General features: G+C 67.7%; 47 protein-coding genes and 4 pseudogenes (1 of these 51 only partly in view). 24 read left to right on the top strand and 27 right to left on the bottom strand.

All coding sequences use genetic code 11. From position 1 onward, the window contains the following. Positions 1-1,043 carry the 5' portion of a maleylacetate reductase gene (locus ACW4E8_RS36155; RefSeq protein WP_456808883.1) on the bottom strand. The gene continues 28 nt to the left of window position 1, outside the view, so only the first 1,043 of its 1,071 coding nucleotides appear in the window; the start codon lies at positions 1,041-1,043; its stop codon lies off the left edge, out of view. 13 nt (positions 1,044-1,056) lie between these two features. Next, a complete protein-coding gene (locus ACW4E8_RS36150; protein WP_456808882.1) occupies positions 1,057-2,037 on the bottom strand; it encodes a tripartite tricarboxylate transporter substrate binding protein in 981 nt (326 codons plus the stop codon). A gap of 195 nt (positions 2,038-2,232) precedes the next feature. Here ACW4E8_RS36150 and ACW4E8_RS36145 point away from each other — a divergent pair, with 195 nt between their 5' ends. The 4 genes from ACW4E8_RS36145 (at position 2,233) to ACW4E8_RS36130 (ending at position 6,362) form a co-directional block, all read left to right on the top strand. Beyond that, a complete protein-coding gene (locus ACW4E8_RS36145) occupies positions 2,233-3,171 on the top strand; it encodes a LysR family transcriptional regulator (RefSeq protein ID WP_456808881.1) in 939 nt (312 codons plus the stop codon). Positions 3,172-3,512: 341 nt separating this feature from the next. Beyond that, positions 3,513-4,445 carry an IclR family transcriptional regulator gene (locus ACW4E8_RS36140; protein WP_456808880.1) on the top strand — a complete coding sequence of 311 codons (933 nt, stop codon included), beginning with the start codon at positions 3,513-3,515 and terminating at the stop codon, positions 4,443-4,445. Between the two features lie 33 nt (positions 4,446-4,478). Continuing rightward, a complete protein-coding gene (locus ACW4E8_RS36135; RefSeq protein ID WP_013953578.1) occupies positions 4,479-5,291 on the top strand; it encodes an SDR family oxidoreductase in 813 nt (270 codons plus the stop codon). A 96-nt stretch (positions 5,292-5,387) separates the two neighbouring features. Further along, positions 5,388-6,362 (top strand): Bug family tripartite tricarboxylate transporter substrate binding protein, encoded by a 975-nt coding sequence (locus ACW4E8_RS36130; RefSeq protein WP_456808879.1) that lies wholly within the window; start codon positions 5,388-5,390, stop codon positions 6,360-6,362. A gap of 26 nt (positions 6,363-6,388) precedes the next feature. Here ACW4E8_RS36130 and ACW4E8_RS36125 read toward each other — a convergent pair whose 3' ends face one another. From ACW4E8_RS36125 to ACW4E8_RS36115, 3 genes are all read right to left on the bottom strand, one after another. Beyond that, positions 6,389-7,780, bottom strand: a complete 1,392-nt coding sequence (locus ACW4E8_RS36125) for an MFS transporter (RefSeq protein WP_456808878.1) — start codon at positions 7,778-7,780, stop codon at positions 6,389-6,391. 142 nt (positions 7,781-7,922) lie between these two features. Continuing rightward, a complete protein-coding gene (locus ACW4E8_RS36120) occupies positions 7,923-11,354 on the bottom strand; it encodes an ATP-binding protein (RefSeq protein ID WP_456808877.1) in 3,432 nt (1,143 codons plus the stop codon). A 17-nt stretch (positions 11,355-11,371) separates the two neighbouring features. Then, positions 11,372-12,019: a response regulator gene (locus ACW4E8_RS36115; protein ID WP_456808876.1), complete on the bottom strand. Its 648-nt coding sequence runs from the start codon at positions 12,017-12,019 to the stop codon at positions 11,372-11,374. 469 nt (positions 12,020-12,488) lie between these two features. Between ACW4E8_RS36115 and ACW4E8_RS36110 the strand changes: the two genes are divergently transcribed. Both ACW4E8_RS36110 and ACW4E8_RS36105 read left to right on the top strand, forming a co-directional pair. Next, entirely contained in the window at positions 12,489-12,653 is a 165-nt protein-coding gene (locus ACW4E8_RS36110) for an FmdB family zinc ribbon protein (protein ID WP_010812787.1), read from the top strand. Positions 12,654-12,834: 181 nt separating this feature from the next. Further along, positions 12,835-13,089, top strand: coding sequence for a hypothetical protein (locus ACW4E8_RS36105; RefSeq protein WP_456808875.1), 255 nt, complete (start codon positions 12,835-12,837; stop codon positions 13,087-13,089). 44 nt (positions 13,090-13,133) lie between these two features. On the opposite strand, the gene ACW4E8_RS36100 is transcribed toward ACW4E8_RS36105, so the two are convergent. After that, complete coding sequence (locus ACW4E8_RS36100; protein ID WP_456808874.1) at positions 13,134-13,577, bottom strand: BLUF domain-containing protein; 444 nt, start codon at positions 13,575-13,577, stop codon at positions 13,134-13,136. A gap of 48 nt (positions 13,578-13,625) precedes the next feature. Continuing rightward, positions 13,626-14,375, bottom strand: coding sequence for a GTP cyclohydrolase I (folE, locus tag ACW4E8_RS36095; RefSeq protein WP_456808873.1), 750 nt, complete (start codon positions 14,373-14,375; stop codon positions 13,626-13,628). Between the two features lie 292 nt (positions 14,376-14,667). On the opposite strand from folE, the gene ACW4E8_RS36090 reads away from it, so the two are divergent. Continuing rightward, positions 14,668-14,859, top strand: coding sequence for a hypothetical protein (locus ACW4E8_RS36090; protein WP_010812791.1), 192 nt, complete (start codon positions 14,668-14,670; stop codon positions 14,857-14,859). Between the two features lie 9 nt (positions 14,860-14,868). Here ACW4E8_RS36090 and ACW4E8_RS36085 read toward each other — a convergent pair whose 3' ends face one another. The 3 genes from ACW4E8_RS36085 to ACW4E8_RS36075 are packed head-to-tail and all read right to left on the bottom strand — an operon-like array spanning position 14,869 to position 19,220. Continuing rightward, a complete protein-coding gene (locus ACW4E8_RS36085) occupies positions 14,869-16,122 on the bottom strand; it encodes an arsenic transporter (RefSeq protein WP_456808872.1) in 1,254 nt (417 codons plus the stop codon). A gap of 29 nt (positions 16,123-16,151) precedes the next feature. Continuing rightward, positions 16,152-18,263 (bottom strand): penicillin-binding protein 1A, encoded by a 2,112-nt coding sequence (locus tag ACW4E8_RS36080; protein ID WP_456808871.1) that lies wholly within the window; start codon positions 18,261-18,263, stop codon positions 16,152-16,154. Between the two features lie 30 nt (positions 18,264-18,293). Then, positions 18,294-19,220, bottom strand: coding sequence for an alpha/beta hydrolase (locus ACW4E8_RS36075; protein ID WP_456808870.1), 927 nt, complete (start codon positions 19,218-19,220; stop codon positions 18,294-18,296). Between the two features lie 190 nt (positions 19,221-19,410). Between ACW4E8_RS36075 and ACW4E8_RS36070 the strand changes: the two genes are divergently transcribed. Beyond that, positions 19,411-19,653, top strand: a complete 243-nt coding sequence (locus tag ACW4E8_RS36070) for a hypothetical protein (protein WP_456808869.1) — start codon at positions 19,411-19,413, stop codon at positions 19,651-19,653. Positions 19,654-19,697: 44 nt separating this feature from the next. Further along, positions 19,698-19,796 (top strand): annotated as a pseudogene (locus ACW4E8_RS36065) (sigma 54-interacting transcriptional regulator); the annotation flags it as partial. Between the two features lie 45 nt (positions 19,797-19,841). On the opposite strand, the gene ACW4E8_RS36060 reads toward ACW4E8_RS36065, so the two are convergent. The 7 genes from ACW4E8_RS36060 to ACW4E8_RS36030 form a co-directional block, all read right to left on the bottom strand. Further along, positions 19,842-20,243, bottom strand: coding sequence for a DUF779 domain-containing protein (locus tag ACW4E8_RS36060; RefSeq protein WP_456808868.1), 402 nt, complete (start codon positions 20,241-20,243; stop codon positions 19,842-19,844). 2 nt (positions 20,244-20,245) lie between these two features. Next, the gene (adh, locus tag ACW4E8_RS36055; RefSeq protein WP_456808867.1) at positions 20,246-21,766 is read right to left on the bottom strand and encodes an aldehyde dehydrogenase; all 1,521 of its coding nucleotides are present in this window, start codon (positions 21,764-21,766) and stop codon (positions 20,246-20,248) included. A 222-nt stretch (positions 21,767-21,988) separates the two neighbouring features. Further along, the gene (locus tag ACW4E8_RS36050; RefSeq protein WP_456808866.1) at positions 21,989-23,272 is read right to left on the bottom strand and encodes a c-type cytochrome; all 1,284 of its coding nucleotides are present in this window, start codon (positions 23,270-23,272) and stop codon (positions 21,989-21,991) included. Continuing rightward, a complete protein-coding gene (locus ACW4E8_RS36045; RefSeq protein WP_456808865.1) occupies positions 23,272-23,832 on the bottom strand; it encodes a (2Fe-2S)-binding protein in 561 nt (186 codons plus the stop codon). Before ACW4E8_RS36045 ends, ACW4E8_RS36050 begins: the two co-directional genes overlap by 1 nt. Next, positions 23,829-26,663, bottom strand: a complete 2,835-nt coding sequence (locus ACW4E8_RS36040) for a xanthine dehydrogenase family protein molybdopterin-binding subunit (RefSeq protein WP_456808864.1) — start codon at positions 26,661-26,663, stop codon at positions 23,829-23,831. Before ACW4E8_RS36040 ends, ACW4E8_RS36045 begins: the two co-directional genes overlap by 4 nt. A 490-nt stretch (positions 26,664-27,153) precedes the next feature. Next, positions 27,154-27,492: an antibiotic biosynthesis monooxygenase family protein gene (locus tag ACW4E8_RS36035; protein ID WP_456808891.1), complete on the bottom strand. Its 339-nt coding sequence runs from the start codon at positions 27,490-27,492 to the stop codon at positions 27,154-27,156. Between the two features lie 25 nt (positions 27,493-27,517). Further along, positions 27,518-28,147: a LysE family translocator gene (locus tag ACW4E8_RS36030; protein ID WP_456808863.1), complete on the bottom strand. Its 630-nt coding sequence runs from the start codon at positions 28,145-28,147 to the stop codon at positions 27,518-27,520. Positions 28,148-28,231: 84 nt separating this feature from the next. Between ACW4E8_RS36030 and ACW4E8_RS36025 the strand changes: the two genes are divergently transcribed. Then, positions 28,232-29,557: an aminotransferase-like domain-containing protein gene (locus tag ACW4E8_RS36025; RefSeq protein WP_456808862.1), complete on the top strand. Its 1,326-nt coding sequence runs from the start codon at positions 28,232-28,234 to the stop codon at positions 29,555-29,557. Positions 29,558-29,579: 22 nt separating this feature from the next. Here the strand turns inward: ACW4E8_RS36025 and purU are convergent, their stop codons facing one another. The 7 genes from purU to ACW4E8_RS35990 form a co-directional block, all read right to left on the bottom strand. Beyond that, positions 29,580-30,476 carry a formyltetrahydrofolate deformylase gene (purU, locus tag ACW4E8_RS36020; RefSeq protein WP_456808861.1) on the bottom strand — a complete coding sequence of 299 codons (897 nt, stop codon included), beginning with the start codon at positions 30,474-30,476 and terminating at the stop codon, positions 29,580-29,582. Between the two features lie 30 nt (positions 30,477-30,506). Beyond that, positions 30,507-33,002 carry a GcvT family protein gene (locus ACW4E8_RS36015; protein WP_456808860.1) on the bottom strand — a complete coding sequence of 832 codons (2,496 nt, stop codon included), beginning with the start codon at positions 33,000-33,002 and terminating at the stop codon, positions 30,507-30,509. Positions 33,003-33,099: 97 nt separating this feature from the next. Next, positions 33,100-33,951: an EamA family transporter gene (locus ACW4E8_RS36010; protein WP_035820878.1), complete on the bottom strand. Its 852-nt coding sequence runs from the start codon at positions 33,949-33,951 to the stop codon at positions 33,100-33,102. Positions 33,952-34,049: 98 nt separating this feature from the next. Beyond that, positions 34,050-35,183 carry a 2-aminoethylphosphonate--pyruvate transaminase gene (locus tag ACW4E8_RS36005; RefSeq protein WP_456808859.1) on the bottom strand — a complete coding sequence of 378 codons (1,134 nt, stop codon included), beginning with the start codon at positions 35,181-35,183 and terminating at the stop codon, positions 34,050-34,052. A 39-nt stretch (positions 35,184-35,222) separates the two neighbouring features. Further along, entirely contained in the window at positions 35,223-37,037 is a 1,815-nt protein-coding gene (locus tag ACW4E8_RS36000; RefSeq protein WP_456808858.1) for a putative 2-aminoethylphosphonate ABC transporter permease subunit, read from the bottom strand. Then, complete coding sequence (locus ACW4E8_RS35995) at positions 37,028-38,140, bottom strand: putative 2-aminoethylphosphonate ABC transporter ATP-binding protein (protein ID WP_456808857.1); 1,113 nt, start codon at positions 38,138-38,140, stop codon at positions 37,028-37,030. Before ACW4E8_RS35995 ends, ACW4E8_RS36000 begins: the two co-directional genes overlap by 10 nt. Before the next feature lie 88 nt (positions 38,141-38,228). Continuing rightward, positions 38,229-39,263 carry a putative 2-aminoethylphosphonate ABC transporter substrate-binding protein gene (locus ACW4E8_RS35990; protein ID WP_456808856.1) on the bottom strand — a complete coding sequence of 345 codons (1,035 nt, stop codon included), beginning with the start codon at positions 39,261-39,263 and terminating at the stop codon, positions 38,229-38,231. A 264-nt stretch (positions 39,264-39,527) separates the two neighbouring features. On the opposite strand from ACW4E8_RS35990, the gene ACW4E8_RS35985 reads away from it, so the two are divergent. Beyond that, positions 39,528-40,238: a phosphonate utilization associated transcriptional regulator gene (locus ACW4E8_RS35985; protein ID WP_316156762.1), complete on the top strand. Its 711-nt coding sequence runs from the start codon at positions 39,528-39,530 to the stop codon at positions 40,236-40,238. 60 nt (positions 40,239-40,298) lie between these two features. Continuing rightward, on the top strand, positions 40,299-41,561 hold the full coding sequence (phnA, locus tag ACW4E8_RS35980) for a phosphonoacetate hydrolase (protein WP_456808855.1): 1,263 nt from the start codon (positions 40,299-40,301) through the stop codon (positions 41,559-41,561). A gap of 54 nt (positions 41,562-41,615) precedes the next feature. Here phnA and ACW4E8_RS35975 read toward each other — a convergent pair whose 3' ends face one another. Continuing rightward, positions 41,616-42,665, bottom strand: coding sequence for an RNA-guided endonuclease InsQ/TnpB family protein (locus ACW4E8_RS35975; RefSeq protein WP_456808890.1), 1,050 nt, complete (start codon positions 42,663-42,665; stop codon positions 41,616-41,618). Between the two features lie 89 nt (positions 42,666-42,754). Between ACW4E8_RS35975 and phnY the strand changes: the two genes are divergently transcribed. From phnY to ACW4E8_RS35920, 11 genes and pseudogenes are all read left to right on the top strand, one after another. After that, entirely contained in the window at positions 42,755-44,218 is a 1,464-nt protein-coding gene (phnY, locus tag ACW4E8_RS35970; protein ID WP_456808854.1) for a phosphonoacetaldehyde dehydrogenase, read from the top strand. Between the two features lie 116 nt (positions 44,219-44,334). Next, a complete protein-coding gene (locus ACW4E8_RS35965) occupies positions 44,335-45,090 on the top strand; it encodes a DeoR/GlpR family DNA-binding transcription regulator (protein WP_456808853.1) in 756 nt (251 codons plus the stop codon). A 291-nt stretch (positions 45,091-45,381) separates the two neighbouring features. After that, positions 45,382-46,725 (top strand): NADP-specific glutamate dehydrogenase, encoded by a 1,344-nt coding sequence (gdhA, locus tag ACW4E8_RS35960; RefSeq protein WP_456808852.1) that lies wholly within the window; start codon positions 45,382-45,384, stop codon positions 46,723-46,725. Between the two features lie 342 nt (positions 46,726-47,067). Beyond that, positions 47,068-47,754 (top strand): hydrolase, encoded by a 687-nt coding sequence (locus ACW4E8_RS35955; protein ID WP_316156766.1) that lies wholly within the window; start codon positions 47,068-47,070, stop codon positions 47,752-47,754. Between the two features lie 60 nt (positions 47,755-47,814). Then, entirely contained in the window at positions 47,815-48,636 is an 822-nt protein-coding gene (locus ACW4E8_RS35950) for an alpha/beta fold hydrolase (protein ID WP_456808851.1), read from the top strand. A gap of 5 nt (positions 48,637-48,641) precedes the next feature. Beyond that, positions 48,642-50,582, top strand: coding sequence for an amidohydrolase (locus ACW4E8_RS35945; RefSeq protein WP_456808850.1), 1,941 nt, complete (start codon positions 48,642-48,644; stop codon positions 50,580-50,582). 34 nt (positions 50,583-50,616) lie between these two features. Beyond that, complete coding sequence (locus ACW4E8_RS35940; RefSeq protein ID WP_456808849.1) at positions 50,617-51,066, top strand: DoxX family protein; 450 nt, start codon at positions 50,617-50,619, stop codon at positions 51,064-51,066. Next, positions 51,063-52,697, top strand: a complete 1,635-nt coding sequence (locus ACW4E8_RS35935) for an MFS transporter (protein ID WP_456808848.1) — start codon at positions 51,063-51,065, stop codon at positions 52,695-52,697. Before ACW4E8_RS35940 ends, ACW4E8_RS35935 begins: the two co-directional genes overlap by 4 nt. Positions 52,698-52,864: 167 nt before the next feature. After that, positions 52,865-54,324 (top strand): annotated as a pseudogene (locus ACW4E8_RS35930) (aldehyde dehydrogenase family protein). A 39-nt stretch (positions 54,325-54,363) separates the two neighbouring features. After that, entirely contained in the window at positions 54,364-54,651 is a 288-nt protein-coding gene (locus ACW4E8_RS35925; protein ID WP_013953538.1) for a XapX domain-containing protein, read from the top strand. A gap of 347 nt (positions 54,652-54,998) precedes the next feature. Next, positions 54,999-55,927 (top strand): annotated as a pseudogene (locus ACW4E8_RS35920) (LysR substrate-binding domain-containing protein). Between the two features lie 12 nt (positions 55,928-55,939). On the opposite strand, the gene ACW4E8_RS35915 reads toward ACW4E8_RS35920, so the two are convergent. Beyond that, positions 55,940-56,296: a hypothetical protein gene (locus ACW4E8_RS35915; protein ID WP_456808847.1), complete on the bottom strand. Its 357-nt coding sequence runs from the start codon at positions 56,294-56,296 to the stop codon at positions 55,940-55,942. A 17-nt stretch (positions 56,297-56,313) separates the two neighbouring features. Next, on the bottom strand, positions 56,314-56,649 hold the full coding sequence (locus ACW4E8_RS35910) for a hypothetical protein (RefSeq protein WP_456808892.1): 336 nt from the start codon (positions 56,647-56,649) through the stop codon (positions 56,314-56,316). Between ACW4E8_RS35910 and ACW4E8_RS35905 the strand changes: the two are divergent. Beyond that, positions 56,590-56,994: pseudogene (locus ACW4E8_RS35905) on the top strand (RNA-guided endonuclease InsQ/TnpB family protein); the annotation flags it as partial. The gene ACW4E8_RS35910 and the pseudogene ACW4E8_RS35905 overlap by 60 nt on opposite strands.

The following is a 56,994-nucleotide window of genomic DNA, read 5'->3' as shown; positions in this document are numbered from 1 at the left end:
TCGTCCAGCAGTTGCCGGATGCCGGGCGCGTCCAGCGGACGTGGGTTGGGATACTGTTCAAGCAGCGCCAGCGCGCAGGCCTGATCGAGGTCTTCCTCGCGCATGCCGATGTCGCGCAGCGCAACGGGCGCGCCCAGCGCTGCCGCGAGCTCGAACACCGCCTGCGCACCATTGACATCCTCACGCCCGAGCGCGGCCGCGACCGTGGCGATGGCTTGCGGCGCTGCCACGGCGTTATAGGCCAGCGCATGCGGCAGCACGATCGTGTGCACCTCGGCATGGGGCAGGTTGTAGCTGCCGCCGAGCGTGTGGCAAAGCTTATGGTGCAGGCCCACCCCGACGCTGCCCAGCACGGCGCCGCAGAGCCAGGCCCCGTAGAGCGCATCGCCGCGCGCCGCCAGCAGCGCTGAGCCACTGCCGCGTGCGATGACGGGCAGGGCGCGGCCCAGGGCGGCGATGCCGTCGCGGCACATCCACTCGCTGACGGGGCTGCGGTCCGCGGCGTACAGGCCCTCGGCGGCATGCGCGATGGCATTGATCCCGCTGGTTACGCTGACCGGCACCGGCAGGCGCAGGGACAGCTCGGGGTCGTAGATCACGGTGCGCGGCAGCACCCGCGCATTGCGGCCGGTGCGCTTGAGCCCGCCCTCAGTCATGCCATAGATCGGCGTCATCTCCGATCCGGCATAGGTGGTCGGCACGGCAACGATGGGGAGTTCCGATTCGAGGGCGATGGCCTTGCCAAGCCCGATGGTGGAGCCTCCGCCGATCGCCACCACCGCATCGGCGCCAAGCGCAGCCGCGGTCGACCGGGCCAGGCGCGCCTGCTCCACCGGCACATGCATGACAGCGCCGTCGAAGATGCCGGCGCAGCGCGCGCCAAGCACCGCCGCGGCACGCTCGGCCAGGGCGCGCTGCCCCGGTGTGCAAAGCACCAGCACCTTGCGGGCGCCAAGCATATCGACTTCATCTCCCAGCGCATCCAGCGCGCCGGAGCGGAAGACGATGCGTTGCGGGTGAGTCTGGTAGATGAAGGGCTGCATGATCGATGCGTGCTTACTCGGTTGCAATATGCCGGTCCTTGATCAGCCGGCCCCAGCGTACCGCCTCTTCCCGGATCAGCTTGTTGGCCTGTGCAGAATCGCCCGCAATCACCTCGAAGCCGCCGTCGGCAAGGACTTTCGCGATCGCGGGATCACGCAGCGTGGCATTGACGCTGGCCGCGAGCTTGCCGATCACGTCAGGCGGCGTCTTCGCGGGTGCGATCATCGCCACCCAGGAATACGCCTCGAATCCCTTGTAGCTCTCGGCCACTGCGGGTATGGCCGGCAGGCGCGCATCGCGTTGCCGCGCGGTGACGGCCAGCGCGCGCAGCTTGCCGGACTGCACGTAAGGCAACACCAGCGGCAGGCTGGCGATCATCGAATCGACGTGGCCGCCCAGCAGGTCATTGAGCGCAGGCCCGCCGCCCTTGTAAGGGGTATGGATGCCGCTGGTGCCGGCCGCTTCGTGGAACAGCTCGGCCACCAGCTGGTTGGAGCTTCCCGCGCCCACGGATGCGTAGGACACCGTGTTCGGCTTCTTCGCCGCGGCAACGTAGTCCTGCAGCGTCTTGTAAGGCGAAGCGGCGGGGACGACCAGCACCATCGGCGAGCGCACCATGTACGAGACGCCGGTCAGGTCCTTGTGCGAGGCATACGGCAGCTTGGGATAGATAAAGGGCTCAGTGGCAAAGGCATCGAACACCATGCCGACGGTGTAGCCGTCCGCCGGACTGCGCGCAATCTGCCCGGTGCCGATGGTGCCGCCTGCACCGGCGCGGTTGTCGATCATCACGGGTTGCGCCAGCCGCTTGCGCAGGGCGTCCTGGACCTGGCGCGCGACCTTGTCGACTGTGCCGCCCGCCGCATAGGGCACGATCAGCGTCACCGGTTTGGCTGGCCAGTTTTCGGCGCGGGCGCTGGCCGGAACTGCCATCGCCACGGCGATGGCGGCAAGCGCGCCAACGCCCGCCAGGCGTTGCAGGACACGGGGCATCGTCGTTCCCGCTGTGGTTGCTACGGTTGTCTCCATCGCGATCCGCTCCATGGTTGGTCTTGACAGGTCTGGCGCGCCACTTTTGCTTGTTGCGCGAAGCTAGACGGTTGCTTTTGTTTTTCCGAATGTTAGACTCGGGAACATATGCACGTGAAGCCGGCATGTCCGCGCAATGCCTTTGCATAGAACGCAAAAATGGAATCCGCCCGATTCGCTGAAAACCTGGCCATCTTTGTCGAAGTCGCGCAGTCCGGCAGCTTCTCCGCCGTGGCCCGCCAACGCGGCCTGGTCGCGTCATCGGTCGCCCGCCAGATCGATGCCCTGGAGCGCGAGCTCGGCGTGCCGCTGTTCACGCGGTCCACGCGGGCGCTGGTCCGCACCGACGCCGGTGACCTGCTGTTCGTGCGCGCCACGCGTATCCTGCACGAACTCGACGATACGCGAGACGCCGTCACCGCGCTCGAGCAGGGCGTCAGCGGCCTGGTGCGGGTGGCTTGCCTGCCGGCCTTCGGACGGCGCCACGTGGTGCCGTACCTGGGCGCCCTCTACGCGCAATACCCGCGCCTGTCCGTGGAACTGGTGCTGACCGAGCGCGTGGTGGATCCCGTGGTGGAACGCTTCGACGTGGTCATACGCGTCGGCCAGCAGGCCGACAGCTCGCTGATCGCCCGTTGTCTCTCCGACCAACGCTACATCATCTGCGCGACGCCCGCCTACCTGGCGCAGCACGGGCGCCCCCTCCATGCCGATGACCTCGGGCGGCACCGCCTGATCGACCGTGGCCACAGCACCAGCATGCGCGGCTGGCGGGAATTGCTGACGCCGGCGCATACCGCGCAGGCGACCTTTGCGCTCGAATGCGATGACTGCGATGCCCGGCGGCTCTCCGTGCTGCAGGGGCTGGGTATCGCGCTGATGCCCGACTGGTCGGTGGGCCCGGATATTGGTGCGGGCCGACTGGTGGAGCTGGCGCTCGACGCGCTGTTGCCGCAAGCACCGGGCGGAATCTACCTGCTGCGCGCAACACAGCACGCCAGCGCCAAGGTCAGGGCATTCTGCACGCACCTGACGGCGAGTATCGGCAGTCCACCCAGTTGGCAGATTGCCATGGCAGCAGAGGCGGCGCTCGCTTAGCGTGCTTGCCGGCCGGGCCGGTTCAGGCACCGTTGCCCGTTGGTTACTTCCCGCCACCCGTCCATCCCGTTATTTCATCGTGATTTCCACGTTGCGCGACGACCTCGATTCGAGCCGTACTCAGTGCTTTCAGGCGCGCTTTGCCCGAAGTAGGGGATAACCTGGGGGAGCGGGTTCATACGCCGTGCAGGGGTTCGCTTTGCCTTCAGGCGGAGACCGGCCGCGCTAACCTGCTGATGCACATCCATGAACGCCGTCTCTCGCGCACATGATTTCCCTACATAGCGGTCCCTGCGCGGCCCCGTTGCTGCTATCAATGTTCTCTTCCCGGCCGCCTGCCCATGAAACGCACCACCACCATTCCAACCCCGCCGCCCGATGCCGCGCATATCCTGGTGCCGGCCGACGCGCAGGCGGGCCATGCCTGCGCCGACGACCGCAACTTCGTCACCGCGCTGGCACGCGGCATGGAGCTGTTGCGCGCCTTCGGGCCGCAGGACGATTACCTGGGCAACGCCGAGCTGTCGCGGCGCACCGGCATCCCGCGCCCGACCGTGTCGCGGCTCACCTACACGCTGGCCACGCTCGGCTATCTCACCTACATCGAAGCCACTGAGAAATACCGGCTGGGGCAGGGCGCGATGGCGCTTGGCCATCGCTATATAGGCGGCGCCGGCATCCGCGAGATCGCGCAGCCGCTGATGCAGTCGCTGGCGTTTACCACCGATTGCACGGTGGCACTGGCCATGCCGGACCGGCACGCCATGGTCTACCTGGAAAGCTGCCAGCCGCGCGGGGCGCTGGTGATCCGGCTGGCGCCGGGCGCGCGCCTGCCGATGGCCACCTCGGCGATCGGCCGCGCCTGGCTGGCGGGGCTGGATGCCGATCACCGCGAGGCCGCGCTGGCCGAACTGGCGCGCCACTACGGCACGCGCTGGCCCGCCGTGCGCGCCGGCATCGACCGTGCGCTGCGCGACCACGCGCGGCGCGGCTTCTGCGTGGCGCACGCCGAATGGGACCGCACCGTCAGCGGCGCCGCGGCGCCGCTGCGTCTGGCGGGCAGCAGCGAGGTGCTGGCGCTGAATATCGGCGGCGCCGCGACACGGCTGTCGCCCGAGATCCTGGAAAGCAACCTGGGCCCGCGCGTGCGCGACCTTGCCGAGACCTTGCAGGCGCGGCTGTGGCAGCCGGGCGGCGCGCGTGCGACCGCCCGCTTTGCCTCAGCGCAGCCTGAGCCTGGCCCATGCACCCGGGCCGACGCGTCCAACGGCTGACGCAAACATCCGAATTCAACGAGGAGACAACCCATGGAAGTACGCAACAAGACCGTTGTGGTGACTGGCGCGGCCACCGGCATCGGGCGCGCGCTGGCGCTGGCCTTTGCGCAGGCCGGCGCGCGCGGCGTGGCCGTGGCCGACCTGAACGCGGCGGGCGCCGCCGCCGTTGCCGCCGAAGTCCAGGCCGCGGCGCCTGCGTGCCAGGTGTTCGCCCAGCCGGTCGACGTGGCCGATGCGGCCGCCGTGCAGGGCCTGGCCGACGAGGCCACGCGCCGCTTTGGCCAGGTCGATATCTTCTGCTCCAACGCCGGCATCATCCTGCGCAAGGGGCTGGAGGCGAGCGCCGACGACTGGCAGCGCATCTGGGAAATCAACGTGATGGCGCATATCCACGCGGCCAAGGCGGTGCTGCCGCAGATGCTGGAGCGCGGCGACGGCTACTTCATCAACACGGTGTCGGCCGCGGGCCTGCTGTCGCAGATCGGCTCGGCGCCGTATGCGGTGACCAAGCATGCCGCCATCGGCTTTGCCGAGTGGCTGTCGATCACCTACGGCGACCGCGGCATCAAGGTCAGCTGCATCTGCCCGCAGGGCGTGCAGACCAACATGCTGTTCGGCGAGAAGGGCGAGCGCAAGGGCTTCCTGCAGGAAGGCTCGGTCACCGCCGAGCACGTCGCCGCGGTGACGCTGGAAGGGGTGGCCGATGAGCGCTTCCTGATCTTGCCGCACCCGGAAGTGCTTGAGTACTATCGCCGCAAGGGCCAGGACTACGACCGCTGGCTGCGCGGCATGCGCCGCCTGCATGACAAGGTGATGCAAGAGTTCGGCGGCATCGCGGTCTGAAGACACAAGAAGTCCTGGCAGGTCCCGGCGGCGGCATTGGCCGCCGTCTTCACAATGCGGGCGGCCATGCAGCCGCCGGCAACAGGAGGAGAATCCATGCGTTTCGGTACCGTTGCCGCGGCAGTGCTCGCCGCGTCCGCCCTGGTGAGCGCGGCCCCCGCGCTGGCACAAGGCTATCCCGCCAAGCCGATCCGGATCGTGGTCGGCTTCCCCAGCGGCGGCGCGCCCGACACGCTGGCGCGCATCGTCTCGGAAAAGATCTCGCCCGCATGGGGCCAGCCGGTGGTGGTGGACAACAAGCCGGGCGCGGGCGGCAATATCGGCGCCGAAGCCGTGGCGCACGCGCCGGCCGACGGCTATACGCTGGCGCTGGGCACGGTCGGCACGCACTCGATCAACGGCGCGCTGTACAGCAAGATGCCGTACGACATGGTCAAGGACTTCGCCCCCGTGGTCCTGATCGCCTCGACGCCGAACGTGCTGGTGGTCAATCCCGGCGTGCCGGCAAAGAGCGTGGCCGAATTGATCGCGCTGGCAAAGTCCAGGCCGGGTGGCCTGACCTTCGGCACCCCCGGCGTCGGCACTTCGCCGCACGTGGCCGGCGAGATGTTCAATGCCATGGCCGGCGTCAAGATCACGCACGTGCCTTACAAGGGCCGCGCCATGGCCATCCCCGACCTGCTCGGCGGCCATATCACCATGATGTTCGACAACCTGCCGTCGGCCCTGCCCGTGGTGCGCGAGGGCAAGCTGCGCGCGCTGGGCATCACCAGCGCGAAGCGCTCGGCCTCGGCACCGGATATCCCGACGCTGGCCGAGCAGGGTTTGCCAGGCTTTGAAGCCGATTCATGGTTCGCCGTGTTCGCGCCGGCCAATACGCCGAAGGACGTGGTGGCCAGGCTCAACACCGAACTCAACCGCATCTTCACGCTGCCGGATGTGCAGGCGAAGCTGAAGACGCTGGGGCTGGATCCGATCCTGGGCACGCCGGAGAAACTGGCGGCGTACCAGCGCCAGGAGATTGCGAAATGGGCGCGGGTGGTGAAGGAGTCGGGGGCGAAGGCAGAGTAGGGGCCCCTGACCGTCAAGCGAAAGACCTAGGCGTCCGGTTCTACCGCCGCCCGCGCAGGCTCCGCGCCGCTGGCATCGCGCAAGCGGCTCAGGCTGATCAAGGTCCCGAGCGCCGCCACCACTGCCGCCAGATACAGCGCAATGCGCGCCGCGCCGGTCGGCGCCAGGCTGAACAGCAGCGCCACCACCGCTGTGCCGGTGGTCTGCCCCAGCAGCCGCGTGGTCGCCTGCGCGCCGCTGGCGCCGCCACTGCGCTCGGGCGGCGTGGCGCCGATCATGGCGCGGTTGTTGGGGGACTGGAAGAAGCCGAAGCCCGTGCCGCACATCGCCATGCGCCAGACGATGTCCAGGCTGCCGGCGTCCGGGCCCAGCGTGGCCAGCCCGACCAGTCCGCACGCCAGCATGGCCAGCCCGATGCCGGCCAGGATGCTGGCCGGATAGCGGTCCGACAGCCGGCCCGACACCGTTGCCATCACGGCCACCATCAGCGGCCAGGGCGTGATCAGCAGGCCGGTTTCCTGCAGGGAGCGGCCGAGCTGGTATTCGAGATAGAACGGCAGCGCGATAAAGGCCAGCATCTGCGTCATGAAAGAGCAGAACGAGGTGCCCACCGCCAGCGTGAAGGCGCGGCTGGCAAACAGGTCCACCGGCACCAGCGGCGCGGAACGGCCGTGCTGGCGCCGCACCAGCAGCCAACCCAGCACCACGGCCACGGCCATGCCCGCAGCGCCTGCGATGCGCCAGCCGGCATGGCCCAGGACATCGACGCTGAGGATGAACATGCCGAACACCAGCGCCGACAGCAGCGCGCTGGGGTAGTCGAACTCGCGCGGCTGCGGCGGCGTCGCCGGCAGCGAAGTGCGGCTCAGCACCAGCGCGACGATGGCCACCGGCACGTTGACCGCGAACAGCCATTGCCAGCTGGCGACCGCCAGGATCAGCGCGCCCAGCGACGGGCCCACGGCGATGGTCACGCCGACCACCAGCGCGTTCAGCCCGATGCCGCGGCCCAGGCGCGTGGGCGGGTAGATAAAGCGCACCAGCGCCGTATTGACGCTCATGATGCCGGCGCCGCCGATGCCCTGCAGCACGCGCGCGGCCACCAGCATCGGCAGGTTGACCGCCAGCGCGCACAGCAGCGAGCCCAGCAGGAAGGTGGCCAGCCCCGCCCGGTACACGCGCTTGTAGCCAAGGATGTCCCCCAGCGACGAGAGCGGCAGCAGGCACACGGTCACCGTCAGCTGGTAAGCGTTGACCACCCAGATCGTGCTGGACGGATCGGCCTGCAGCTCGCGCGAGATCGAGGGCAGGGCGATGTTGGCGATCGAGCCATCGAGCACGGCCATGATCAGGCCGAAGAAAACAGTGAGGATCGCCCAGGTCCGTTGTGGCTGGGGAAGGCCTTGTTCTGGCTGCATGGGGGGAGACATTGAAGACAATGCCGCGCCAGCATCGGTCAGGCATGGCCAGGACGGCCACGGCGCAGCGTTGCCATTATCGTCCCGCGTGGCGATGCTCGCAAATCCGCTAATTGTGGTAAAGCGCAGCGCGCCGGGCGCACTATCCCGCTGCGGCGGCCTGCACGTAGCCGCCCAGCCGTTCAAGCAGGGCTCCGGCCGCGGCTGCGGCGGCCGGGGTCCACCCCTGCGCTGCGTCACACAATGTTTCCAGTGCCAGGCATGCCTCGACGATGGGCTGGCGGCGCACGATCATGAAGGCGCCGGCCGCGGCATGGGCCCAGTGCCGCAATGCCGGCAGGTCCCGCTGCGCAATGATGTGCGCCAACGCTGGCAGGTCTTGCTGCAGCTGCCGGCGCAGCATGTCTTCATAGCGACGGCGATCAGCGGCTTCGGCCTGCGAAGCCGCAGCCGGATCGTCATTGGTGCCAGGAGGCGGGGCTGCGGCATGCCTGCGGCCGGGCAGGCCATGCAGGCACGCTTGCAGGTCCTGCAACGACGCCGGCTTGGCCACAAAGCCGGAAAAGCCGCGCAGGCGCCAGTCTGCCGACGGCTCGCTGCACGTGAATGCGCTGAAGGCCAGTACCGGCATGCCGGGATGCTGCGCGCGCACCGCGCGCAGCAGCGCGTGGCCGTCCATGACTGGCATATGGATATCGGTCAGCACCGCGTCGATGTGCGTGCTCTCCAGCGCCGCCAATGCCTGCTTGCCGTTGCCCGCGACAATCGGGTGGCAGCCAAGTGTCTGCAGTTGCTCGGCAACAAGGGTCTGGTTCAGCGCATTGTCTTCGGCGACAAGGATGGTCAGCGGCGCCGCGGCCGGTGCCGGGAGTGCCTGCGCCGTCGGCGCGTTGCCGTCAGCCGGCGCAAGCGCCGGCGTGGCGCCTTCGGCCGCCTGGGCCACGCAGTCGAGCAGCGCGCGGTGGCTGTAGGCCGTGACTTCGTGCATGCCGGGGGCGCACTGGCGTGGCCGATGCGGGCCCTCCGGCGTCACCCACACAACCGGCACCCTTGCCGCATCGCGCAGGCCGGCCAGTGCCGCCAGGGGGTACTCTTCCGTGGCGACGATGACGCGTGGCAGCTTGACCTGGAAGGATGCTAGCGCGGCCGCCTGCGATGCCAGCACATCGGCACGCCAGCCTGCCGTAGTGAGCCACGCGGCCAGGGCCTCGCCGGTGCGTATGTCCTGGCACAGCACGACCACGTCGCCGCACTGCGCCGCCGCGGCCGGGACCGGTGGCCGCGGCGTGCCAGCGGGCGGCAGCGGCATCGAGACCGTGAACGCGCTGCCCACGTCCGGCACGCTGTCCACGCTGATGCTGCCGCCCATCAGCTCGCACAGCCGGGCGCAGATCGACAAGCCCAGGCCAGTGCCGCCGTAGCGGCTGGCGGTCGCGGCATCGCCCTGCACGAAGGGCTGGAACACGCGCGCCGCCAGCGATCGCGGCATGCCGATGCCGGAATCGCTGACGCGGCAGACCAGCCGCAGCGTGCCGTGGTGGTCCTGGCGCAGCTCGCCGCTTACGGTGATGCGGCCGCTGGCGGTGAACTTGAAGGCGTTGCTCAGCAGGTTGTTGAACACCTGCACCAGGCGCATGCGGTCGCCTGTGACCTCCGCATCGAGCGACGGCGACAGCTGCAGGTGAAAGCGGATGGGACGGCCGGACACCATCGGCGCATGGGTCAGCGCCACGCTTTCCAGCGCCTCGACGGGGCGGAAGGGCGCGTTGACCAGCCTGAGCTTGCCGGCATCGATCTTGGAAAAGTCCAGCACATCGTTGACGATCCGGCGCAGCGCCTCGGCGGCGGTGTCCAGCGCCCTGAGCCGGGGCGCGTGTGCTGCCAGGCCGCTGCCGCGCGCGAGCAGTTCCAGGTTGCCCAGCAATGCGTTCAGCGGCGTACGGATCTCGTGGCTCATCGCGGCGAAGAAGGTCGAGCGTGCGCGCATCATCGCCTCGGTGGCCTGCTGGGCGGAACGCAGTTGCTCTTGCAGTGCCTGCTGCGCGGTGCAGTCCTGCACGGCGCAGAACAGCACGGCTTCATCGCGGTAGCGCGCCGGCGCGTAGGTGATTTGCAGGAAGTGCTGTCTGGCATCGCCGTGGCCGGGTGGCTCATCTGCCGGCACGCACGGCGGTGCCGCGACGGTAAAGCTGGAAATGGACGCTTGCCCGCTGCTGCCACCGCACGGGTGTCGGTTGAATGCCTCCGCTACCGCATCGGGCAGGTGGCCATGGGGCTGCCACTGCAGCAGCACGCCGGCCAGCGGGTTCGACGTCAGGACGGCGTAGTCGTGCTGGCGCACGATGCACAGGCCGACCGGCGTGGCATTGACCAGCACGTGGTTCATCAGCTCGCTTTCCAGCGCGCGCGAGGCTTCGGCGTGCGTGCGCCGCAGCAGGTGCCGGCTCCAGTAGCGCGCGGCCAGCCCAATCGCGCCGGTCAGCAGCAGCATGGCGCCGGCGATCACGGCCAGCTCCGCTGCCAGCGCCGCACCCAGCATGCGATACGGCATGTGGTAGACCAGCTGCCCGAAGCCTGCCGGCAGCGGCTGCACCAGCCGCATGCCCGATGGCGTGACATCCAGCGTGTTGTGCGACAGCAGGCGCGCGCCGGCTGCCACATCATGGACGCTGGCCGATGCCGCCGGCCAGTCGCGCGGCGATACATCGATGATCTCGCCGGCTGGATTGAGCAGCGCCAGCAGCGCCGGATCATCCGCGCGCTGCAAGTCGGCCAGGAAAGCGTGCAGGGGCACGCAGGCGGCCACCAGCATGGTGGGCGTGTCGCCGGCATAGGCGGCGCCGGCCAGCACCATGACCGGGGCGTCGTCCACCGGGTGGCGCAGCGGACCCACCCAGACCTGCTGGTCGCGCGCTGGCACGCTGCGGCCGCTGCGCTCCAGCAGCGCCTGGGTCAGCCGTGTGCGCAGCAGCGGGATCAGCGCGGGGTCGAGCGCAAGCGGTGCGCGCGCGCCGCCCTCGGGCTGGCTGATGACCACGGCGCTGTCTTCGTTCAGTGCGACCGCGTAGGCCCCGTGGTCGAGATCGAACGCCTGTTGCGTCGCCACCGCAGCCAGGGCAATCTGCCGCAGCCGCACGAACTGCGCCGGCAGCCCCGCCCCCCAGCCCTGCCGCGTTGCCTCGGTGGCAAGCAGGTGATAGTCCTTGCGCACGGCATCGACGTGGAGGCTGGCGGTGCCGGTGCGCCGGAAGGCCCCGAAGCCGGCATCGCGCGACGGCTCCGGTGCGGGCGCATCGAGGTTGTAGCGGATGCTCAGCACGGTGCGCCGCAGGAACGAGGACTCGTTATGCAGCAACTGCGAGACCGAACTGGCGTACCGCGAGACGTCGCTGCGGCGGTAGTCCAGGTGCTGTTCCGTCGCCAGGCCGGCAAGCAGCAAGCCGGAGAACAGCACAATGGTGATCAGCACCGCGATGGTCACTGAATACAGGTGTTGCTGGCGGCGCGCATTGTCGGCAAGCGCATCGAAGGCGCTGGCCAGGGTTTCACGGGTACGGTCGACGGTTTGCTGCATCGGCGGCTCCGGCCGTGTCAGATCAGGCGGTTTTCATAGGCGTAGCGGATCAGCCCGGTATTGGTCTGCACCCCCAGCTTGCGCATGGCCACGGTCTTCTGGCTGGAGATGGTGCTGACTGAGCGGCCGAGCTTGCCGGCGATGTCGGTCAGCTGTAAGCCCTGCGCATAGAGCCGGATCACTTCCAGTTCGCGCTGCGTCAGTTCGGTGGCCGGTGCGCCGGCCAGCGTGGCGTGTTGCAGGATGGCGTGCACCGCCGGCGAATAGAAGCAGCTGCCGCTGGATGCGACGTGGATGCAGGCGCGCACGACTTCCTCCAGGTGGTCTTCCTTGCTGACAAAGGCGCGCACGCCAAGCTTCATGGCGCGGCGGATGATGGCGGGATTGGACTGTGCGCTGATCACTACCACGCGCGTCAGCGGATGGCGGCGCGCCAGGCGGCCCAGCAGGTTGAAGCCGTCCAGCGAGGTATCGCCGTGGCCCATGCAGAAATCGGTGATGGCGATATCGGCGGGATGCTGGTCCAGCGCGCCGAGCAACTCGGTGCCGTTGCGGCATTCGCAGCTGATCTGGACACTGCCGCTGCGCTGCAGGCAGTCGCGCAGGGCGGCCACGACCAGCGGGTGGTCGTCTGCCAGGGCGACACGCAAGACTCCGTCGTACATAGCTATCTCCGGATGGGCGGCAACCGGTCCACGCCGGTTGCACTGGGCGATTGCGTCACCACAAATCCGAAATTCTGGCTATGTTCCGCGCCCTCTTGAATCGTAATTCTGCTAGTTCAGGGAACTTGCGTGAGGCGGGCATGGACACGGCCAGTTCGGGAAATGCGTGACCTGCCAATAGAACGGCGCCATGCCGCGATGCTTGACCTGGGTTTGCGCAGCATTGCGGCGCTTGTTCCGCGGCGAGCGCGACCAGCTATTTGCCTGATGTCAATGCGCGGCGGAAGACGCATTCACATAGCGGCAGGCAGGAGCGCGGCAAGAGAAAGTGAATTCGCGGTGACATCGCCGCATGCGCGCAGCGCGCCGGCTCCGGCAGGGCTAACTTTCACGCTTCGGGGCGCGGACCGCTGTCCTAGAATGAAGCTGACACGCGCCCCGCGGCGCGTGCACCGCGTTGGGGAACTCCATGCCCGTCTACCAATACCGCTGCGAGAAGTGCGGCCATATGTTCGAGAAAACCGAGCATCTCGCGGAACACGCCTCTGCCCATCCGAACTGCCCGAACTGCGGCAGCCAGTCCGTCCAGCACGCACCGGCCCCGTTCGTGGCAGTGACCCAGCGCAAGAGCTGAGCCCGCTGAGTCCGAACAACTACCTCCCAGGAGGGTTTGCGGCCCGCCGCCGTTGTGCGGCGGGCGCGCGGGTGTGCCGCCGGCTGACGGCCGCGGCATGTCTTTTCCAGGCGTGGTGCATGGGCACCACGCGCGTTAGCGCTGCGCGCAAGCGGCGATCTCAACCTTGACGGAGGATGCCATGGCAACGAGACCGTTCACCGAATTTCCCGCCGACGAGCAGCAACAGGTCCTGCAGGTATGCAGGCATGTCGGGCTGGCGGCCGAGATGTTCGAGATTTTCGAGGAAAGCCGCGAGGCCGGGGTGCGGCGCGTCAACGTGCGCCGGGTGGGCACGGACAAGACCAGTGTCTATGAGGCAGGCCCCGATTCGGTCTGGGTCGAGGAATTCGAGAGCGACCTGGAGTGCGGCCTGTTCGGCCAAGTGACGGCCTAGCCCTCCCTGGTGACAGAAGCGCGCCGGAGCCCTGGCGGCGCGGTTCAGTGCCGTCCGCGTTCGCCGGTGCGCGACACGACTGACGCGCCGGCGATCAGCTCCTTGAGCAATGCCAGCGACGCCGCACCGCAGGTGCGGTACGGATCCAGTTCGGCCCGCGCCGAGAACTTGAGCAGGGTGGCGGTGTTGATGCGCGCCGCATTGACCTGGCCCATCGCCCAGCCGGCAAAGTCGCGCGTGCAGGTTTCCTCGAAATGCAGCAGGGTCACGTCGTGGTGGCGCGGGTCGCGTGCGATCGACTGGAACAGTTGTGACACGTCCTGGCGGTCGCCTTCCAGCGCCTGCAGGAAGATGCCGTTGCCGTGGCACAGCACCCCGGTGATGCCGTGGCGCGGATTGCGTTCCAGGCTGGCGGCCAGGATGGCGTCGAGCAGGGCGGCGTCGATGGCCTGGCGGGCACGGCTGGCATAGAGCAGGCGGACTAGCATGGTCGTGGCGCTCGGTTGTGGCGGCTGGTAGGTGGCGGGGCGTGCGGCCTAGCCGCGGTTGTGGTTCAGCAGCGTGAGGAATTCGCGGCGCAGGCTGTCGTCCTTCAGGAACGAGCCGCGCATCACGCTGTTGGTCATCTTGGCATCGGTGTCGCGCACGCCGCGCCAGTGCATGCAGAAGTGCTCGGCCTCCATCACGATGGCCAGGCCGTCGGGATTCATCTTTTCCTGCAGCAGGTCGGCGACCTGTGCCACCGCCTCTTCCTGGATCTGCGGCCGGCACATGATCCATTCGGCCAGCCGCGCGTACTTGGACAGGCCGATCAGGTTGGAATGCTGGTTCGGCATCACCCCTACCCACAGCTTGCCGATGATCGGGCACAGGTGATGCGAGCAGGCACTGCGCACGCGCAGCGGGCCGACGATCATCAGTTCGTTGAGCTGGCCGACGTTGGGGAACTCGGTCACCGGCGGGGCCTTGGCGTAGCGGCCGGCGAAGATCTCCTTCAGGTACATCTTGGCGACGCGGCGCGCGGTTTCCTGGGTGTTGTGGTCGTTGTCGACATCGATCACCAGCGCGCGCAGCACGTCCTCCAGGCGCGCCTGCACTTCGGCCTGCAGCTGCTCCATCTCGCCCGGCTCGATGTAGTGCGCAATATTGTCGTTGGCGTGGAAGCGCTCCTGCGCGGCCTCCAGCCGTGCGCGGATGCGCGCCGAGACGCTGTGGGCGTGGGGGTGGCCGGCATCGTCGCCGGCGTTGCTGTCCTTCGCGCGGTGTGCCGCGTCCTTGCTGGTCATGGTTATGCGTGGTGGGATGGATGACTGCGCAGCGGGTGTGCCGGATTCACTATATGGCAGATGCCGTGGCCTCACAACCCGCGCGGGGCATGGCAAGGTGCGGCGCGGTGGGCCGATTACGCCACAAGCCGACATTGTTCCGTGAATAGTTCATGACATCGCTAAAGCCCGCGCCGCACAACGCCGACAAGCGAACATAATGTCTGCACAACGCTAGGCAGCCCGCCATAAAGCCGCCGGCACCCGGCCGCTGCAGCGCGCGGCCTGACTCTTTGTCGGGAATAACGTAATCATGCCGATTGCCTTTCCGTGCAGCAGCCTGATGCTGCTCCATGTGGTCACAGTGCCGCTGCCGGCCACGCCGGTGGAAACGGGCGTGGCGGAACACCACGCCAGTGCCGTGCGCCATGGCGCGACCGGCCTGCGCCGGCCCCTGCTGCAGGCCGCCAACACCCCCGCGGCCAATGACGCCGCCACCAGCTGAGTCAGCTGTTTAAAGAAGCAAAAGCGCCAGTGCCGGCAGCATCGCTGCCGGCATGACCACGGCCCCCACGCGCAGGAACTGGCCGGCGCTGACCATATGCCCTTCGCGCCGCAGCGCCGTGAGCCACAGCAGCGTGGCCAGCGAGCCGGTGACGGACAGGTTGGGGCCAAGGTCGATGCCGATCAGCACCGCACCGGTCACGGCATGCGAGGCATGTCCGCCCGCCAGCGCCGAGGCGGCGATCAGGCCGGCCGGCAGGTTGTTGGCGATATTGCCCGCCAGCGACACCACCGCGCCCACGCCCAGCAGCGCCAGCGCGCCGCCGTCGCGTGACGCCGCTGCGACGGCATCGGCCAGGTGGCCGATCACCACGGTCTGCTCCAGCGCCGCCACCAGCACGAACAGCCCCGCCACCATCGGCAACACCCCCCATGACACCTCGCGCAACGCCGGCACCAGCAGCTCGCGCCGGGTGGCGCAGACCAGCAGCAGCGTGGCCACGCCCGCCGCGCAGGTCGGCCAGCCCAGGTCGTTGCCGCGCAGCGAGGCCACCAGCAGGATCAGGCCGGTCAGCACGATGCCCAGCGCGGTCAGCCGGGCCTGCGGCGACAGCGGCGGCACCGGCACGTCATGTTCGATGGACTCGGCCAGCGCCGCGCGCTGCGTCCACCACAGCGCTGCCAGCGTGGCCAGCACCGCGGCCAGCGACGGCAGCGCGAAGCTCGCCAGCCAGCCCGCCAGCGGCGGCATGCGTGCGCCGAAGATGACCAGGTTGGCCGGGTTGGAGATCGGCAGCACGAAGCTGGCGGCATTGGCGATGAAGGCGCACGCGTACAGGTAGGGCAGCGGATGCCGGACCCGCGCGGCGCGGGTGGCGGCCAGCACCGCGGGCGTCAGCACCACGGCGGTGGCGTCGTTGGACATGAATGCCGTCACCAGCGTGCCGAAGCCGTACACCAGCAGAAACAGCCGCAGCGCCGAGCCGCGCGCCCGGCGCACGGCCAGCGCGGCGACGTGGTCGAACAGCCCGGTCTTGCGGGCCAGCTCGGAGATCAGCATCATGCCGGCCAGAAACAGGTACACGTCGTAGCCGCGCAGCACCGCCGCCAGCGCGTCGGGCAGCGTCAGCAGGCCGGTGGCGCACAGCAGCAGGGCGCCGGCGGCGGCCCAGAAGGCTTCGGGCAGGCGGAACGGGCGGAACAGGACGCCGGCCGTGGTCAGCGCGGCGACCGACCAGATCAGCAGCGGGGCGTGGCTGGACATCGGGATCGGGACAGTGGAAACCCGGAAGTCTACAGGCTGGCGTCTGCGGGGACAGCCAGCGTGGCAGCGCCGGGCGCCGGCAGGCCAATTGCCTCGCTGGTGACGGGCGTCGGCGCGGGGGCAGCCGGCGCCGCGGCCGCGGGCCCGCCGAGGTTGCTGGCGACCGGATCGACCGCCGGCGCCGCCGCGGGTGCCGGCGGCGGGAAGCCGATGGCAGCGATGCCGTGGCTGCCATCGGCGTACTCGGCATACATCCAGTCGTCGCTCACGCGGACCACGCCGGCGGGCGCTTCGGCTTCAGGCACGGGCACGCCCGCAAGGCGGCCCTCCATATAGGCGGCCCATACCGGCAGCGCGGTGGTGGCGCCGAATTCATGCTCGCCCAGGCTGCGGTTGTTGTCGTAGCCCATCCACGCCACCGTGACGACGCCGCCAGCGTAGCCCGCGAACCAGCCGTCGACCGAATCGTTGGTGGTGCCGGTCTTGCCGGCCACGTCGTCGCGGCGCAGGTAGCGGCGCACGCCGGCGCCGGTGCCGTCGTCGACCACGCTGCGCAGCAGGCTGTCCATGACGAAGGCGTTGCGGGCGCTGATCACGCGCGGCGGGGCCGGGCGGTCCGTGGCGTCGCCCGGCTCGGCAGAGAACAGCACATTGCCTTCGCTGTCAGTGATGCGCGCGATCAGGTAGGGCTCGATGCGGTGGCCGCCGTTGGCAAAGACGCCATAGGCCGCGGCCAGGCGCAGCGGCGAAGTGGTGCCGGTGCCCAGTGCCAGCGGCAGGTAGCGCGGCAGCCGTCTGGGCGCGAAGCCGAAGCGGCTGGCGAACTCCACCGCGTACGGGATGCCGATCGCCTGCAGCGTGCGGATCGCCGGCAGGTTGCGCGATTCGGCCAGCGCCTGGCGCACGGTGATGGGGCCGACAAAGCGCCCGTCGTCATTGGACGGCTGCCAGCGCGAGCCGTTGGGCAGCGGCGCGTCGTTGATCAGCGTGCCGGGCGACACGCCGCGCTCCAGCGCCGCCGCATAGACGAAGGGCTTGAAGGTCGAGCCCGGCTGGCGCTGCGCCTGGGTGGCGTGGTTGAAGCGGCTGGTGGCAAAGTCGGCGCCGCCCACCATCGCCTCGATCGCGCCGGTGGCGCTGTCCAGCGATACCAGCGCGGCCTGCGGACCCTGCGACAGGTCCTTGACGAACTTGCGGTGGCGCCGCGCGTAGCCTTCCAGCCCGCCGTGCACCGCATCGTAAGCCAGCGTCTGGCGCACCGACGACACCGTGGTGTAGACGTTCAGGCCACGCGTGTAGGCCTCGTCGCCAAAGCGCTCGCGCGCCAGCTGGCGCGCGAGTTCAGCCACGTATTCGGCATGCCCGGCAAAGCTGCCGGGGCTGTCGTCGGAGATCGCCAGGCGCGCGGCGCGGGCCTCGCGGTAGTCGTCCTGGCTGATCATGCCCAGCGCCAGCATGCGGCCCAGCACATATTCCTGGCGCCGCTTGGCGCGCGGGAAGTTGACCACCGGGTTGATGGACGAGGGGGCCTTGGGCAGCCCCGCCAGCATGGCCGTCTCGGCCAGCGACAACGACGCCAGCGGCTTGCCGAAGTACGCATGCGCGGCGCTGCCGAAGCCGTAGGCATGCTCGCCCAGGTAGACCTGGTTCATGTACAGCTCAAGGATGCGGTCCTTGGGCAGGGTCTGGTCGATGCGCCAGGCCAGCAGCATTTCATACCACTTGCGCGCCAGCGTCTTCTCGCGCGACAGGTAGAAATTGCGCGCCACCTGCATGGTGATGGTGGAGGCGCCCTGCGCATAGCCCTGGCCCAGGTTGGCCAGCGCGGCGCGCAGCACGCCGGGGATGTCGACACCCTCATGCTCGTAGAACTGGTCGTCCTCGGCTGCCAGCAGCGCCTGGACCATGCGCGGCGGCATCTGCCCGAAGGGGATGAACTCGCGGTGCTCGCTGCCGAACTCGCCGATCTGCACGTTGTCGCTGGTGTAGATCCGCAGGGGCACGTCGGGCCGGTAGTCGCGCAGGGCGTCGACTGGGGGAAGCTGCCGCAGGCTTACCACCGCGGCAAAGCCGGCAAGCAAGGCACCGGCTGCAGCCAGCGCCAGTACGGCGCCGCCTGCCTTGACTGCGATTTTTTTCATGCGCGCATTTTACCCGCTGCCTGACTAACGCTAGCGGCTGGCCGCCAGCGGCAACGGATTGCCGAGCTCGTCATGGTCGATGGGCGGCGTGCCGGTGGCGGCCGGCGGGGCGGGCCGGGCGGGCTGGGCCGTAGCCACGCGCAGCCTGGCCTGGCTGTGATGCCGGGCAAATTCGCACAGCGCCAGCCAGGTTTCCTCGCGTTCGATAATGGTGAAGTGATTCGTGGTCGGCACGGTCTGCAGCGCCACCGGGCCGGGCCAGGCGGCCATGAGCCGCTCTGAGCATTCATGGGGCACTACTTCATCGGTCTCGGCCAGCAGCACCTTGGTGCTCTGCACGACCTTCTTGCAATGCGAGATCGAATCGAAATGGTGGCGCATCAGCTGGCGCAGCGGCACCAGCGGGAAGCGCTTGCGCACCAGTTCAAGCAGCGAGTCGTAGGGCGTGATCAGCTGCAGGCTCTCGAAGTCCTGCAGGTCCGCCAGCTGGATCGCGACGCCGGTGCCCAGGCTGCGCCCCACCACATGCACGCGGGTGTCGGGGAAGACACGCCGCGCATGCAGCAGGAACTGGCTGGCGTCGGCCACTGCGGCACCCTCGGACGGGAGGCCGTCGGAGTGTCCCAGGCCGCGGTAGTCGTAGGTGGCGAAGGCCATGCCGGCGGGCAGCCAGCGCGCATACTGCAGCGTTTCGAGCACATCCTCGCCACGCCCGGGCAGGTAGAACAGCAGGTCGCGCACGTTGTCGCCGGGGGTATGGTAGATGTAGCCGCGCACCACGCCGCCGGGGATCAGGTGCGAGTAGCCAATGATGCCGTCGGGCAGGTCGCGCGGCGGACGCCGGCGCGCATCGAACAGCAGCCGCTCCTGGTTGAGCGTCAGGTAGGTCCAGTAGCAGGCGAAGCCGCTGGCAGTCATCAGCGCGGCTGCCAGCGTACGGCGGGTGATCAATGGCATGGCTAGTCTTCAGTGTCGCTGCCAGGCGAGGCGCACCAGCGCCGGCCTTGCCGCCCAGCCGCGCAGCCTACCTCATTTTTGTCAGGCCCGAGCGTGCAGCGCAAGCCGGCCGGCGCAGTTCTTGTACGATATACCTCATTCACGCGCGCGCACCCCTTCCCGAGACGACGCGCATACGGAGCAAACAGGCATGAGCGAGCAGAAACTCGAGCAATACCGCGCCGAAGAGGCGCAGGCAATGGAACGCGTGGTCGCGGCCACGCGGCAGGTGCAGGTGGCCTTCACCGCCTTGCAGACCCACTATCCGCCGCAGGGCAGTGGCAAGCCATCCAAGCTTGCGCTGCAGACGTTCGATGCGGCGCTGCAGGCGCTGGAAGATGCCCAGGCCACCTTCGACGAGATCCTGAACGACCTGCTCGACGAAAAACGCTGACCCCGGCCCGGCATGGCGCGGGGGCAATACGTGGCCGGGAGCCTGTGATAGGGTTGCCGGACTACATCACCATCCTGGTCCAGGGCCGCACCGGCACCGGCAAGGAGTGGCTGGCGCGCGCCAGCCACTCCGCCTCGGGGCAGGCATCGGCAAGCTGCCATCGGCAGGCAATCACCCCATGCGCACCCTCACAACCCCGGCTGCGCCGCCAGCCACGCAGCCTCCTCATCGCTGAACAACTCCGACCGGGTCAGGAACCGCTTCCCCGTCCGTCCCTCCAGCGAGAACATCCCGCCCGCGCCCGGCACTACATCGATCACCAGCCGCGTGTGCTGCCAGTACTCGAACTGCGCCCGCGTCATGTAGAACGCTGCGCCGCCGATCTCGCCCAGGCAGACATCGGCCGCACCCACCAGCAGTTCGCCGGCGGGGTAGCACATCGGCGCACTGCCGTCGCAGCAGCCGCCGGACTGGTGGAACATCAGCGGGCCGTGCCGCGCGGCCAGCTCCGCGATCAGCGCGAGCGCGGCCGGGGTTGCCACCACGCGTGCGACCGGCGCGGTGGCGGGAGCGGATGTCGAGCCCGCCATGGTCAGAAGAACCCGAGCGCGTTGGGGCTGTAGCTCACCAGCAGGTTCTTGGTCTGCTGGTAGTGGTCGAGCATCATGCGATGGTTCTCGCGACCGATGCCGGACTGCTTGTAGCCCCCGAATGCCGCATGCGCGGGGTAGGCGTGGTAGCAGTTGGTCCACACGCGCCCCGCCTGGATGCCGCGGCCCATGCGGAATGCGCGCGCGCCGTCACGTGTCCAGACACCCGCACCCAGCCCGTAGAGCGTGTCGTTGGCGATGGCCAGCGCCTCTTCCTCATCCTTGAAGGTGGTCACCGATACCACCGGCCCGAAGATCTCTTCCTGGAAGATGCGCATCTTGTTGTGGCCGGCGAACACGGTCGGCTTGACGTAGTAGCCGCCCGCCAGGTCGCCGTCCAGCACGTTGCGCTCGCCGCCGGTGAGGCACTGCGCGCCTTCCTTGCGGCCCAGGTCGATGTACGACAGGATCTTCTCCAGTTGTTCGGCGGACGCCTGCGCGCCGATCATGGTGCCGGTGTCGAGCGGATGGCCCTGGCGGATCGCGGCCACGCGCTTGAGCGCGCGCTCCATGAAGCGGTCGTAGATCGATTCCTGGATCAGCGCGCGCGACGGGCAGGTGCAGACCTCGCCCTGGTTCAGCGCGAACATGGCAAAGCCTTCCAGCGCCTTGTCGAAGAATGCGTCGTCGGCGGCCAGCACGTCCTCGAAGAAGATGTTGGGCGACTTGCCGCCCAGCTCCAGCGTCACCGGGATCAGGTTCTGCGACGCGTACTGCATGATCAGCCGGCCAGTAGTGGTCTCGCCGGTGAAGGCCACCTTGCTGATGCGCGGGCTCGATGCCAGCGGCTTGCCGGCTTCCAGCCCGAAGCCGTTGACCACGTTGAGCACGCCCGGCGGCAGCAGGTCGCCGATCACTTCCATCAGCACCAGGATCGAGGCCGGCGTCTGTTCCGCAGGCTTGAGCACCACGCAGTTGCCGGCGGCCAGCGCCGGGGCCAGCTTCCAGGTGGCCATCAGCAGCGGGAAGTTCCACGGGATGATCTGGCCGACCACGCCCAGCGGCTCATGGAAATGGTAGGCAATGGTGTCGGCGTCGATCTCGGAGATGCCGCCTTCCTGCGCACGGATGCAGCCGGCAAAGTAGCGGAAGTGGTCGACCGCCAGCGGCAGGTCGGCGGCGGTGGTTTCGCGCACCGGCTTGCCGTTGTCGATGCTCTCGGCCACGGCCAGCAGCATCAGGTTGGCCTCGATGCGGTCGGCGATGCGGTTCAGGATATTGGCGCGCTCGGTGGTCGAGGTGCGTGCCCACGCGGCCTTGGCGGCGTGCGCGGCATCCAGCGCGGCGTCGACATCCTGCTGGCCGGAGCGCGGCACGCGCGTGAACGGCTTGCCGGTGATCGGCGTGATCGATTCGAAGTACTCGCCGCCGGCGGGCGGCACCCAGGCGCCGCCGATGTAGTTCTCGTACTGCTGCTTGTAGGGGTTGCTGACGCCCAGCTGGGTGATTTCCGCCATGTTCATGTCTCGCTCCGTTCAGTGATTTCTGTGGTGTCGTCACGGCATTCCGGCCGTGCGCACGGCAGGCAGATCGCAAGAGCTGTGCCGGGGCGGGAATCGAACGAAAGAACGGGGAAAAGCGGGGGGGCGCGTGCGCGTGGCACGGGTGGGATATGTCACGCGCCGGCACGGCTGTGCCAGCGCGTGACACCGGGTGTTCCAGAATGGAACACCCGGGGCAGGGCTTCAGTGCCCGGGGCCTGCGGCGCGCAGCGCCTTGACCGCGGCGGGGGTCACGTCGGCCGGCTGGCCGCCCCAGGTGGCGCGCAGGTAGTTGGCCAGCTGCGCCAGCTCTTCGTCGCTCATGCGCGCGGCAAAGCCCGGCATGTCCTGCATGGCCTCCAGGCCGGGGAAGCGCTGCGCCTCGATGCCGTCGAGCATCGACACGATCAGGTTGCGGGCGTCGGTGTTGCGCACGGTGGAGTTGCCGGCCATCGATACCGCCACGTGCGGCTTGCCTTCGCCCTCGCGGCCATGGCAGCCGGCGCAGACCGCCACATAGTGGCGGCGGCCCGGTGCCAGTTGCGCGGCATCGGCGTTGACGGGCTTGACTGGCTGCGGTGCGGGCGGCTTGTCCCCCAGCAGGTAGGTCGTCATCGCCGCCAGGTCGCCCTGGTTCAGGTACTGGCTGCTCAGATGCACCACCGGGTACATCTCGCCGAAGGCCGAGCCCTGCGGCGCGATGCCGATGGCAAAGAACTGCTGCAGGTCGGCCGCGGTCCAGCCGCGTGCGGCCAGCCCGGCCGGCGTGAGGTCCGGCGCGCCCACGCGTGCCAGCGCGGCGCCGGCCAGCGGCTTCGACAGGTCCAGCCGCCCGAACGCGGCGCGCGGCGAATGGCATTCGGCACAGTGGCCAAGCGCATTGGACAGGTAGCGGCCGCGCTGCCAAGACTCGGAATTGCCGGCGGAGGCATCGGGCAGCTTGTCCTCCAGGAACAGCAGGTTCCAGCCGGCCAGCGCAAAGCGCAGGTTGTACGGGAACTGCAGGTCGTGCGGGCGGTTCGGCACGGCGGCCGGCTTCACCTGCATCAGGTAGGCATACATGGCATCGGTATCCGCGCGCGACAGGCCGCGGTACGAGGTGTACGGCATCGCCGGATAGAGGTGCTTGTCCGGCGCCTTGCCGTCATGCAGCGCGGTGTAGAAGTCGTCGGCACTCCAGTTGCCGATGCCGTAGGTCTTGTCGGGCGTGATGTTGGTGCCGTAGAACTTGCCGAACGGCGAGGCCAGCTCCACGCCGCCGGCAAACGGCGCCCCCTGCGGCGCGGTATGGCAGGCGGCGCAGTCGGCCGCGCGCACCAGGTAGCGGCCGCGCGCGATCTGCTCGGCGGGCGACAGCTGGCCCTTGGGCGCCTGGTCGGCGGCGGGCGCGACGGCTTCGGTGTTGCCGCCGCAACCGGCCACCAGCGTGGCGGCGGCCAGCGCGGCAATGGCCACGCGGGCGAAGGTCAGGAAGGCGGGGCGCTGCATCACTTGGCGCTCCCGCTGTCCTTGACCAGTCCCGGCGTGCTGGTGATCACGTCCTTCACGGCTTCGAAGTAGCGCACATAGCCCGTGCAGCGGCAGATATGGCCATCCAGCGCGGTGGCGATGGTCTCGTTTACCTTGTCCTTCGCCACCGGCTTGCGCTTGAGCTGCTCCACCAGGATGGTGGCGCCATTGACGAAGCCCGGCGTGCAATAGCCGCACTGGAAGCTGAAGTGGTCCAGGAACTTCTGCTGCACCGGCGTCAGCTCCACCACCTCGCCTTTCTCGTTGCGCTTGCCGTGGCCTTCCACGGTGCGCACCTTGCGGCCCTGGAACCAGTGCGCGCCGGTGATGCAGCTGCGCACTTCCTCGCTGGTGCCGTCGGCCTTGTCGTGGATCAGCACGCAGGCATGGCAGATGCCCTGGCCGCAGCCCAGGCGCGAGCCGGTAAGGTCCAGGTATTCATGCAGGAAGTCGATCATCATCAGGCCATCGGGCACGTCGAGCGGGCCGACGTCCTTGCCGTTGATGTTCAGGGAAAGCGGTTGGGTGGCGATGCTCATGCCAGTACCTCCTGGATCTTTTCGGCCGTGACCGGCAGGTCGGTGAAGCGGTGGCCGATGGCATGCGCGATGCCATTGACGATGGCGCCCACCACCGGGATCATCACCACCTCGGCGATGCCCTTGGGCGGGTCGGTTTCAGAGACGGGCGGCAGCACCGTGCCGGACTGGGTCCACACCGCCACGTCGCTGGCGCGCGGCAGGTGGTAGCGGTTGAAGTTCCAGGTGCCGTTGCCGGGGCCGTCCTCGTAGAGCGGCAGGGTTTCATGCAGCGCGTGGCCGATGCCCATGGCGACCCCGCCCTGCAGCTGGCCGGACACCAGCTGCGGCGACAGCTGCGTGCCGCATTCCATGATGGAGTGGTGCGACAGCACCTCGACCTTGCCGCTGGCCTCGTGCACCGACAGCTCGACAAGGGTGCCGACCGCGCTGTAGTACGTGACTGAGGCGTTGTTGCGCTGGGTGGTCGCGACGTAGACCTTCTTGCGGTCCAGCACGTCATAGCCGCCGCTGGTGCGCATGCGCGCCTTGCGCGCGCCGTCAGCGCCATCGCCGTAGCGCACCGACAGCCCATCCACCGGCAGCCGCGCGGCGTGCCCGCTGATGTCGAAATCGGCCTCGCTCCACTGCCAGCGGTTGAATACGTGCACGGTGGCGCCGGTGACCAGGCCCATCTCATGCGCCTTGGCTGCCAGCTGCTCCAGCGGCAGCGCCTGCAGGCCGCCGGCGCTGAGCTTGCCCTCGACCCAGCGCGCGTCTTCCACGCGCACCACCAGCGAGGCCGCCTGGCCGCCGCCGATGCCCTGGCTCCAGATCGCCATTGCCGCCGGCCACAGGCCGTGCAGGAAGATCACGCGCGCGGCTTCGCGCGTGCTGTGGGTGAAGTAGTAGGCCGAGTTGGTGGCGCTGGCGGGCGACGCGTACGACGGCGACCAGCGCGGGTTGGCGCACAGCCGGTCCTGCTCGGCCTGGCTCATCAGGTACGGATCGCCCGAGGTCACCACCGGCAGGTCGGCCCAGTCGGTGACCGAGGTACGCACCTCGGCCGCGGGCTTGCCCAGCCAGCGCGCCACCGCGGCGGCCTGCGAGGTCGACATGCCGGTGCCGATCTCGGCGCCGGAGTGGTGCAGCGCGATGCTGCCGTCGGCCCTCACCTCGACCTTGGCAAACGAAGCTTCCGCACCGGTGCCGAAGTCCTTCTGCACGCAGGCAAAGCCCACGCCGTAGCGGCGGCCGGGGTTGGCGGCTTCGTGCTCCGCCTTCTTCTTCGCGCGGCCGGTCCACAACGGATGGACCTTCGCGGCTTCCAGCACTTCATCGACACGGATCGCGCCGGCAGGGATGGCGCCCTGCGTGTTCTTCATCCCCGAGCGCAAGGCGTTCTTCAGCCGGAACTCGATCGGGTCGAGCTTGAGCTGCTCGGCGAACTCGTCGACCATCATCTCGGTCGCGGCCATGCTCTGCAGCGTGCCGTAGCCGCGCGCGGAGCCTGCGTCGATGGCGCGCGAGGCGATTGCCACCGCGGTCAGGTCGTTCTTCGGGAAGTAGTAGATCGATTGCGCCGCGGTCGCGCCCACCATCGCCACCGACGGCGAGAAGTTGGCGCGGCCGCCGCCGTTGGCCTCCAGGTCGCCCTGGAAGGCCTGGAACAGCCCGGTCTTGCGGTCCACCGCGATGCGGTAGCGCATCTTGAAGGCGTGGCGCTTGATCGAGGTCTGGAACTGCTCGTAGCGGTCGTTGGCCAGGCGCACCGGCTTGCCCTCGGCATAGAGCGCCGTGACCAGGCCGTAGAACGGGAAGTTGTAGTGGTCCTTGGAGCCGTAGCCCACGGTGTAGCACGGGTGCAGGAACACCTGCTTCACCGGGAACGCGCCCTTGGCCTTTGCCAGCATCTCGGCCGCGCTCTCGGCGACCTCGATCGGGGACTGCGTCGGCACCACCAGGTGCAGCGCCTGCGCGGCGGCGTCGTACCAGCAGTTGGCGTTGTCGGGCTCCAGCGCCGCGGTATCGACCGACTGCGAGTTGTACTCGCGCTCCAGCACCAGCCAGTCCTCGGGCGGCTTGGCCAGCTGCGCGCGGATCGCGTCGGCGTGGTACATGCCCTGTTCGCCGAGTTGGCCGTGGTCCTTGCCGTCCGGCCACACCGGCTGGTGCTTGCGCATCATGCTGGGGAACACCGGCGCGTTCTTCAGGCTGGAGAACACGTCGTCGTCATACGGCGTGGTGCCGCCCACGCGCACGAAGCGGAAGGTGCCCCACGGATCGCGCTCCAGCGGGCCGGTCCTGGCGCCGTAGCGGATCACGTCGTCGCGGAACTTGAGCTTGTCCTTGGCAAAGCGGAAGCGCGCGAAGTCGTGGTAGATCAGGATCGCCACCGCATGGCCCAGGTAGGCCGGGGTCTTGCCCGCGGGCAGCAGCATGTCTACGCCGTAGAACGCGGGGAAGGCCACGCCGTCGCGGGCAAGGTCTTCCGCGGTGACCACGCGGTCAGGCTTCAGGTCGCCGCCGAGCGCGGCGAGGTCGAAGCCCTCATACGTGCGGTCGGCCTGCGTGGCGCGCAGGATGAAGGCGTGAGATTGCTGCGGCGGCCAGTGCGGCATGTCGCGCGAGCGGATATCGCGCGCGAACACCTTGGCGCCGGTGACCTTGGCGATGCCGTCGATGCGGAATTTCGGGACGCCGGCCTTGGGGTCCCACTGGATCGGGGTCAGGAGCTTGTCTTCGAACAATGCCGCGAAGGCTTTGCCGCCGATGGGTGCGATATAGACCGACACCCCGGCCACGACGCTGGCTTTCAGGAAAGTGCGCCGTGAAGGGTTGAAGCTGGGCATAAAGATTCCTCGGGAATGCGCTGCTACTGCAGCCGGCGCGCGACGTGCGGGATCAACGGGGATCGTGACAAGATGGCCGAAGCAGTGCCTGGCCGCACGCGGTGATGTCGCGTGCGTGGGCCTGGCTGCGTAGCCGTGGCGCCGGAGAGGGCTGGTGAGAGGTGGGGCAATGTCTTGTTATCTGTCGTGGCACGGCCTGGCGCGCTGACCGGGCGATTTTGCGTTGACGTCAGGGTATACCGCAAGCCGGGGTGTGGAATAGCGGGTATCAGCAGGGGTTGATACTCGCGGGCGCGCGGTTGTGCATTGCGTCATGGCGCGGGTCGGTGCCGCAAGCCATGCCTGGAGCCGTTGTCCGCACGAAGAGACAGGCAGATCCCTGCCGCGCGGGCGGCGGCAGGGACCGAAAGAATTCAGATCGCCGCCAGAATCATTCATATCCCGGCGTGCGGCCGGCCGTCCAGATATCGGCCGGGCACGGTGACGGCGGTTACCCCTGCCGCTGGCGCCGGCTGTCGGGCACGAAATGCTGGAGCGAACCGTCGCCATAGGCGCGCTGCACTTCGGATATCACCACGTGATAGCCGTCATACCACTTGCGGTACTGCCGCTTGGCGTCCAGGTGCCGCGGGTGGGTGGCAAAGGCCTGCAGGGAGTCCTTGTCGCGCCAGTAGTAGCTGGCGTTGGACAGCTGGCCATCTGGCGAGCGCCAGGACTCGGCACCGACAAAGCCGGGCATGCCGGCCGCGATCTCGTCGATCAGGGCGCTAAGGCGGTGGAACTCGTCATCGGCCTGGCCGGGCCGGTAAATAAAGGCTGCGATATACATCAAGGACTCTGCGTGAGAAACGGTTTCAGGCCGGGCGTGAGGTCAGCACCAGCCGCAGCGCCAGCAGCACCAGCACGGCTGCCAGGCCGCGTGACTGCAGTGTTGCCGCCTTGGGGTGGCGTGACAGGAAGCGGCGCACGGTGCCGCCAGCCGCTCCGAGCAACGCGTGAAACACGGTGGCGAGCACCGTCAGGACCAGGCCGAGCATGAGCAGCTGCTGGGCCACGCCGCCCTTGCCGGGATCCACGAACTGCGGCAGGAAGACCATGAAGAACAGCAGCGCCTTGGGATTGAGCAGGCTGTTCAGCATGGCGCGCACAAACACCGAGCGCAAGGACGCTTGCGTCACCACTGCCTCTTTCAGCGCAAGCGGCTGCCGGAGCGCCTTGACCGCCATCCACAGCAGATAGGCCGCGCCGGCATAGCGGATCAGGTCGAACGCCGGCGCCCATGCCATCACCAGGGCGGTGATGCCGGTGGCTGTCAGGACCGTGAGGATCAGGTCGGCCACGGCAATCCCCAGTGCCGTCGCAACGCCGCCCCGAGGGCCATAGGTGATGCCATGTGCCATCACGAATGCCATGTTCGGGCCGGGTGACAGGAGCAGCAGCATCACTGCCGCCGCGAAGATCGACAGGGTGGTCAGGGCAATCATGTGCAGGAAATGGTTAGCGTTGACTAGGCATGCAGGCTATTCTTCAGGCCTGATACACGCAAAGAATTGTTCTAGATACAAAGCATGGCCCACGCGCGCTACAAAACCATTGTTGACGAGATTGCCGCACGCATTCATTGCGGCGACCTGCCTCCGGGCACCCAACTGCCGACGGTGCGTGCGCTGATGAAGCAGTACGGCGTGGCGCTGGCGACCGCGGCACGCGTCTACGTCGAACTGGAGGCTGTCGGGCTGGTGGTCGGCGAGACCGGCAGGGGCACGTTCGTGCGCGATACCTCGCTGCCGCGCGGCCTGGGGCTGGAGCAGCATCCGGTGCGCGCCGGCGCGGTGGACCTGACCTTCAACTATCCGTCGTTGCCCGGGCAGGTTGAACTGCTGCGCGACGGTTTGCGCAGCATCGCGGCCTCGGGCGATCTCGACGCGCTGCTGCATTCCGCGCCGCAGGGCGGGCGCCCGCACGAACGGCAGGCCGTCGCCAGGCACCTGCGCAACCGCGGCATCCGCGTGCCGGGCAGCCAGGTGCTGATCGTCAACGGCGCGCAGCAGGGCCTGGCGGTGACGGTGATGGGACTGCTCAATCCCGGCGACGTCTTGGCGGTTGACGCGCTGACATATCCGGGCATGAAGGCGCTGGCGCAGTTGTACCGGCTCGACCTGGAGCCGTTGCCGGCGACCGCCGCGGGCCTGGACCTGGATCGGCTTGCCGCGCTCTGCAAGCGGCGTCCGGTGCGGGCGGTCTACACCATGCCGACCATGCACAATCCGCTGGGCTATGTCATGAGCGAGGCGGACCGCGGCCGCCTTGCTGCCTTGGCGCAACGGCATGATCTGCTGATCATTGAAGACGGTGCCTACGCCTTCCTTGCCGAACCGGCGCCGAAACCGGTGTTCACCCTCGCGCCAGAGCGGACCGTCTACGTCTCGGGCTTGTCGAAAAGCGTGGCATCGGGCCTGAGGATGGGGTTCGTCGCGGCGCCCGGGCCGCTGGTGCCGGCCCTGGAACGCGCCATTCGCGTGTCAACCTGGAACACGCCGTCGCTGACTGTGGCGCTCGGCTGCCTCTGGATCGAAGCGGGCACGGTCGATGACCTGGAGGATCGCAAACGCAAGGATGCCCGGCGCAGGCAGAGCCTGGCGCGGCGCATCTTGCGTGGCTGCCGCATCACGGCGCACCCGTCATCGTACTACTTGTGGCTTGAACTCGCGGAGGACCTGCGCGCCGACCAGGTCGCGGCCGCCCTGGAGCAAGAGGGTGTGCTGGTGACGACGGCCGAGCCGTTCGCGGTTGGCACGAGCGTGCCGCATGCGCTGCGGCTGGCGCTCGGGTCGATCTCCATGGATGCGCTGGAGCAGGCGTTGCGCAAGGTCCGGCGGGTGGTGGCCGGCTGAAGCGGCGGCAAAGGCTGCCGCGTCAGCGGAACACCAGCGTCCTGCCGCCGTTGCGCAGGACCCGATGTTCCGCATGCCATTTCACCGCCCGCGCCAGCGCCACGCATTCCACGTCGCGTCCGATCGCGGTCAGCTGCGCGGCGTCCATGGCATGGTCCACGCGCGCGACTTCCTGTTCGATGATGGGGCCTTCGTCGAGGTCGCCGGTCACATAGTGCGCTGTGGCGCCGATCAGCTTGACGCCGCGCTCATAGGCTTGCGCGTAGGGGCGCGCGCCCTTGAAGCTGGGCAGGAAGGAATGATGGATGTTGATGGCGCGGCCCTCCAGGCGGCGGCACAGGTCGTCGGATAAGACCTGCATGTAACGGGCCAGGACGACCAGGTCGATACCGTAGTCGCAGACCAGGTCCCACAGTCTCGCTTCCTGCGCGGCCTTGCCTTGCGGCGTGGCATTGAGCAGCGGCAGGTGATGGAACGGGATGTCGTAGCTCGCCGCAAGCTGGTAGAAGTCCTTGTGGTTGGAGACGATCGCCGGAATCTCGATGGGCAGCTGGCCGGTGCGGTAGCGGAACAGCAGGTCGTTCAGGCAGTGGCCGATCTTTGACACCATCAGCATCACGCGCGGCTTGCGCGCGGCGTCGTGGAGGGACCAGTCCATCTCATGCGCGGCCGCCACGCCGGCCAGCGTGCTGCGCAGGGCTGCGAGCGTATCGCCGGCATCCTGGCCTTCGGGCAGCGGCCGCTGGAAGTGCACGCGCATGAAAAACCGTGCGCTGTCGCGATCGCCGAACTGCGCGGAATCGACGATATTGGCGCCGGCTTCCACCAGCAGGGCCGAGACGGCATGGACAATGCCGGGACGGTCGGGGCACGACAGCGTCAGGATGTAGCTGGCGGTTTCGGTCTGGATCACTGGCATGGGCACTCCGGTATCCGGTTGCATCGATGTTCAGGCCTTGGTCCGCTCGCTGGACGGATCGTACGGCGCGCGCAGGTGGATGCGGGCAGGCAGCAGTTCCCCGGCCAGGTCTACGTGGTACTTGCCGCCCTCGATCCATGCCGCGTCGGCCGGACCATCGTCGCGTGCCAGCAGCCCCATGCCCACCGGGCAGCCAAGGGTGTGGCCGAACGCGGCGGACGTCACGAAGCCGGCGGGGCGCACGGTGCCGTCCTGGGCGGTGCGCAGGATCGCCTCGCCGCCCCAGAGCATGGCCTCGCTGGCGCCGTCCAGCGTGACCACGGCAACGCGCCGCCGCACCTGCGCGGCACCGCCGGCAGCGCGCAGCTTGAGCAGCGCTTCGCGTCCGCGGAACGGGATGTCCGTGTTCAGCTTGCAGGCAAACGACAGCCCGGCCTCGAACGGATGGATGTCGGTGGTCAGTTCGCGGCTCCAGGCGCGGTAGCCCTTCTCGATGCGCAGCGATTCGATGGCGTAGTAGCCGGCGTTGACCAGTCCGAAGCGTTTCCCGGCTTGGTGCAGGGTGTCATGGACGCCCACGGCGAATTCCACCGGGACGTACAGTTCCCAGCCCAGTTCGCCCACATAGGTCAGGCGTGTGGCGCGCACCGTGGCATAGCCGAGATCGATCTCTTTCGAGGTGCCGAACGGGAACGCCTGATTGGAAAAATCGGTGCGCGACACGCTCTGCAACAGCTCGCGCGAGCGCGGGCCCATCACGGCCAGCACGGCGTACTGGCCGGTGACATCGACAATCGCGCAGCGCTTGTCGGCGGGAATCAGGCGCTCGATATAGTTGAAGTCGCGCGTGGTCTGCGCCGAGCCGGTCACCAGCAGGTACTGGTCGTGCGCCAGCCGCGTCACGGTCAGGTCGGATTCATAGGTGCCGCGATCGTTGAGCATGGCGGTGTACACGGTTTGCCCCGGCGGCACGGCCACGTCGTTGCTCATCACGTATTGCAGCACGGCCTCGGCATCGGCACCCTTGACGATGTACTTGGAGAACGAACTCATATCGAACAGCGCCACCGCCTCGCGGCAGGCGCGGTGTTCTGCGCCGCTCCACGGCAGCCAGTTCTGCTGCCCGAACGAGTAGCGGATCTCGGGCGATTGTCCGGCAGGGGCGAAGAAGTTTGGCCGCTCCCAACCCATCTTGCTGCCGAAATTGGCGCCGGCAGCGTGCAGGTGGGCATAGAGCGGCGAGCGGCGGAACGGCCGCGCCGTATCCAGTTCCCGGTTGGGCCAGGGCATCGCGTAGTGCAGGCCCAGCGTTTCCTTGACGCGGTCGTGCAGCCAGCTTTCGTTGCCGTTGAAGCCGGCAAAGCGGCGGATATCGACCGGCCACAGGTCCATGGTCGGCTCGCCCGCGACGATCCATTCCGCCAGTGCCATGCCGGCGCCGCCGGCAGACGCGATCCCCATTGAGTTGAAGCCCGCGCCCACGTAGAAATTGCGCAGCTCTGGCGCTTCGCCGAGGATGAAGTTGTTGTCCGGCGTGAAGGACTCGGGGCCGTTGTAGAACTGCTTGACCTGCGCCGACTCCAGTGCCGGCACGCGGATCAGCGCGTTCTCCATCAGGATCTCGAACTGGTCCCAGTCATCAGGCAGCAGCTGGAACTCGAACGGCTCAGGAATGCCCTGCATGCCCCACGGCTTGGCATTGGGCTCAAAGCCGCCCATCACCAGCCCGCCCACCTCCTCCTTGAAGTAGATGAAGCCGTCCGGGTCGCGCATCACCGGCAGGTCAGGGTGCACGCCGGCGATGCGCTCGGTGACGATGTAATAGTGCTCGGCCGAGTGCAGCGGCACGGTCACGCCGCACATCTGGCCGACCTTGCGCGCCCACTGGCCGGCGCAGTTGACCACGATCTCGGCGCCGATGCGGCCTTCGTCGCCGGCCTTGTTGCGCCAGCTGACGCCGGTGGCGCGGCCATCGCGGCTGTGGATGGCGGTGACCTTGGTGTCCTGCGCGATCACAGCGCCGCGTGAGCGCGCGCCACGTGCCAGCGCCTGTGTGAGGTCCGTCGGGTTGGCCTTGCCGTCGCCCGGCAGCCACACCGCGCCAAGCAGGTCGTCAGTGCGCATCACCGGCCACAGTTCGCCGGCCTGGGACGCAGAGATGACTTCGCATTCAACACCATAGGCCCGCGCCACCGCTGCGGTGCGGCGCAGTTGCGTCATGCGCTCAGCCGTGCGCGCCACCGACAGCGACCCGCATTGCTTCCAGCCGGTGCCAAGGCCGGTTTCAGCTTCCAGCTCGCTGTAGAGGCGGGTTGAGTAGCGGATCAGCTTGGTCATGCTCTCCTGCGCGCGCAACTGGCCGACCAGGCCGGCCGCGTGCCACGTCGTGCCGCACGACAGCTGCCCTTGCTCAAGCAGCACCACGTCTTTCCAGCCCAGCTTGGTCAGGTGATAGGCCACGCTGCAGCCGATGATGCCGCCGCCGATGACGACGACGCGGGATTGGGACGGGATGACAGGGGACATGGCGGGAAAACCTCGGCAGGAAAGTGGTTGGCGTTGCCTGCCATGTTATGCAAAACAACGCCAACAAACAACACAAAATGCAACATTCATCGGCGGCTCAACGCGCCAGTTGCAGTGTCAGGATCCCCGCCAGGACCAGCGCGGTCGCAATGAGCCGCCGCCGGTCGAAGGGCTCGCGCAGCAGGAAGTGCCCCAGCAGCGCGGCAAAGATCACGCTGGATTCACGCAGCGCCGCCAGCTTGGTCACGGGCGCCATGGTCATCGCCCACAGCATCAGCGCATACGAGCCCACCCGGTTGATGCCGCCGATCCACGCGCGCTTCCATTCCGTGCGCATCAGCGTGACCAGCGCGGTGCCGCGCCGGCTGAAGGCGTAGGTCGGCATGAAGATGTGCGACATCGCCTGCAGCCAGACGATGTAGGTGAAGACCTCGCCGTAGCGCTTGACCGCGGTGCCGTCGATCACGGTGCCGCCCGCCAGGCAGGCCCCGGCCAGCAGCGCAAAGCCGAGCAGGTCGGGCGATTGCCGGCGCCAGCGCACCAGGCTGACCAGCCCGCAGCAGATCAGCGCAATGCCGGCATAGCCGCCTGGCCCCAGCCGTTCGCTGCCGGCCAGCAACAGCAGAATCGCCACCATCATCGGCGCCGAGCCGCGCATCAGCGGATAGGCCTGGCTGAAATCGCCGCGGTTGTAGGCGGCTACCAGCGACAGCTTGTAGCCCACCTCCAGCGCCACGGTCGCCAGCAGGAAGGGCCACACCTGCGGCGCGGGCAGCGGCACCAGGAACAGGAAGGGCACGGCCACCAGCAGGCAGAAGGTGTCGATCAGCGCCATCGACGACAACCGGTCGCCGCCGATCTTGACGATGGCGTTCCACGACGCGTGCATCAGCGCGGACAGCATCACGGCGGCAAAGGCGAGGCCGTGAAAGTCGGGGGGGAGGGACATGAAGGGTTGAGTTTGCGAACCGATGGGTTGCTCCCCTCTCCCGCAGGCGGGAGAGGGGAGCCTGCTGCTAGGCGAGTGAGGTGAAGATGGTCAGGGAGTCAAGCCGCTTCCGCCAGCGGCGCCTGCGCCTTGATACCCATCTCGCGCAGCACCTCGCCGATTGCCGTCACGACATTGCGCATCTCGTTGTCGTCGATTGCACCAATGCAGCCAACGCGGAAGGTCTCCATCTGCGTCAGCTTGCCCGGATACAGGATGTAGCCGCGCTCGCGCACCCTGGCGTAGAAGGTCTTGAAGTCATAGCGCGCATCGGCCGGCGCATGGAAGGTGACGATGATCGGCGCCTGCACTGCCGCCGGTAGGAAGGCGCGGAAGCCGAGTGCGGCCATGCCCTGTACCAGCGCGTCGCAGTTCCTGCGGTAGCGCGCGCCGCGCACCGGCTGGCCGCCTTCTTCCAGGAACTGGTCGAGCGCGGTGCGGAAGGCCGCCACCACGTGCGTGGGCGGCGTGAAGCGCCACTGCGTGGTCTTCTGCATGTAGACGTACTGGTCGTACAGGTCCAGCGCCAGCGAGTGGCTGTTGCCCTGGCTGGCTTCCAGCACGTCCTTCTTCACCAGCACGAAGCCCATGCCCGGCACGCCCTCGATGCACTTGCCGGTGGCGGCCACCAGCGCGTCGAACGGCATGGTGCGGGCGTCGATCTCGATCGCGCCGAACGAGCTCATCGCGTCGACGATCAGGCCCTTGCCCAGCCGCTGGCACAGCGCGGCGATGTCCTGCAGCGGGTTGAGCACGCCGGCGCCGGTCTCGCAGTGCACCTGCGCCACGTGCGTGATCGACGGGTCGCGCCGGATGGCCTCTTCGATCACCGCGGCGGTGGCGGGCTGGTCTTCGGGGATCGGCAGTTCCACGCTGGCGCGGCCCAGCACCTTGCAGATCTTGAGGATGCGCTGGCAGTAGGCGCCGTTCTGCGGCACCAGCACCTTGCCGTCGCGCGGCACCACATTGGCAATGGCGGCTTCCACCGAGAAGGTGCCGCTGCCCTGCATCGGCACGCACACATGGGTGCCTTCGCCGTGGACGATGCGCACCAGGTCGTCGCACAGGCTGCGCGTGATGGTGTTGAAGGCGGCGTCCCACGAACCCCAGTCGCGCAGCATGGCCTGCTTGGTGGCGAGCGAGGTGGTCAGGGGGCCGGGGGTCAGAAGAATCGGGTCGTTGCCGCGAATCATGGTGAGCTCCTGATTGGGAAGGAGTGGAGATAAGGAAAGTCAGTCGTTGCCCTGGCGCCAGGCCTGGGTCTTGCAATCGAGCACGCGTTGCAGCACGTAATAGAGCAGGCAGGCGAAGGCCGAGGTCAGCACCACCAGGGTTGCCATCGCCGCCGCGGGGCCGATGTCGCCGGATTCATCCAGGTTGACGATCTCGACCGAGGCCAGCTTGGTGTCGGCGCCGTACAGGAACACCACCGCCGAGACCGTGGTCATCGCATTGATGAAGAGGTAGCGCGAGATCTCCAGGATGGCGGGCAGGCAGGCCGGCACCGTGACCTTGAAGAAGGTCTTGTAGAACGGCACCTTGAGCGACGCGGACACGGCTTCGAACTCGCTGTCGAGCTGCTTGAGCGCGGTCACGGCGGTCAGGTGGCAGGATGCGTAATAGTGGACGATGGTCACCAGCACCAGGATCCCCAGCGTCTGGTACAGCCCGTGCATCGGGTTGGCCTGCGGCACGAAGAAGAAGATGTAGCCCAGGCCCAGCACCAGCCCCGGCACGCCCATCGGCAGCACCGCCATCAGCCGCACGAAGCTGCGCAGCCAGTCCATGCCGCGGGTCTTCTCCAGCAGGTAGGCGGTGGCAAAGATGAACACCGGCCCGGTTACCGCGGCCAGTCCCGCCATGCGCACGCTGTTCAGGTAGGAATCGACCACGCCGCCCTCGACCAGGCCCACCCGGTAGTGGTTCAGCGACAGCGAGAAGTTGTACGGCCACAGCTTGACGAAGGACGCGTAGATCGCCATGCCCATCACCGCCAGCATCAGCGCCGCCATCAGCCAGCAGAACATCGCCATGGCCAGGTCGAAGCGGCGGCTGCGGCGTGGCACGTAGGGCACCGAGCGTGCCGACATCAGCGCCATCTGGCGGCGCTGCACGCGCGCATCGACGTAGTAGGTGACGGCCACCGGCACCAGCAGCATCAGCGACACCACCGCGCCCTGCGAGAAGTCCTGCATGCCGATCACCAGCTTGTAGATGTCGGTGGCCAGCATATGGAAATTGCCGCCGATCACCTTGGGGATGCCGAAGTCCGAGATCGCATAGGTGAACACCACCATCGCCGCGCTGACCAGTCCGTAGCGCGCGCCCGGCACGGTGATGGTGAAGAACTTGCGCACGGTAGAGGTGCCCAGCGCATCGGCCGCCTCATACAGCCGCGCGTCGGTCAGCGACAGCGCGGTGATCAGGATCATCAGCGCATGCGGGAAGGTGGCGAACACCAGCGAGGCCACGATGCCCAGCGCCCCGTAGATCTGCGTGCTGCCCATCCAGGGCTTGAACAGCCCCTGGTTGCCGAACCAGAAGATGAAGGAGATCGCCGCCAGCAGCGATGGCGCCAGCAGCGGGATCAGCGCCAGGTTGCGCAGCAGGCCCTTGCAGGCGATGCGGCTGCGCGTCAGCGCATAGGCAAAGCTGAACGCCAGCGGCACCGTGATGCAGGTGGCCAGGGCAGAGACCCACAGGCTGTTCCACACCGAGCGCAGCAGCGCGGGCGACTCGAAGTACGCGCGGAAGTGCGCGATGCCGGCCAGGCTGCCGTCGCGGTTCTGCACGCTCTTGGCCAGGATCATCACGATCGGCGCCAGCACGAAGCAGGCGAGCGCCAGCGCGGCCAGCGCCAGCAGCACGTGGGCGAGGCGGTCGGTCCAGTGCGCACGCACGGCGGTGGCGACCAGCGCCGGTGGCGCGGGCTGCGCGCCAGGGTTGGCAGGCCCTGCCGGCGCACTGGTGGCGGGGGCGGGGACGGTATCGGTGGCCGGCATGGTGGCAGACGTATCGGCCGGCGCCGCAGTGAGGCTCATGCGCATGCGTGGCGGAAAATGCGGATACGGTCAGCGGGAATGGCCAGGCGCAGCAGGTCGCCAGTGTTCGGGCGCAGCTCGTGTAGGTCATTGAGGGAGAGGTCGGCGTACAGTGCGCCGGACGCTGCGTCAGGCAGGCGCAGCGTCAGCCGCGAGAACGCGCCGAGGAACTCGATCTTGTCCACGGTGGCCTCCAGCACGTTGGGGCCATGCTGCTCGATGCCGCGCACGCACACGTCTTCGGGGCGGAAGAACACCTGCACGTCCTCGTCGGCGCAGCAGCCCGGGGGCGCGGCGCAGCGCATGCGCACGCCGCCCAGGTGCAGCTCGCCATCGCCGCAGACGCGCGCGCCCAGCATATTGGTCTTGCCGACGAAGTCCGCGGCGAACGGCGTGGCCGGGCGCTGGTAGATCTGCGCCGGCGTGCCCACCTGCTCGATCGCGCCCTGGTTCATCACCACGATGCGGTCGGCCATCGACAATGCCTCTTCCTGGTCGTGCGTGACCAGGACGGTGGTGATGTTCAGCCGCTGCTGCAGCGCGCGGATCTCGCTGCGCAGCCGCACCCGCACGCGGGCGTCCAGCGCGGACAGCGGCTCATCCAGCAACAGCAGGCCGGGCGAGGTGGCCAGTGCGCGCGCAATCGCCACGCGCTGCTGCTGGCCGCCGGAAAGCTGCGCCGGGTACTGGTTGCCGCGCTCGGGCAGCCCCACCAGCGTCAGCAGCTCATCCACGCGGGCGCGGCGCTGGTCGCGCGGCATGCGGCGGTTGACCAGGCCGTAGGCGACGTTGTCCGCCACCGTCAGGTTGGGGAACAGCGCGTAAGACTGGAATACGATGCCGTAGTCCCGCTCCATCGGCGGCAGCGTGGAGATGTCGCGCCCGCCCTGGTGGATGGTGCCGGCGCTCTGCGACTCCAGCCCGGCGATGATGCGCAGCAGCGTGGTCTTGCCGCAGCCCGACGGGCCCAGGAAGCACAGCAGCTCGCCCTGGCGCACGTCCAGGTCGATATGTTGGAGTGCCACGAAGGCGCCGCTGCTGCCGCCGAAGCGCTTGTGGATGCCTTTCAGGCTGAGGTAGGTCTCGGCCGTGGATGGGGAGGTCTGCATGGCGTGGGGCCCGGTGTGTTCTGTTGGGGGACCCGGCGTCCTCTGCCCCGGGGGGCGAGGGCGCCGGTACAGGACGGCGCTCAGGCGCTCAGGGCTGCTTCTCCGACTTGCTGGCATAGCGCTTCTGCCACTCGGTCAGCACGCGTTCGCGGTTCTTGGCGATATGGCTGAAGTCGTTCTTGACCAGCATCTGCTCGTAGTTGGCCGGGATGGTCTCGATCTTCCTCGCCACGCCCGGATAGGCGACGATGGCCCAGTCCCTGGCAAACAGCTGGTTGGCCTCCTTGCTGGCCAGCCAGTCCATATAGCGCTGCGCGGCCTCCATCTTCCTGGTGCCCTTGACGATGCCGGCGGCCTCGATGTCGTAGCCCAGGCCTTCCTTGGGGAAGATCATCTCGATCGGCGCGCCCGAGGCCAGCGTCTTGTGCGCGCGCAGCTCGAACGAGATGCCGATCGGGAACTCACCCGAGCCGGCCTGCTTGCATGGCTTGGAGCCCGAATGGGTGTATTGGGCGATGTTCTCGTGCAGTGCATCCATGTACTTCCAGCCATCCTGCTCGCCATAGAGCTGCAGCCAGGCGGTCACGTCCAGGAAGCCGGTGCCGGAAGAGGCCGGGTTGGGCATCACGATGGTGCCCTTGTAGATGGGCTTGGCCAGGTCCTTCCAGGTTTCGGGGCGCGGCAGGTTGCGCTTCTTGGCTTCGATGGTGTTGAAGCAGATGGTGGCGCCCCAGACGTCCAGCCCCACCCACGACGGCGGCGTGGCCTTGTCGCTGTAGTCGCGCGTCAGCTTCTCGAAGCCCTTGGGCGCGTAGGGCGCCAGCATCCCTTCCTGCTTGAGCAGTTCCAGGCTGGACGCCGCCAGCCCGGCGATCACGTCGGCCTGCGGGTTGCTTTTTTCGGCCAGCGCCTTGGCGGTGATGACGCCGGTGGAGTCGCGCACGTATTTCAGTTCGATATCGGGGGCCACCTTGGCAAAGCCCTCGGCGTACGGCTTGAGGGTCTCGATCTCCCACGCCGTGTAGACGGTGAGGGTGGTCTTCTGGGCCAGCGCCGTACCGGAGGCGGCTAGCGCAAGCAGGGCGGCGGCGGTGCGCAGGGTGGATGTGAAGGACGGTTGCATGGGGACTCCTTCTGGCATTGTAGGTGGAGATATGTGTCAATTTGGTGAATATGTTGCATTGCCACGGGGCGTGCTGCACAACATTGAATCACCGTGAAACCCTTGTGCTACAACACTTGCAAGACATATGCCTGGCTTCTCGCGCTCCATACGTCACCATCTTCGCCACACCGATGTCTTGATTGTTGACAATATACAAACCGCTTGCTTTAATGGCAATAAGGATTTTCGATATTGCGCAATCCGTCACAAACGGGAGTTTTCATGTCACGCCAAGCACCGCTGGCGAGCGAAATCACCATCCTGCAGAGCCAGTCCCTGGCCACCCTGGTGCAGCGCGAACTGGAACTGCGGATCATGTCGGGCGACCTGCCCCCCGGCGCCAAGCTCAATGAGATCGAGGTGGCAGGGCAGCTCAATGTGTCGCGCGGACCGGTGCGGGAAGCCTTCCGGGCGCTGGAGCAGGCTGGCCTGCTGCGCACCGAGAAGAACCGCGGCGTGTTCGTGCGCGCCATCTCGGTGGAGGAAGCCGATGAGATCTATGAGCTGCGCGCGGTGCTGGACGAGTTCATCGGCCGGCAGCTGGCCGCCCGCATCACGCCAGAGAGCCTGCGCGAACTGCGCGCGCTGGTGGAATCACTGGGCGTCGCCAGCCAGGCGCGCGATGTCGATGAATACACGCGGCTGAACCTGGCGTTCCACGACCGCATGGTCGAACTCGCCGGCAACCGCAAGCTGCTGGATACCTACCGGCGCCTGGTCAAGGAGCTGACGCTGTTCCGGCGCGAAGCGCTCTCCGGCAGCCACGCCGCCATGCCCGACTCCACCCGCGAGCACCGCGCCATTGTCTCGGCGATTGCCGCGCGCGACGGCGAACTGGCCGCGCGCCTGATGCGCGAGCACGTGGAGCGCGGCCGCGCCCGCATGCACGCCGCGGTAGATCCGGCCAGCGCCGACAAGGGTGCTGCCGCCTGAATCCGACTGAATCCATTCAAAGTACCGACCCCGATCGCGCCCAAGCACAGGAACCCCAACATGCCTGACACCAATGCCCGCACCATTACCGTCAACCAGCGCAGCTACCGCTGGATGCAGCAGCCCGTCGTGGTGGTCTGCGTCGACGGTTGCGAGTTCGACTACCTGGAAGCCGCCGCCGCCAGTGGCCGCGCGCCCTACCTGAAGCAGCTGCTGGAAGCCGGCTCCGCCTTCCGCGGCGCCTGCGTGGTGCCCACCTTCACCAACCCCAACAACCTGTCCATTGTCTGCGGCGCGCCGCCCGCGGTGCACGGCATCTGCGGCAACTACTTCTTTGACCGCAGCGCCAACGGCGGGCGCGGCGAGGAAGTGATGATGAACGACCCCAAGTACCTGCGCGCCGGCACCATCCTGGCCGCGTTTGCCGACGCCGGGGCCAGCGTCGCCGTGGTGACCGCCAAGGACAAGCTGCGCCGCCTGCTGGGCCACGGCATGCAGGGCATCTGCTTCTCGTCGGAGAAGGCCGACCAGGCCACGGTGGAAGAGAACGGCATCGACGGCGTGCTCGAGCTGGTCGGCATGCCGGTGCCTGACGTGTACAGCGCGGAGTTGTCGGAGTTCGTCTTCGCCGCCGGCGTGCGCCTGATGGAAACGCGCCGCCCGGACCTGATGTACCTGTCCACCACCGACTATATCCAGCACAAGTTCGCACCCGGCACGGACGGCGCCAACGCCTTCTACGCCATGATGGACAAGTACCTGGCGCGGCTTGACGAACTGGGCTGCGTGGTCGCGCTGACCGCCGACCACGGCATGAACGCCAAGCACGACGACGCCACCAAGGCGCCCAACGTGATCTACCTGCAGGACCAGCTGGACGCATGGCTGGGCCGCGGCGTGGAAGACGGCGGCGCGCGCGTGATCCTGCCGATCACCGATCCCTACGTGGTCCACCACGGCGCGCTCGGGTCCTACGCCACCATCTATCTGCCCGACGATGCGGACCCGGCCGCGATCCAGGCCCGGCTGTCCGACCTGCAGGGCGTGGAAAGCGTGCTGACCAACGCCGAGGCCTGCGCGCGCTTCGAGCTGCCGCCCGACCGCGTCGGCGACCTGGTGGTGACCAGCGACAAGCATGTGGTGCTGGGCACCAGCCGCAGCCGCCACGACCTGTCCGGGCTGGACGCGCCGCTGCGCTCGCACGGCGGCGTGTCGGAGCAGACCGTGCCGCTGGTATTCAACCGTGCCACGGCCGGCATTCCCGGCAAGGCCCTGCTGCGCAACTTCGACATCTTCGATGTCGCGCTGAACCATCTGCACTGAGTGCATTGAGCCGTACCGAACTGACCGGAGGAGACTCTTGACATCCTCCCCTCCCTAAAGGGAGGAGATTCCCTCTGCAGGCGATCGATGTCCCGATCGGGCAAGGATATTTAGCGCAGCGTTCACATCGCGATCATGTACAGCACCGCATCGACTGCATACCCACTGCCTTATTCCGAGGTCTGCGATACCTTTCGGCCTCTCCGGCGGCATCGTGCCGCACGAAGAGCAGACCTGGGTGGTAAAACGTTCGTCGACTTCCTCGTACCACGCGCCATGCGCAATCGCCTTGTACGCGAGCATTGTGCGGAAGGACGACCAGCCCGCATCGAGGATGGACTTCGCCATGCTGGTCCTGGCGAGGCCGGCGGCATTCACATTACCCGCCGCGATGTAGTCGAAGTCCCGCACGATGCGATGCGAGAGCTTGTGCAGAAAGTCATGCCGCGCATTCTTGATGCGCGCGTGGAGGTTCGTCGTCTGTCGTTTCTTGCGCGCACGCTGGGTCTTGGCAAGGGCTTGCTCGAGTTGGCCAAGGTGACGCGGATTCTCGATCTTCTCACCAGTAGAGAGTGTCGCAAGGTGCTTCAAGCCGAGATCGATGCCGACGCCGCGTGCCGGGGAACGGGCCTGGGTGTCGGCAACTTCAATCACGATGTTCAGGAACCAGTTGCCTCGCGCGTCGCGGGAGAAATTCGTGCCGTCCTTGATCTTGCCCTCGGGAAGGGGCCTGCGGTTGAACACGCGAAACGTGTTGCCGGCAAAGCGGAATGCCTCACCCGAACGTTTGAGATCTCGCCCCTTGAGCGGCACCCAGCCGAGGGACCTGCGGCCGCGATAGCGCAGGTACCGGCGGCGGTGCTGGCTACGCGACTTGGCGTACTGCTCGCAAACCGCGTTGACGGTGCCGGAATGGATACGGAGTTCCTTGCTGCTGCCGGTGGTCAGCACGTTCAGATCGAAACCCGTGGGCCATTTCTTGCCCCATTTGAGCGCGTGCTTCTGCGTGTCATTGCAGAAGTTCCAGACGTAGTTCACCGCGCGGCTCTGCTGATTGAGCAGGCCGTTCAGCGACTTCACCCGGTAGCGATAGACAAGAAGCATGCCGGTCATTCTAATTTGGGATTGCTTGCTGCCGGCAGCACTCCTTTCACTCCCCGCCCTGAAGGGCGGGGTTTCTCGGAGCAAGTCTGATGAACGCCCCCCAATTCCCCGCTGGTGCCGTCAACCCCCATTTCCGCGCCGAGGCCCTGCGCATCGACGGCCAGAAGATCGTGCGCGAGCGCGTGATCGAAGTGCGCAATCCGTATGACGGCACGCGGGTCGGTACCGTGCCCAAGGCCACGCTGGACGACGTGCGCCGTGCCTTCGAAGTGGGCCAGGCCTACCGCTCCACGCTGACGCGCTATGAGCGCGCCGCCATCCTGAACCGCGCCGCCGCGCTGCTGCGCGAGCGCACTGAAGAAGCGTCGGACCTGATCACGCTGGAATCCGGCCTGTCCAAGAAGGATTCGCTGTATGAGATCGGCCGTGTCGCCGATGTGCTTGGCTTTGCCGCCACCGAGGCGCTGCGCGACGATGGCCAGTTGTTCTCATGCGACCTGACCCCCCACGGCAAGAAGCGCCGCGTGATGACCCAGCGCGAGCCGCTGCTGGGCGTGATCTGCGCCATCACGCCGTTCAACCACCCGATGAACCAGGTGGCGCACAAGGTGGCGCCGTCGATCGCCACCAACAACCGCATGGTGCTCAAGCCGTCGGAAAAGGTGCCGTTGTCGGCGTTCTACCTGGCCGACCTGCTGTATGAAGCCGGCCTGCCGCCGCAGATGCTGCAGGTGATCACCGGCGACCCGCGCGAGATCGCCGACGAGCTGATCACGCACCCCGCCGTGGACCTGGTGACCTTTACCGGCGGCGTGGCGATCGGCAAGTACATTGCCAGCAAGGCCGGCTACAAGCGCGTGATACTGGAGCTGGGCGGCAACGACCCGCTGATCGTGCTGGACGACGCCGACCTGGACCGCGCCTCGGACCTGGCGGTGCAGGGCTCGTACAAGAACTCCGGCCAGCGCTGCACCGCGGTCAAGCGCATGCTGGTGCATGAAGCCGTGGCCGCGCGCTTTACCGAACTGGTGGTGGAGAAGACCCGCGCGTGGAAATACGGCGACCCGATGGACCGCAGCGTCGACATGGGCACCGTGATCGACGAGCAGGCCGCGCAGCTGTTCGAGGCACGCGTCAATGAGGCAGTGGCGCAGGGCGCGCGGCTGCTGGTGGGCAACCAGCGCAACGGCGCCAGCTATTCGCCGACGGTGCTGGACCGCGTGGACCCGTCGATGACCGTGGTGCGCGAGGAAACCTTCGGGCCGGTTTCGCCGATCATCACCTTCCGCGACGTGGACGATGCCATCCGGATTTCCAACGGCACCGCGTTCGGGCTGTCCTCCGGCGTCTGTACCAACCGCATCGAGGATTTCACCAGGATCGCCAATTCGCTGCATGTGGGTACGGTCAACCTGTGGGAAGTGCCGGGCTACCGCATCGAACTGACGCCGTTCGGCGGCATCAAGGATTCGGGGTTGGGCTACAAGGAAGGCGTGCAGGAGGCGGCCAAGAGCTTTACCAACCTGAAGACGATTACGCTGCCGTGGGGGTGAGGGAGGGCGGCGCATCCCTGGCAAGCCGGCCACTGCGCCGGCTTTTTCCTGCATTGCGCTAGAATCGGCGCCCAACAGGTACTTTCCCGCCCATCGCGCCCCACTCCGGAGTCACCGTGCTCGCCGAACAACGGCAGAAATACATCCTCGACCAGCTGTCCGCCACCGGCGCGCTGGCCATCAGCGAACTGGTGACCGAGCTCGACGTCTCGCGCGAGACCATCCGGCGCGACCTCAACGCGCTGGCCGCGCGCGGCCTGCTGGTGCTGACCCACGGCGGCGCGCTGGCCTCTGACCGCACCGAGCCCGACACCCAGACCCGCGCCGCGGTCAATGCCGAAGGCAAGCGCGCCATCGGCGTGCGCGCCGCCGAGCTGGTGCGCGACGGCGCCTCGCTGATCCTGGACTACGGCACCACCACCCACGCGGTGGCGCAGGCGCTCCATGGCCACCACAACCTGCTGGTCTACACCAACGACCTTGCCATCGCCCAGCTGCTGGGCCGGCGTAACGGCAACCGGGTGATCGTGCTGGGCGGGGAGCTGCAGGACAACGAAGACGCCACGCACGGCTGGGACACCATCGAACAGCTGTCGCGCTACCACACCGACTTTGCCTTTGTCGGCATCGGCGGCGTCACGCCGCGCGGCGAGATCTGCGACTTCTCCCGCGCCGCGGCGGAGCTGCGCAGCCGCATGCTGCTGGCCGCCGACGTGGCCTGCGTGGTGGCTGACCATACCAAGTTCGGGCGCAATACCGGGGTCACCATCAAGCATTTCGAACTGGCTGCCTGGCTGATCACCGACATGGCGCCGGAGCCCGAACTGGGCGCAGCGCTCAAGGAACGGGGCACCAAGCTGCTCATCGCCTGAAGGCCGGGGAGCCCACCCGACGGACACAGCGCTGTCCGCTGATCGCACGGAAATCCCCGCCTCCTGCACCGGAATGCGGCTTTCACGCCGCTGTCACAGGTGTTTTGACTGTCGTGTGCCCCACGTTGGTGCTAAAGTGCTGTGTTGTCTGACAGGCACGGCCCGCCGTGAATGTGCAGACAACCGGAGGCCACCCACCTTCCATCGGCGCAACGCCAGACGGCACCACAGACCGGCACCAAGCCGGCAAGGCTGCCGGATCCAGCCACTCCAGCACAGCAAGAGACATCCGTGAATTCTCCCTCCCTTGACGCATTCCTGGCGGGGGTTGCCCGCCGCGACCCTAATCAACCTGAATTCCTCCAGGCCGTGAAGGAAGTGATGATGACGCTCTGGCCCTTTGTCGAGCGCAATCCGCGCTACGCCGACCAGGCCCTGCTTGAGCGGCTGGTGGAGCCCGAGCGCGTGATCCAGTTCCGCGTGGCCTGGACCGACGACCAGAACCGCGTGCAGGTCAACCGCGCCTTCCGCGTGCAGCACAGCTCGGCCATCGGCCCGTTCAAGGGCGGCATGCGCTTCCACCCGACCGTGAACCTGTCGGTGCTGAAGTTCCTGGGCTTCGAGCAGACTTTCAAGAACGCGCTGACCACGCTGCCCATGGGCGGCGGCAAGGGCGGCTCGGACTTTGATCCCAAGGGCAAGTCCAACGGCGAAGTGATGCGCTTCTGCCAGGCGCTGGTGACTGAGCTGTTCCGCCACCTGGGCCCGGATACCGATATCCCCGCTGGCGACATCGGCGTGGGCGCGCGTGAAGTGGGCTTCATGGCCGGCATGATGAAGAAGCTGTCCAACCAGTCTGCCTGCGTCTTCACCGGCAAGGGCCTGGCCTATGGCGGCAGCCTGATGCGTCCGGAAGCCACCGGCTACGGCACGGTCTACTTCGCCCAGGAAATGCTGCACAAGCGCGGCCGCGCTTTTGATGGCCTGCGCGTGCTGATCTCCGGCTCGGGCAACGTGGCCCAGTACGCGGCCGAGAAGGCGATCGAGCTGGGCGCCACGGTGCTGACGCTGTCCGATTCCGGCGGCGTGCTGCACTACCCGCAGGGCATGACCACCGAGCAGCTGGCCGAAGTGATGGCCTTCAAGAATGAGGAGCGCGGCCGCCTGTCCGACTTTGCCGCCCGCCGCGGCATGACCTTCGAAGCCGGCCGCACCCCATGGCACGTGCCTGCAGACGTGGCCCTGCCGTGCGCCACCCAGAACGAGCTGGACGGCAACGACGCCGAGACCCTGCTTGGCAATGGCGTGATCTGCGTGGCCGAAGGCGCCAACATGCCGTCGACGCTGGAAGCCGTGGACCGCTTTGTCGATGCGAAGATCCTCTACGCCCCGGGCAAGGCCAGCAATGCCGGCGGCGTTGCCACTTCCGGCCTGGAAATGTCGCAGAACGCCATGCGCCTGTCCTGGCACCACGCCGAGGTCGACGAGAAGCTGCACGCGATCATGAAGGACATCCACCAGAACTGCATCCACCACGGCCAGAAGGCGGGTGGCTATATCAATTACGTGGAAGGCGCGAACATCGCCGGCTTCGTCAAGGTGGCCGACGCCATGCTGGCGCAAGGCGTGATCTGAGCTGAAGTTCCGGCCGGCGCAATGCCGGCCGTTGCCGGGCGGGTGCAGGCACGCACCCGTCTGGCGCATCTCCCCTCGATTCCCCCCCAGGCAGTACCCATCCCGCAGCGCTGGGCAGCGTCCCCCATGCTGTCATCCGCCGCCACGGCCCGCCGCCCGGCTGCATCTCCCGATTATTCGCAAACCGCGAACACTGTCCTCGGACTTTGCCCCGTAGTCAGTGCAAGGCACCTTGCCTACTATGCACACACACCAAGCGAATGCCACTGGTGAACGAATATAGCGGTAGCAATCACTAACGTGCAAGCCAGCCTATCCAGGCGCCCCTGACCGGAGATCATCATGACGAACCCCAAGCTCGAAGTCCTGACCCCGCAAAACAGCCAGATCATCTTTATCGACCACCAGCCGCAGATGGCCTTCGGGGTGCAGTCGATGGACCGCCAGGCCCTGAAGAACAACACCGTTGGCCTGGCCAAGGCGGCCAAGATCTTCAATATCCCGACCACCATCACCACCGTGGAAACGGAGTCGTTCTCGGGCTTTACCTACCCGGAACTGCTGGACGTGTTCCCCGACCACAAGCTGCTGGAACGCACCTCGATGAACTCCTGGGACGACCAGAAGGTGCGTGATGCCCTCAAGGCCAATGGCCGCAAGAAGGTGGTGGTGTCCGGCCTGTGGACCGAGGTCTGCAACAACAGCTTTGCCCTTTGCGCCATGGCCGAAGGCGACTATGAGATCTACATGGTGGCCGATGCCTCCGGCGGCACCTCGAAGGAAGCCCACGACTACGCCATGCAGCGCATGGTCCAGGCCGGCGTGGTGCCGGTCACCTGGCAGCAGGTGCTGCTGGAATGGCAGCGCGACTGGGCCCACCGCGACACGTATGACGCGGTGATGAAACTGGTCAAGGAGCACTCGGGCGCCTACGGTATGGGAGTGGACTACGCCTACACCATGGTCCACAAGGCCGCGCAGCGCACCGCCACGCCGCATGAGGCACTGGCCGCCGTGCCTGCCCGCTGAGCCGGCACTGAACCCGCCGCAAGCTCACCCGATCCCTTGATTGCAGCCAGGAGCCCCATCATGAGCATCATCACGACGCAAGACGGCACGCAGATCTTCTACAAGGACTGGGGCAGTGGCCAGCCCGTGGTCTTTTCCCACGGCTGGCCCCTCAATGCCGACGCGTGGGACGCGCAGATGTTGTTCCTGGTGCAGCAGGGGTTCCGGGTGATCGCTCATGACCGCCGCGGCCATGGCCGCTCGGACCAACCGGCGCAGGGCAACGACATGGATACCTATGCCGATGACCTGGCGGCGCTGCTGGACGCGCTTGACCTGCGCGATGCCACGCTGGTGGGCCATTCCACCGGTGGCGGCGAGGTGGCGCACTACATCGGCCGCCATGGCACCGGCCGTGTCGCCAAGGCCGTGCTGATCGGCGCGGTGCCGCCGATCATGCTCAAGACCGCGGCCAACCCCGGCGGGCTGCCGATCGATGTGTTCGACGGCATCCGCAAGGGCGTGGCCGACAACCGCTCGCAGTTCTACCAGGACCTGGCGACGCCGTTCTTCGGCTTCAACCGCCCCGGCGCCAAGGTCTCGCAAGGCACCATCGATGCCTTCTGGGCGCAGGGCATGGCAGGCGGCATCGTGGGCCAGTACGCCTGCATCAGGGAATTCTCGGAAGTCGACTACACCGAGGACCTGAAGAAGTTCGACGTGCCCACGCTGATCCTGCATGGCGATGACGACCAGATCGTGCCCATCGAGGCTTCGGCGAAGCGGTCGGTGGAACTGGTCAAGGGCGCGACCCTCAAGGTGTATCCGGGCGCTTCGCACGGCATGTGCGTGGTCAATGCCGACCAGGTCAACGCCGACCTGCTGGCCTTCCTGAAGGCCTGAGCCCGATGTCAGTCACCCGCCGGCAATTTATCGCCTCGGCCGCCGCGCTCGGCGCGGCGCCTCTCTCGGAGAGCTTCGCCATGTCGCCTGGCAGCCAACCCAGCCTCATCCTCGTCAACGGCAAGTTCGCCACGCTCGACAAGTCCAAGCCGCAGGCGGACGCTGTTGCGATCCGCGACGGACGCTTCGTTGCCGTCGGCACGCGCCAGGACATCATGAAGCTGGCCGACGCGCAGACGAAGGTGGTCGACCTGAATGGCCGGCGGGCCATTCCCGGGCTGATCGACAGCCATATGCATATCATCCGCGGCGGCCTGAACTACAACATGGAGCTGCGCTGGGACGGCGTGCGCTCGCTCGCCGACGCCATGCGCATGCTGAAGGACCAGGTCGCGCGCACGCCAGCGCCGCAATGGGTGCGGGTGGTGGGCGGATTCACCGAGCACCAGTTCGCCGAGAAGCGGCTGCCCACCATCGAGGAACTGAATGCCGTGGCGCCCGACACCCCGGTCTTCATCCTGCACCTGTACGACCGCGCCATCCTGAACGGCGCCGCGCTGCGCGCGGTGGGCTACAACAAGGACACCCCGAACCCGCCCGGTGGCGAGATCGCGCGCGATGCGCGCGGCAATCCCACCGGCCTGCTGCTGGCCAGGCCCAACGCCACCATCCTCTACGCCACGCTGGCCAAGGGCCCGAAGCTGCCGCCTGAATACCAGAAGAACTCCACGCGACATTTCATGCGCGAGGTCAATCGGCTGGGTGTCACCGGCGTGATCGACGCCGGCGGTGGCTACCAGAACTACCCCGAGGACTACAGCATCATCGAGGAACTGCACAAGGCAGGGCAGCTCACGGTGCGCCTGGCCTACAACCTGTTCACGCAGAAGCCCAAGGAAGAGCTCAGCGACTTCAAGACCTGGGCCTCCAAGGTGAAGCCCGGCCAGGGCGACGACCTCTACCGCCACAATGGCGCCGGCGAGATGCTGGTCTACACCGCTGCCGATTTCGAGGACTTCCGCGTCGAGCGCCCCGAGTTGGCGCCGTCGATGGAAGCCGACCTGGAGCCGGTGATTCGCCTGCTGGCCGAGAAGCGCTGGCCGTGGCGCCTGCATGCCACCTATGACCAGACCATCTCGCGCGCGCTGGACGTCTATGAGAAGGTCGCCAGGGAGGTTCCGTTCAATGGGCTGAACTGGTTCTTCGACCACGCCGAGACCATCTCCGACCGCAATATCGACCGCATCGCCGCGCTCGGCGGCGGCATCGCGGTGCAACACCGGATGGCCTACCAGGGCGAGTACTTTGTCGAGCGCTACGGTGCGCGCGCGGCCGAGGCGACGCCGCCGGTGAAGAGGATGCTGGAGAAGGGCGTCAAGGTCGGCGCCGGCACCGACGCCACGCGCGTGGCCTCTTACAACCCGTGGGTGTCGCTGTACTGGCTGACCACCGGCAAGACCGTGGGCGGCATGTCGATGTACCCGCAGGCCAACCTGCTCGACCGTGAGACCGCGCTGCGGCTGTGGACCGAGGCCAATACCTGGTTCTCGTCCGAAACCGGCAAGAAGGGCCAGATCAAGGCGGGCCAGCTGGCCGACCTGGCGGTGCTGTCCGCGGACTACTTCAGCGTGCCGGGCGACGAGATCCAGGACATCACCTCGGTGCTGACCATCCTGGGCGGCGAAGTGGTCTATGGCGACGGCGACTTCAGCAAGCTGTCGCCCGCCATCCCGCCGGCCATGCCGGACTGGTCGCCTGCCCGCCACGGCAGCCAGTACCAGCCGCGCCCGCAAGCCCAAAAGCTGGCCTTGAACACGGCCTGTGGCTGTGCCAGTTCGTGCGGCGTGCACGGCCACGCGCATGCCAGGGCCTGGACGGCCGGCGTGCCCACCTCGGACGAGAGTACGTTCTGGGGCGCACTGGGTTGCTCATGCTGGGCGTTCTGATGCCGCTGCGTTGCCGATACGAGGAGACCCGACCATGACTGCCCATCCCATCCTCCCCACGGCGGGCGCAGCGGCCGCGCCCGGCGCGCCCTCGGCCTGGCTGCGCTGGCTGGCGCTGCTGGCACTGTCCGCGCCCTACCTGCAGGGTGGACTGGTCAAGGCGGCTGACTTTGGTGCCGCCATCGCCGAGATGCAGCACTTCGGCCTGGCGCCGGCCGCGCCGCTGGCGGCAGCCGTGATCGTGCTGGAACTGGGCGCGGCCATACTGATGCTGAGCGGGCGGCTGCGGTGGCTGGGCGCGCTGGCGCTGGCCGTCTTCACCGTGCTGGCAACCTTTGTCGCCAACCGCTTCTGGCAGGCGCCGCCGGATGCGCGCTTCGGGCAGGCCAACGCCTTCTTCGAGCATATCGCGCTGGCCGGCGGCCTTTGCCTGGTGGCCTGGGAAGACCTGCGGCAACGCCGCGCGGCCAGGGGCCAGGCATGAGCCCGGCCGCCAAGCCCGCGCCGATCCCCGCTGCCGCCGCCCCGGCCGGCGGCAGCTTCGCGCCGCTGGCGCATGGCACCTTCGCCGTATTGTGGGCGGCGACGGTGCTGGGCAATATCGGCAGCTTCATGCGCGATGTGGCCAGCGCCTGGCTGGCGACTGACCTGTCGGGCTCGCCTGCCGCTGTCGCCATGATCCAGGCGGCCGGCACGCTGCCGGTGTTCCTGCTGGCGATTCCCGCCGGCGTGCTGTCTGACATCCTCGACCGGCGCCGTTTCCTGATCGTGATCCAGGTGGGGCTGGCAATGGTCAGCGGTTCGCTGATGCTGCTGGCATGGCAGGACGGGCTGACCATCGAGCTGCTGATCGGCCTGGCTTTCCTGGGCGGCATCGGCACGGCGATGATGGGGCCGACCTGGCAGTCGATCGTGCCGGAGCTGGTGCCGGCCAGTGAACTGAAGCCGGCGGTCGCGCTGAACTCGCTGGGCGTCAATATCGCGCGCGCCATCGGGCCGGCCGCGGGCGGCCTGTTGCTGGCCGCGTTCGGCGCGGCGGCCACCTATGGCGCGGACGTGGCCAGCTATCTGTTCGTGATTGCCGCGCTGCTGTGGTGGAAGCGCCCGGCACGTGCCGAAGACCCGCTGCGCGAGCATTTCTTCGGTGCCTTCCGCGCCGGCGTGCGCTTTGCACGGGCCCACAGCAAGCTGCATGTGGTGCTGCTGCGCGCGGCCTGCCACTTTGCGCTGGGCAGCAGCGTGTGGGCGCTGCTGCCGCTGGTGGCGCGCCAGATGCTGCACGGCGGCGCATCGCTGTACGGCATGCTGCTTGGCGCGGTCGGCGTGGGTGCGATCCTGGGCGCGCTGGTGATGCCGCGCCTGCAGAAACGGCTGGACCTGGACCAGCTGATGCTGGCCGCGGCGCTGGCTACCGCGGCGGTGATGGCGGTGCTGTCGGTGGCGCCGCCGGCATGGGTCGCCATGCTGGCGCTGCTGCTGCTTGGCGCCGCGTGGATCCTGGCGCTGACCACGCTGGCCGGCACGGCCCAGGCGATCCTGCCCAACTGGGTGCGCGGCCGCGCGCTGGCGGTCTACCAGATGGTGTTCAACGGCGCCATGGCGCTGGGCAGCCTGGTGTGGGGCTTTGTCGCGCAGGGGCTGGGCACGCCGGCCGCGCTGATGATCGCCGCGGCCGCACTGTGCGTGGCCGGGGTCGTCATGCACCGCGTGAAGCTGCCGCGTGGCGAGGAAGACCTGGGCCCGGCACGGCACTGGCCCGCGCCCGAAGCCGCCGAGGAAGTGGCGCACGACCGCGGCCCGGTGATGATCCTGATCGAATACCGCGTGCGCGCGGCCGAGCGCCAGGGCTTCCTGCACGCCATCCACAAGCTGTCCGAGGAACGGCTGCGCGACGGCGCCTTCAGCTGGGGCGTGATGGAGGACCCGGCCGATGCCGAGGCCTACACCGAGTGGTTCCTGGTTGAATCCTGGGCCGAGCACCTGCGCCAGCACGAACGCGTGCCGCACGCGGATGCCGACCTGCAGCGCGAGGTCGCGCGCTTCCACACCGGCGAAGGGCCGCCGCGGGTGCGGCACTTGCTGGGCATTGGGCGGCCGCCCGCCACCCCGGGCTGAGGCCGCAAGCGACCTGTCCAGCCAACCACACGACAACAAATGTCCGCTGGTTTGCTCCCCTCTCCCGCTTGCGGGAGAGGGGGGGAGAGGGCAGGCGCTGGCTGACCTCTACGCCTTGCTTCACCCGCGCCCCGCGCAAGCCACCGCCCGCCACCCCAAGGACTCCCATGCACAACCAGCTGTTTATCGATGGCCGCTTCGTCGACGCCCTCGACGGGGACACCCTCGACGTCGTCAATCCGCACGACGGCAGCCTGATCACGCGCGTGGCCGCGGGCGCGCAACTCGATATCGACCGCGCCGTGGCCGCGGCGCGCCGCGCCTTTCCCGCATGGTCGCGTCTCGCCGCCGGCGAACGCGGCAGGCTGCTGGCGCGGCTGGCCGATGCCATCGAGGCCGACACGGGGCTGGCCGAACTCGAAAGCGCCGACACCGGCCATCCCATCCGCGATGCGCGCGGCCTCGACGTGCCGCGCACTGCGGCGTGTTTCCGTTACTTCGCCGGCATGGCCGACAAGATCGAAGGCACCGTGGTGCCGGTCGAACCCGGTTTTCTCAACTATGTGCAACGGGCCCCGGTCGGCGTGGTGGGGCAGATCGTGCCGTGGAACTTCCCGCTGATGTTCGCCGGCTGGAAGCTGGGGCCGGCACTGGCGGCGGGCAATACGGTGGTGCTCAAGCCGTCGGAGCTGACGCCGCTGTCCGCGCTGCGCGTGGCGGCGCTGGCGGCCGAGGCCGGTTTTCCGCCGGGGGTGGTCAACGTGGTGCCTGGCTTCGGCAATGTGGCCGGGCAGCGGCTGGCCAACCATCCCGACGTGGACAAGATCGCCTTCACGGGGTCCACTGCCACCGGGCGGCGCATCGTCGAGGCCTCGCGCGGCAACCTCAGCGCATCCAGCTTGAGCTGGGCGGCAAGGGCGCCAATATCGTCTTTGCCGATGCCGACCTGGATGCCGCGGTGGCGGGCGCGGCCTGGGCCAGCTTCCACAACCAGGGCCAGGCCTGCATTGCCGGCTCGCGCCTGCTGCTGCATGAGGACATCGCCGATGCCTTCCTGGAGCGCTTCGTGGCGCTGGCGCAATCGATCCGCGTGGGCGATCCGGCCGACCCCGCCACCGAGATGGGGCCGCTGACCTCGGCTTCCCATCGCGACCGCGTGCTGGAGTATGTGGAGATGGCACAGGCCCAGGGCGGCACCGTGCTGGCCGGCGGCAAGGCGCCCGCCGACCCCCGCCTGCGCCAGGGCTTCTATGTCGAGCCCACCGTGGTCGCTGCGCGCTCGCAGGACCGCATCGCCCAGGAAGAGGTCTTCGGCCCGGTCGTCACGGTACTGCGCTTTGCCAGCGACGGGCAGGCGCTGGCCATCGCCAACGCCACGCAATACGGGCTGGGCAACGGGCTATGGACGCGCGACCTGGCCCGCGCGCACCGCCTGGCGCGCGATATCCGCGGCGGCATGTGCTGGGTCAACTGCTACAAGCGCGTCCATCCGGGCAGCCCCTTCGGCGGCGTGGGCGAATCCGGCTACGGGCGCGACATGGGGTTCGAGGCGATGCACGGCTACACCGAGTCACGCTCGGTGTGGATCAACGTGGATGCCGGCATTGCGCCGCACTTTGCGCGCTGAAGCCCGCGCGGCACCACGAATCATTTCATGGAGAAGGCAATGAAGCTCTATCTGGTATCACTGGCCGCCGGCATCCTGGTCGGCATCATCTATGCACTGTTGCAGGTGCGCTCGCCGGCGCCGCCGGTGGTGGCGCTGATCGGCTTGCTGGGGATGCTGATCGGCGAGCAAGTGGTGCCGCCCGTCAAGCGCCTGCTGGCGGGCGAGCCGGTCACGGTGGCCTGGTTCCGTGGCGAGTGCGTGCCGAAGATCACCGGCGCACCGGCGGCGCCGACGGCGGCACGCCCGGCAGCGCAGGACGCCGGGGACCAGCCGCAGGCGCACTAGGCATTGCGCTAGCAGTCCTGCAGCGTGCGCCACGGCGAGGCGGCCGGGACCACCAGCGCCATTGACGCGCATACCTGGTGTGGCCGTCGGCCTTGCTGCGCGCCACGATGCCCGTGCCGATGGCGCCGCCCGGCACCAGGCGACGGCGATGCAATGCAAGGATCTGCATGACGGATCTGCCCCTCGTTCGCTATGATTGCCGTCGAACTGCCTTCTGATCGCGGCCGGGATGGCGCCGCGCCCCACCGCTGTGCAGGCAACCGCGGCTCGTTGTCAGTCTTGCCGGCCCGGCGAGGGCTCGATGGCAGCACTGCCGTGGGTCATGATCCTCTTCGCACGGGTTTGCCATGGACCGTTTTCTCAGTATCGAAGCCTTTGTCAGGGTCGCGGACACGCTAAGCTTTGCCGAGGCCGCGCGCCAGCTCGGCGTGACCAATTCCGTCGTCAGCCACCGCGTGCAGCAGCTCGAGAAGTACATCAACGCGCCGCTGTTCCATCGCAGCACGCGGCACGTGCGCCTGTCGGAAGTGGGCGGACCTACTACCGTCAATGCGCCGACGTGGTCGCCAACCTGGCCGACCTGACCGACCAGATGCGCGACCTGCGCGCCACCCCGGCCGGGCGCCTGCGCATCCAGGTGCTGCCCGGGTTTGCCATCCGGCACTTCGCCGACATCCTGGCCGGCTTCAGCCAGCAGTATCCGGATATCGAACTGGATATCGTGGTCAACGACCGCGTGGTCGACCCGATCGAAGAAGGCTTCGACGTGGCCTTCCAGATCTTCGCGCCCCAGAACGACTCGCTGATCTCGCGGCGCCTGTTCACGCTGCGCCGCATCTTCTGCGTGGCCCCGGCGTTCATCGAACGCTGGGGCAAGCCGGAGCGGCCGGCGGACCTCATCTGCAGCAAGGTGGCGCTGTACTCCGCCTACCCGACCCGCAACAAGTGGATGTTCTCGCGCGATGCCGAATCGGTCGAGATCGATCTGGCCCCGCGCATGCGCACCAACTCCGTCCACCTGCTGCGTGACTACGCCGTCAGCGGCGCCGCCGTGGTCTGCCTGCCCACGCTGGTCGCCAGCGAAGACCTGCTTGCCGGCCGCCTGGTGCCGGTGCTGCACGACTATTCGCTGTCGTCGTTCGAGTTTGCCGCCGTGTACCCGGCCACGCAGCGGCAGGCGCTGAAGGTGCGGGTGCTGGTGGACTACCTGGCGGAAAGCCTGCAGGGCGAGCCGCCGTGGGATGTGCCGTTGATGGAGAGGGGATGGGTGCGGTGAAGGGGGGGCAAGTCAATGCGACAGGATTTCACTACCGCGGACAGATGTCGGGAAACACCAATAGCCGTTGGGACGATGAAGAACAGGCGGCGATGGCGCCAATTGTCCCGACAGTGAATCTCGTCCCCGTGTGCCAGGCTCGGTCCCGTAGATTAGGGGTGAGTTGGTGCCATGGGCAATCGCACCACACCGGCGATGCGCCAGAGGCGGAGTCGCAGCATTCATTTCTGTTGCCGACAGATGGTTGATATAACGCCCGGAAACGGTATCTGCCCGCTCGATTTCTTCAAACGTGAGCGCCTTGGCCCATGCGCCGCAGCACACGCTGGCCAGCGCAAGCATGGCCGCAGTCTTCCCTGCGTCGTGCATTGGTGTTCTCCTTGAAGTCAAAGGTGATCCTGATAGCGACTGGCGATGCCTTGGCACGCACGCCACAGCAAGGGATCGCCAGCACATGCGCTCGCCGTCGCCACGATACGTCTCAGGTTAGTCGCGGCTTTCGGGGCATGGTGTCTGTAGATTCCTACGGTTGACGTGAATTTGGCCTTTTCGGGTACTGAAACGTCTTCCGGATCAATGGAATTTTCTGGTTGCGTTCGGTACGGTGATCGTGCCCCCTGCTTGTCCTCGGGTACCGCCTGGGCCATTGTAAAATTCCGGCCATGCAACGCATCCAAGCCTTCAAGTACGAACTGATGCCGACCGGCGATCAGCAGCGCCAAATGCGCGCTTCGCTGGCTCGTGCCGTTTCGTGTTCAACAAGGCGCTGGCGTTGCAAAAGGAAAATCACGACGCGGGCGGCAAGTTCATCGGCTATGTCGCGATGGCGAAGCATCTGACGGCGTGGCGCAACTGCTTGGGGACGGCTTGGCTGAAGGATGCGCCCGTCCATCCGCTGCAACATGCGCTCAAAGACCTCGAAGAAGCCTACAAGAACTTCTTCGAGAAGCGGGCCGACTTCCCGCGCTTCAAGCGCAAGGGGCAACGCGACAGCTTCCGCTACCCCGACCCGAAACAGATCAAGCTCGATCAGGCCAATGGCCGCCTCTTCCTGCCCAAGCTGGGCT

The organism is Cupriavidus sp. CP313 (genome assembly GCF_054072015.1).
This window is presented reverse-complemented; position numbering and strand designations above follow the sequence as displayed.

Coding starts and splice junctions, on each gene's coding strand:
- ACW4E8_RS36150 (WP_456808882.1), bottom strand. CDS start 2,037: ATGCCCCGTGTCCTGCAACGCCTGGCGGGCGTTGGCGCGCTTGCCGCC.
- ACW4E8_RS36145 (WP_456808881.1), top strand. CDS start 2,233: ATGGAATCCGCCCGATTCGCTGAAAACCTGGCCATCTTTGTCGAAGTC.
- ACW4E8_RS36140 (WP_456808880.1), top strand. CDS start 3,513: ATGAAACGCACCACCACCATTCCAACCCCGCCGCCCGATGCCGCGCAT.
- ACW4E8_RS36135 (WP_013953578.1), top strand. CDS start 4,479: ATGGAAGTACGCAACAAGACCGTTGTGGTGACTGGCGCGGCCACCGGC.
- ACW4E8_RS36130 (WP_456808879.1), top strand. CDS start 5,388: ATGCGTTTCGGTACCGTTGCCGCGGCAGTGCTCGCCGCGTCCGCCCTG.
- ACW4E8_RS36125 (WP_456808878.1), bottom strand. CDS start 7,780: ATGCAGCCAGAACAAGGCCTTCCCCAGCCACAACGGACCTGGGCGATC.
- ACW4E8_RS36120 (WP_456808877.1), bottom strand. CDS start 11,354: ATGCAGCAAACCGTCGACCGTACCCGTGAAACCCTGGCCAGCGCCTTC.
- ACW4E8_RS36115 (WP_456808876.1), bottom strand. CDS start 12,019: ATGTACGACGGAGTCTTGCGTGTCGCCCTGGCAGACGACCACCCGCTG.
- ACW4E8_RS36110 (WP_010812787.1), top strand. CDS start 12,489: ATGCCCGTCTACCAATACCGCTGCGAGAAGTGCGGCCATATGTTCGAG.
- ACW4E8_RS36105 (WP_456808875.1), top strand. CDS start 12,835: ATGGCAACGAGACCGTTCACCGAATTTCCCGCCGACGAGCAGCAACAG.
- ACW4E8_RS36100 (WP_456808874.1), bottom strand. CDS start 13,577: ATGCTAGTCCGCCTGCTCTATGCCAGCCGTGCCCGCCAGGCCATCGAC.
- folE (WP_456808873.1), bottom strand. CDS start 14,375: ATGACCAGCAAGGACGCGGCACACCGCGCGAAGGACAGCAACGCCGGC.
- ACW4E8_RS36090 (WP_010812791.1), top strand. CDS start 14,668: ATGCCGATTGCCTTTCCGTGCAGCAGCCTGATGCTGCTCCATGTGGTC.
- ACW4E8_RS36085 (WP_456808872.1), bottom strand. CDS start 16,122: ATGTCCAGCCACGCCCCGCTGCTGATCTGGTCGGTCGCCGCGCTGACC.
- ACW4E8_RS36080 (WP_456808871.1), bottom strand. CDS start 18,263: ATGAAAAAAATCGCAGTCAAGGCAGGCGGCGCCGTACTGGCGCTGGCT.
- ACW4E8_RS36075 (WP_456808870.1), bottom strand. CDS start 19,220: ATGCCATTGATCACCCGCCGTACGCTGGCAGCCGCGCTGATGACTGCC.
- ACW4E8_RS36070 (WP_456808869.1), top strand. CDS start 19,411: ATGAGCGAGCAGAAACTCGAGCAATACCGCGCCGAAGAGGCGCAGGCA.
- ACW4E8_RS36060 (WP_456808868.1), bottom strand. CDS start 20,243: ATGGCGGGCTCGACATCCGCTCCCGCCACCGCGCCGGTCGCACGCGTG.
- adh (WP_456808867.1), bottom strand. CDS start 21,766: ATGAACATGGCGGAAATCACCCAGCTGGGCGTCAGCAACCCCTACAAG.
- ACW4E8_RS36050 (WP_456808866.1), bottom strand. CDS start 23,272: ATGCAGCGCCCCGCCTTCCTGACCTTCGCCCGCGTGGCCATTGCCGCG.
- ACW4E8_RS36045 (WP_456808865.1), bottom strand. CDS start 23,832: ATGAGCATCGCCACCCAACCGCTTTCCCTGAACATCAACGGCAAGGAC.
- ACW4E8_RS36040 (WP_456808864.1), bottom strand. CDS start 26,663: ATGCCCAGCTTCAACCCTTCACGGCGCACTTTCCTGAAAGCCAGCGTC.
- ACW4E8_RS36035 (WP_456808891.1), bottom strand. CDS start 27,492: ATGTATATCGCAGCCTTTATTTACCGGCCCGGCCAGGCCGATGACGAG.
- ACW4E8_RS36030 (WP_456808863.1), bottom strand. CDS start 28,147: ATGATTGCCCTGACCACCCTGTCGATCTTCGCGGCGGCAGTGATGCTG.
- ACW4E8_RS36025 (WP_456808862.1), top strand. CDS start 28,232: ATGGCCCACGCGCGCTACAAAACCATTGTTGACGAGATTGCCGCACGC.
- purU (WP_456808861.1), bottom strand. CDS start 30,476: ATGCCAGTGATCCAGACCGAAACCGCCAGCTACATCCTGACGCTGTCG.
- ACW4E8_RS36015 (WP_456808860.1), bottom strand. CDS start 33,002: ATGTCCCCTGTCATCCCGTCCCAATCCCGCGTCGTCGTCATCGGCGGC.
- ACW4E8_RS36010 (WP_035820878.1), bottom strand. CDS start 33,951: ATGTCCCTCCCCCCCGACTTTCACGGCCTCGCCTTTGCCGCCGTGATG.
- ACW4E8_RS36005 (WP_456808859.1), bottom strand. CDS start 35,183: ATGATTCGCGGCAACGACCCGATTCTTCTGACCCCCGGCCCCCTGACC.
- ACW4E8_RS36000 (WP_456808858.1), bottom strand. CDS start 37,037: ATGCGCATGAGCCTCACTGCGGCGCCGGCCGATACGTCTGCCACCATG.
- ACW4E8_RS35995 (WP_456808857.1), bottom strand. CDS start 38,140: ATGCAGACCTCCCCATCCACGGCCGAGACCTACCTCAGCCTGAAAGGC.
- ACW4E8_RS35990 (WP_456808856.1), bottom strand. CDS start 39,263: ATGCAACCGTCCTTCACATCCACCCTGCGCACCGCCGCCGCCCTGCTT.
- ACW4E8_RS35985 (WP_316156762.1), top strand. CDS start 39,528: ATGTCACGCCAAGCACCGCTGGCGAGCGAAATCACCATCCTGCAGAGC.
- phnA (WP_456808855.1), top strand. CDS start 40,299: ATGCCTGACACCAATGCCCGCACCATTACCGTCAACCAGCGCAGCTAC.
- ACW4E8_RS35975 (WP_456808890.1), bottom strand. CDS start 42,665: ATGCTTCTTGTCTATCGCTACCGGGTGAAGTCGCTGAACGGCCTGCTC.
- phnY (WP_456808854.1), top strand. CDS start 42,755: ATGAACGCCCCCCAATTCCCCGCTGGTGCCGTCAACCCCCATTTCCGC.
- ACW4E8_RS35955 (WP_316156766.1), top strand. CDS start 47,068: ATGACGAACCCCAAGCTCGAAGTCCTGACCCCGCAAAACAGCCAGATC.
- ACW4E8_RS35950 (WP_456808851.1), top strand. CDS start 47,815: ATGAGCATCATCACGACGCAAGACGGCACGCAGATCTTCTACAAGGAC.
- ACW4E8_RS35945 (WP_456808850.1), top strand. CDS start 48,642: ATGTCAGTCACCCGCCGGCAATTTATCGCCTCGGCCGCCGCGCTCGGC.
- ACW4E8_RS35940 (WP_456808849.1), top strand. CDS start 50,617: ATGACTGCCCATCCCATCCTCCCCACGGCGGGCGCAGCGGCCGCGCCC.
- ACW4E8_RS35935 (WP_456808848.1), top strand. CDS start 51,063: ATGAGCCCGGCCGCCAAGCCCGCGCCGATCCCCGCTGCCGCCGCCCCG.
- ACW4E8_RS35925 (WP_013953538.1), top strand. CDS start 54,364: ATGAAGCTCTATCTGGTATCACTGGCCGCCGGCATCCTGGTCGGCATC.
- ACW4E8_RS35915 (WP_456808847.1), bottom strand. CDS start 56,296: ATGCACGACGCAGGGAAGACTGCGGCCATGCTTGCGCTGGCCAGCGTG.